This is a genomic window from Burkholderia sp. BCC0097 (genome assembly GCF_902832985.1).
In the GTDB taxonomy this organism is placed as follows: Bacteria; Pseudomonadota; Gammaproteobacteria; order Burkholderiales; family Burkholderiaceae; genus Burkholderia; species Burkholderia orbicola.
Genome location: NZ_CADFDM010000001.1, coordinates 57,672 through 114,436 on the forward strand (window position 1 = coordinate 57,672; position 56,765 = coordinate 114,436).

53 protein-coding genes (2 of these 53 cut by a window edge) are annotated in these 56,765 nt (G+C 66.2%); 16 read left to right on the forward strand and 37 right to left on the reverse strand.

Annotated features, from left to right (window positions below):
- The 25 genes from HWX07_RS00220 to HWX07_RS00340 all read right to left on the reverse strand — a co-directional run.
- Window positions 1–788, reverse strand: the 5' portion of a protein-coding gene (locus HWX07_RS00220; RefSeq protein WP_175874714.1) for an AMP-binding protein. 940 nt of this gene lie to the left of the window's left edge; only the first 788 of its 1,728 coding nucleotides appear in the window; the start codon lies at window positions 786–788; its stop codon lies off the left edge, out of view.
- Between the two features lie 264 nt (window positions 789–1,052).
- Entirely contained in the window at window positions 1,053–1,478 is a 426-nt protein-coding gene (locus tag HWX07_RS00225; RefSeq protein ID WP_006477288.1) for a F0F1 ATP synthase subunit epsilon, read from the reverse strand.
- Window positions 1,479–1,596: 118 nt separating this feature from the next.
- Window positions 1,597–2,991, reverse strand: coding sequence for a F0F1 ATP synthase subunit beta (gene atpD / locus HWX07_RS00230; RefSeq protein WP_006477287.1), 1,395 nt, complete (start codon window positions 2,989–2,991; stop codon window positions 1,597–1,599).
- Between the two features lie 66 nt (window positions 2,992–3,057).
- Window positions 3,058–3,933, reverse strand: a complete 876-nt coding sequence (gene atpG, locus HWX07_RS00235) for a F0F1 ATP synthase subunit gamma (RefSeq protein WP_034209645.1) — start codon at window positions 3,931–3,933, stop codon at window positions 3,058–3,060.
- A gap of 122 nt (window positions 3,934–4,055) precedes the next feature.
- Entirely contained in the window at window positions 4,056–5,597 is a 1,542-nt protein-coding gene (atpA, locus tag HWX07_RS00240; RefSeq protein WP_124699401.1) for a F0F1 ATP synthase subunit alpha, read from the reverse strand.
- Between the two features lie 44 nt (window positions 5,598–5,641).
- Window positions 5,642–6,181 (reverse strand): F0F1 ATP synthase subunit delta, encoded by a 540-nt coding sequence (locus tag HWX07_RS00245; RefSeq protein ID WP_006477284.1) that lies wholly within the window; start codon window positions 6,179–6,181, stop codon window positions 5,642–5,644.
- Window positions 6,182–6,183: 2 nt separating this feature from the next.
- Window positions 6,184–6,654, reverse strand: coding sequence for a F0F1 ATP synthase subunit B (locus HWX07_RS00250; RefSeq protein ID WP_006477283.1), 471 nt, complete (start codon window positions 6,652–6,654; stop codon window positions 6,184–6,186).
- 129 nt (window positions 6,655–6,783) lie between these two features.
- Window positions 6,784–7,053, reverse strand: coding sequence for a F0F1 ATP synthase subunit C (gene atpE, locus HWX07_RS00255; RefSeq protein ID WP_006482730.1), 270 nt, complete (start codon window positions 7,051–7,053; stop codon window positions 6,784–6,786).
- Between the two features lie 75 nt (window positions 7,054–7,128).
- Window positions 7,129–7,980, reverse strand: coding sequence for a F0F1 ATP synthase subunit A (gene atpB, locus HWX07_RS00260; protein WP_175874715.1), 852 nt, complete (start codon window positions 7,978–7,980; stop codon window positions 7,129–7,131).
- Between the two features lie 110 nt (window positions 7,981–8,090).
- Window positions 8,091–8,615 (reverse strand): ATP synthase subunit I, encoded by a 525-nt coding sequence (locus tag HWX07_RS00265; RefSeq protein ID WP_006477280.1) that lies wholly within the window; start codon window positions 8,613–8,615, stop codon window positions 8,091–8,093.
- 566 nt (window positions 8,616–9,181) lie between these two features.
- A complete protein-coding gene (locus HWX07_RS00270) occupies window positions 9,182–10,312 on the reverse strand; it encodes an SLC13 family permease (RefSeq protein WP_175874716.1) in 1,131 nt (376 codons plus the stop codon).
- 10 nt (window positions 10,313–10,322) lie between these two features.
- A complete protein-coding gene (locus HWX07_RS00275) occupies window positions 10,323–11,216 on the reverse strand; it encodes a ParB/RepB/Spo0J family partition protein (RefSeq protein ID WP_175874717.1) in 894 nt (297 codons plus the stop codon).
- A gap of 31 nt (window positions 11,217–11,247) precedes the next feature.
- Complete coding sequence (locus tag HWX07_RS00280; RefSeq protein ID WP_006482737.1) at window positions 11,248–12,027, reverse strand: ParA family protein; 780 nt, start codon at window positions 12,025–12,027, stop codon at window positions 11,248–11,250.
- 51 nt (window positions 12,028–12,078) lie between these two features.
- Window positions 12,079–12,765, reverse strand: a complete 687-nt coding sequence (gene rsmG / locus HWX07_RS00285; RefSeq protein ID WP_175874718.1) for a 16S rRNA (guanine(527)-N(7))-methyltransferase RsmG — start codon at window positions 12,763–12,765, stop codon at window positions 12,079–12,081.
- The gene (mnmG, locus tag HWX07_RS00290) at window positions 12,762–14,732 is read right to left on the reverse strand and encodes a tRNA uridine-5-carboxymethylaminomethyl(34) synthesis enzyme MnmG (protein WP_175874719.1); all 1,971 of its coding nucleotides are present in this window, start codon (window positions 14,730–14,732) and stop codon (window positions 12,762–12,764) included. The genes rsmG and mnmG overlap by 4 nt, the downstream gene beginning before the upstream one ends.
- Window positions 14,733–15,269: 537 nt before the next feature.
- Entirely contained in the window at window positions 15,270–16,025 is a 756-nt protein-coding gene (locus tag HWX07_RS00295; protein ID WP_034174286.1) for an ABC transporter ATP-binding protein, read from the reverse strand.
- Complete coding sequence (locus tag HWX07_RS00300) at window positions 16,025–17,809, reverse strand: branched-chain amino acid ABC transporter ATP-binding protein/permease (protein WP_175874720.1); 1,785 nt, start codon at window positions 17,807–17,809, stop codon at window positions 16,025–16,027. The genes HWX07_RS00295 and HWX07_RS00300 overlap by 1 nt, the downstream gene beginning before the upstream one ends.
- 4 nt (window positions 17,810–17,813) lie before the next feature.
- The gene (locus HWX07_RS00305; RefSeq protein WP_126359011.1) at window positions 17,814–18,869 is read right to left on the reverse strand and encodes a branched-chain amino acid ABC transporter permease; all 1,056 of its coding nucleotides are present in this window, start codon (window positions 18,867–18,869) and stop codon (window positions 17,814–17,816) included.
- A gap of 199 nt (window positions 18,870–19,068) precedes the next feature.
- Window positions 19,069–20,226: an ABC transporter substrate-binding protein gene (locus HWX07_RS00310; protein WP_006482734.1), complete on the reverse strand. Its 1,158-nt coding sequence runs from the start codon at window positions 20,224–20,226 to the stop codon at window positions 19,069–19,071.
- Window positions 20,227–21,289: 1,063 nt separating this feature from the next.
- On the reverse strand, window positions 21,290–22,267 hold the full coding sequence (locus HWX07_RS00315) for a branched-chain amino acid ABC transporter permease (RefSeq protein WP_175874721.1): 978 nt from the start codon (window positions 22,265–22,267) through the stop codon (window positions 21,290–21,292).
- Window positions 22,267–23,151: a branched-chain amino acid ABC transporter permease gene (locus tag HWX07_RS00320; protein WP_012327599.1), complete on the reverse strand. Its 885-nt coding sequence runs from the start codon at window positions 23,149–23,151 to the stop codon at window positions 22,267–22,269. The genes HWX07_RS00315 and HWX07_RS00320 overlap by 1 nt, the downstream gene beginning before the upstream one ends.
- Before the next feature lie 128 nt (window positions 23,152–23,279).
- On the reverse strand, window positions 23,280–24,479 hold the full coding sequence (locus HWX07_RS00325) for an ABC transporter substrate-binding protein (RefSeq protein ID WP_006496321.1): 1,200 nt from the start codon (window positions 24,477–24,479) through the stop codon (window positions 23,280–23,282).
- Between the two features lie 77 nt (window positions 24,480–24,556).
- Window positions 24,557–25,312 (reverse strand): ABC transporter ATP-binding protein, encoded by a 756-nt coding sequence (locus HWX07_RS00330; RefSeq protein ID WP_006477267.1) that lies wholly within the window; start codon window positions 25,310–25,312, stop codon window positions 24,557–24,559.
- Window positions 25,309–26,088, reverse strand: coding sequence for an ABC transporter ATP-binding protein (locus HWX07_RS00335; protein WP_006477266.1), 780 nt, complete (start codon window positions 26,086–26,088; stop codon window positions 25,309–25,311). Before HWX07_RS00335 ends, HWX07_RS00330 begins: the two co-directional genes overlap by 4 nt.
- A gap of 431 nt (window positions 26,089–26,519) precedes the next feature.
- Window positions 26,520–28,205, reverse strand: coding sequence for a GMC family oxidoreductase N-terminal domain-containing protein (locus tag HWX07_RS00340; RefSeq protein WP_175874722.1), 1,686 nt, complete (start codon window positions 28,203–28,205; stop codon window positions 26,520–26,522).
- A 284-nt stretch (window positions 28,206–28,489) separates the two neighbouring features.
- Between HWX07_RS00340 and HWX07_RS00345 the strand changes: the two genes are divergently transcribed.
- Together HWX07_RS00345 and HWX07_RS00350 are read left to right on the forward strand one after the other, a co-directional pair.
- Window positions 28,490–29,389: a LysR family transcriptional regulator gene (locus HWX07_RS00345; RefSeq protein ID WP_175874723.1), complete on the forward strand. Its 900-nt coding sequence runs from the start codon at window positions 28,490–28,492 to the stop codon at window positions 29,387–29,389.
- Between the two features lie 203 nt (window positions 29,390–29,592).
- Window positions 29,593–30,126, forward strand: a complete 534-nt coding sequence (locus HWX07_RS00350) for a class IV adenylate cyclase (RefSeq protein WP_027808860.1) — start codon at window positions 29,593–29,595, stop codon at window positions 30,124–30,126.
- A gap of 61 nt (window positions 30,127–30,187) precedes the next feature.
- Here HWX07_RS00350 and HWX07_RS00355 read toward each other — a convergent pair whose 3' ends face one another.
- Complete coding sequence (locus HWX07_RS00355) at window positions 30,188–30,673, reverse strand: Lrp/AsnC family transcriptional regulator (protein WP_006408082.1); 486 nt, start codon at window positions 30,671–30,673, stop codon at window positions 30,188–30,190.
- Between the two features lie 106 nt (window positions 30,674–30,779).
- Between HWX07_RS00355 and phhA the strand changes: the two genes are divergently transcribed.
- On the forward strand, window positions 30,780–31,706 hold the full coding sequence (gene phhA / locus HWX07_RS00360; RefSeq protein WP_175874724.1) for a phenylalanine 4-monooxygenase: 927 nt from the start codon (window positions 30,780–30,782) through the stop codon (window positions 31,704–31,706).
- 72 nt (window positions 31,707–31,778) lie between these two features.
- Entirely contained in the window at window positions 31,779–32,156 is a 378-nt protein-coding gene (locus HWX07_RS00365; protein ID WP_264170307.1) for a 4a-hydroxytetrahydrobiopterin dehydratase, read from the forward strand.
- Between the two features lie 92 nt (window positions 32,157–32,248).
- Here HWX07_RS00365 and HWX07_RS00370 read toward each other — a convergent pair whose 3' ends face one another.
- Window positions 32,249–32,479, reverse strand: coding sequence for a DUF3717 domain-containing protein (locus HWX07_RS00370; RefSeq protein ID WP_006401493.1), 231 nt, complete (start codon window positions 32,477–32,479; stop codon window positions 32,249–32,251).
- 122 nt (window positions 32,480–32,601) lie between these two features.
- On the opposite strand from HWX07_RS00370, the gene HWX07_RS00375 reads away from it, so the two are divergent.
- Together HWX07_RS00375 and HWX07_RS00380 are read left to right on the forward strand one after the other, a co-directional pair.
- The gene (locus HWX07_RS00375) at window positions 32,602–33,294 is read left to right on the forward strand and encodes a response regulator transcription factor (protein ID WP_006401494.1); all 693 of its coding nucleotides are present in this window, start codon (window positions 32,602–32,604) and stop codon (window positions 33,292–33,294) included.
- Between the two features lie 119 nt (window positions 33,295–33,413).
- The gene (locus HWX07_RS00380; protein WP_175874725.1) at window positions 33,414–34,898 is read left to right on the forward strand and encodes a sensor histidine kinase; all 1,485 of its coding nucleotides are present in this window, start codon (window positions 33,414–33,416) and stop codon (window positions 34,896–34,898) included.
- A 153-nt stretch (window positions 34,899–35,051) separates the two neighbouring features.
- Here the strand turns inward: HWX07_RS00380 and HWX07_RS00385 are convergent, their stop codons facing one another.
- The 7 genes from HWX07_RS00385 to mnmC form a co-directional block, all read right to left on the reverse strand.
- Window positions 35,052–35,582 (reverse strand): SET domain-containing protein-lysine N-methyltransferase, encoded by a 531-nt coding sequence (locus HWX07_RS00385; protein ID WP_011546821.1) that lies wholly within the window; start codon window positions 35,580–35,582, stop codon window positions 35,052–35,054.
- Window positions 35,583–35,759: 177 nt separating this feature from the next.
- Entirely contained in the window at window positions 35,760–36,872 is a 1,113-nt protein-coding gene (locus tag HWX07_RS00390) for an NADH:flavin oxidoreductase/NADH oxidase (protein ID WP_175874726.1), read from the reverse strand.
- 237 nt (window positions 36,873–37,109) lie between these two features.
- The gene (locus tag HWX07_RS00395; RefSeq protein ID WP_175874727.1) at window positions 37,110–37,820 is read right to left on the reverse strand and encodes a glutamine amidotransferase; all 711 of its coding nucleotides are present in this window, start codon (window positions 37,818–37,820) and stop codon (window positions 37,110–37,112) included.
- A 28-nt stretch (window positions 37,821–37,848) separates the two neighbouring features.
- Window positions 37,849–38,487 (reverse strand): MarR family winged helix-turn-helix transcriptional regulator, encoded by a 639-nt coding sequence (locus HWX07_RS00400; protein WP_175874728.1) that lies wholly within the window; start codon window positions 38,485–38,487, stop codon window positions 37,849–37,851.
- A 504-nt stretch (window positions 38,488–38,991) separates the two neighbouring features.
- Window positions 38,992–40,107, reverse strand: a complete 1,116-nt coding sequence (locus HWX07_RS00405; RefSeq protein WP_006490006.1) for a YbdK family carboxylate-amine ligase — start codon at window positions 40,105–40,107, stop codon at window positions 38,992–38,994.
- Between the two features lie 14 nt (window positions 40,108–40,121).
- The gene (locus HWX07_RS00410; protein ID WP_011544444.1) at window positions 40,122–41,336 is read right to left on the reverse strand and encodes a cation:proton antiporter; all 1,215 of its coding nucleotides are present in this window, start codon (window positions 41,334–41,336) and stop codon (window positions 40,122–40,124) included.
- Between the two features lie 671 nt (window positions 41,337–42,007).
- The gene (gene mnmC / locus HWX07_RS00415; protein WP_175874729.1) at window positions 42,008–43,939 is read right to left on the reverse strand and encodes a bifunctional tRNA (5-methylaminomethyl-2-thiouridine)(34)-methyltransferase MnmD/FAD-dependent 5-carboxymethylaminomethyl-2-thiouridine(34) oxidoreductase MnmC; all 1,932 of its coding nucleotides are present in this window, start codon (window positions 43,937–43,939) and stop codon (window positions 42,008–42,010) included.
- Window positions 43,940–44,327: 388 nt separating this feature from the next.
- Between mnmC and HWX07_RS00420 the strand changes: the two genes are divergently transcribed.
- Window positions 44,328–44,606, forward strand: coding sequence for an HU family DNA-binding protein (locus tag HWX07_RS00420; RefSeq protein WP_175874730.1), 279 nt, complete (start codon window positions 44,328–44,330; stop codon window positions 44,604–44,606).
- A 129-nt stretch (window positions 44,607–44,735) separates the two neighbouring features.
- Here HWX07_RS00420 and HWX07_RS00425 read toward each other — a convergent pair whose 3' ends face one another.
- Window positions 44,736–46,049, reverse strand: a complete 1,314-nt coding sequence (locus HWX07_RS00425; protein ID WP_279612734.1) for a GTP-binding protein — start codon at window positions 46,047–46,049, stop codon at window positions 44,736–44,738.
- 152 nt (window positions 46,050–46,201) lie between these two features.
- The gene (locus HWX07_RS00430; RefSeq protein ID WP_175874732.1) at window positions 46,202–46,696 is read right to left on the reverse strand and encodes a lytic transglycosylase domain-containing protein; all 495 of its coding nucleotides are present in this window, start codon (window positions 46,694–46,696) and stop codon (window positions 46,202–46,204) included.
- Window positions 46,697–47,063: 367 nt separating this feature from the next.
- On the opposite strand from HWX07_RS00430, the gene gspD reads away from it, so the two are divergent.
- The 3 genes from gspD to gspF are packed head-to-tail and all read left to right on the forward strand — an operon-like array spanning window position 47,064 to window position 52,106.
- Window positions 47,064–49,388, forward strand: a complete 2,325-nt coding sequence (gene gspD, locus HWX07_RS00435; protein ID WP_175874733.1) for a type II secretion system secretin GspD — start codon at window positions 47,064–47,066, stop codon at window positions 49,386–49,388.
- Window positions 49,389–49,393: 5 nt separating this feature from the next.
- The gene (gene gspE, locus HWX07_RS00440; RefSeq protein WP_175807289.1) at window positions 49,394–50,884 is read left to right on the forward strand and encodes a type II secretion system ATPase GspE; all 1,491 of its coding nucleotides are present in this window, start codon (window positions 49,394–49,396) and stop codon (window positions 50,882–50,884) included.
- A 4-nt stretch (window positions 50,885–50,888) separates the two neighbouring features.
- Window positions 50,889–52,106: a type II secretion system inner membrane protein GspF gene (gene gspF / locus HWX07_RS00445; protein ID WP_006477248.1), complete on the forward strand. Its 1,218-nt coding sequence runs from the start codon at window positions 50,889–50,891 to the stop codon at window positions 52,104–52,106.
- A gap of 37 nt (window positions 52,107–52,143) precedes the next feature.
- Here gspF and HWX07_RS00450 read toward each other — a convergent pair whose 3' ends face one another.
- Window positions 52,144–52,554, reverse strand: a complete 411-nt coding sequence (locus tag HWX07_RS00450; protein WP_175874734.1) for a type II secretion system protein N — start codon at window positions 52,552–52,554, stop codon at window positions 52,144–52,146.
- A 175-nt stretch (window positions 52,555–52,729) separates the two neighbouring features.
- Between HWX07_RS00450 and gspG the strand changes: the two genes are divergently transcribed.
- The 6 genes in view from gspG to gspL are tightly spaced (at most 39 nt apart) and all read left to right on the forward strand, a layout consistent with a single transcriptional unit that may run on beyond the window.
- Window positions 52,730–53,182: a type II secretion system major pseudopilin GspG gene (gene gspG / locus HWX07_RS00455; protein WP_006477246.1), complete on the forward strand. Its 453-nt coding sequence runs from the start codon at window positions 52,730–52,732 to the stop codon at window positions 53,180–53,182.
- Between the two features lie 39 nt (window positions 53,183–53,221).
- On the forward strand, window positions 53,222–53,740 hold the full coding sequence (locus HWX07_RS00460; RefSeq protein WP_175874735.1) for a GspH/FimT family pseudopilin: 519 nt from the start codon (window positions 53,222–53,224) through the stop codon (window positions 53,738–53,740).
- A gap of 2 nt (window positions 53,741–53,742) precedes the next feature.
- Window positions 53,743–54,144: a type II secretion system minor pseudopilin GspI gene (gspI, locus tag HWX07_RS00465; RefSeq protein WP_011544452.1), complete on the forward strand. Its 402-nt coding sequence runs from the start codon at window positions 53,743–53,745 to the stop codon at window positions 54,142–54,144.
- Window positions 54,122–54,820: a prepilin-type N-terminal cleavage/methylation domain-containing protein gene (locus HWX07_RS00470; RefSeq protein WP_175874736.1), complete on the forward strand. Its 699-nt coding sequence runs from the start codon at window positions 54,122–54,124 to the stop codon at window positions 54,818–54,820. The genes gspI and HWX07_RS00470 overlap by 23 nt, the downstream gene beginning before the upstream one ends.
- Before the next feature lie 2 nt (window positions 54,821–54,822).
- The gene (gene gspK, locus HWX07_RS00475) at window positions 54,823–55,932 is read left to right on the forward strand and encodes a type II secretion system minor pseudopilin GspK (RefSeq protein WP_175874737.1); all 1,110 of its coding nucleotides are present in this window, start codon (window positions 54,823–54,825) and stop codon (window positions 55,930–55,932) included.
- A 26-nt stretch (window positions 55,933–55,958) separates the two neighbouring features.
- Window positions 55,959–56,765, forward strand: the 5' portion of a protein-coding gene (gene gspL / locus HWX07_RS00480; protein WP_175874738.1) for a type II secretion system protein GspL. The gene runs 567 nt beyond the window's last position; the window shows 807 of its 1,374 coding nt (coding positions 1–807); it begins with the start codon at window positions 55,959–55,961; the stop codon falls past the right edge of the window.

The window sequence follows — 56,765 nt, forward strand, 5'->3', positions numbered from 1 at the left end:
ACCGGGATGCAGAGCGAATCCTGTTCGGTGAAACGCATCGCCATCGCGATCGAGCGCGCGTTGTTGACGACGTTGCGGTGCGTGAGCGTCGCGCCCTTCGGGCTGCCGGTCGTGCCGCTCGTGAACTGGATATTGATCGGATCGTTGGCCGTGAGCGCCGCGCCGATCGCATCGAGCAGCGCCGGATCGACGGCCTGGCGGCCGCGCGCCATCACGTCCGCGAAGCGGAACATGCCGGCAGGCGCCACCTCGCCCATCGACACGATCGTACGCAGTTTCGGCACGCGCGCCGCATGCAGGTCGCCCGGCGTCGCGGTCGCGAGCTCCGGCGCGAGGGTCTGCAGCATCTCGACGTACGCGGAGCTCTTGAAGCGCTCGGCCGCGATCACGGCCCTGCAGCCGACCTTGTTCAACGCGTATTCGAGTTCCGACAGCCGGTAGGCCGGGTTGATGTTGACGAGCACCGCGCCGATCCGCGCGGTCGCGAACTGCGTGAGCAGCCACTCGCTGCGGTTCGGCGACCAGATGCCGACACAGTCGCCCTTCACGATCCCGAGCGCGGCAAGGCCTGCGGCCAGCACATCGACCTCGTTCGCGAACTCGCGCCAGCTCCAGCGCACCTGCTGCTCGCGGAACACGACCGCCGGGCGGTCGGGGAAGCGGCCGGCCGTGTCGAGCAGGAACCGGCCGATCGTCGCGTCGGATAGCGGCACGTCGGTCGCGCCGCGCACGTACGACAGTCCGTTTTCGGGCGCGATCAGCGCCCCCTTGCCAAGGTCTGCTGCCATCGATGTCTCCGTCCGTTTTTGTCTGATCGGCCCGCGCGCGCCTGCTGCGCGCCTCCGCCGCAACGATCGCGACGGACGGCCTCACCGCGGATGATGCCGCGCTCCGCTGACGATACTCTGACATCGAATCGCGGCGGACGGGGGAAATAGCACGACCGGCCGATACGATCCGGCCCGCAAAAAGATGGACGAAATGCAGGCGAAACGCGGGCGAAAAAAAAGCAGCCCGAAGGCTGCTTTCTTTCGCGGGATACGCGGCGCGGCTCAGTGCCGGCTGCGGATCTTCGCCAGACGCTGGATCGCTTCGAGCTGCGCCATTGCGGTCGCGAGCTCGGATTGCGCTTTCGCGAGGTCGAGATCCGACTTCGCGTTCTGCAGCGTTTCCTCTGCACGCTTGCGCGCTTCCTCGGCTTTCGCCGCGTCGAGGTCCTTGCCGCGGATCGCGGTATCGGCGAGCACCGTCACGGCGCCCGGCTGCACTTCGAGAATGCCACCTGCGACGAACACGAATTCGTCGTTGCCGCCCTCGACCTCGATGCGCACCGCACCCGGACGAATCCGGGTAATGAGCGGCGTGTGACCCGGCAGAATGCCCAGCTCACCCGTTTCGCCCGGCAGCGCGACGAATTTCGCCTCGCCCGAGAAGATCTGCTCTTCCGCGCTGACGACGTCTACTTTGATGGTTGCCATATCGACTCCAATCTCATCCACGGGTTGAGCGTATTGCGGCCGGCGCAGGCGGCCGGAATAAGTCATTGCTGACTTATCGTTCCGGCCGGCGCTCGCCGGCTTGCGACTCACTCAGCCCTTACTGGATCTTCTTGGCCTTTTCGAAGGCTTCGTCGATCGTGCCGACCATGTAGAACGCCTGTTCCGGCAGGTGGTCGCACTCGCCGTCGACGATCATCTTGAAGCCACGGATCGTTTCCTTCAGCGGCACGTACTTGCCCGGCGAGCCCGTGAACACTTCAGCGACGTGGAACGGCTGCGACAGGAAACGCTGGATCTTACGCGCACGGGCGACCGACAGCTTGTCTTCCGGCGACAGTTCGTCCATGCCCAGAATCGCGATGATGTCGCGCAGTTCCTTGTAGCGCTGCAGCGTCTGCTGAACGCGACGGGTGATCGAGTAGTGCTCTTCACCGATCACGTTCGGGTCGATCTGGCGCGACGTCGAGTCGAGCGGGTCGACCGCCGGGTAGATACCCAGCGAAGCGATGTCACGCGACAGAACGACGGTTGCGTCCAGGTGGCCGAAGGTGGTTGCCGGCGACGGGTCGGTCAAGTCGTCCGCAGGGACGTACACGGCCTGAACCGACGTAATCGAGCCCTTCTTGGTCGACGTGATGCGCTCTTGCAGCTTGCCCATTTCTTCAGCCAGCGTCGGCTGATAGCCCACTGCCGACGGCATACGGCCGAGCAGTGCCGACACTTCGGTACCGGCCAGCGTGAAACGGTAGATGTTGTCGACGAAGAACAGCACGTCGAGGCCTTCGTCACGGAAGTGCTCGGCCATCGTCAGGCCGGTCAGCGCGACGCGCAGACGGTTGCCCGGCGGCTCGTTCATCTGGCCGTACACCAGCGCGACCTTGTCGAGAACGTTCGAGTCCTTCATTTCGTGGTAGAAGTCGTTCCCTTCACGGGTACGCTCGCCCACGCCCGCGAACACGGAGTAACCGCCGTGTTCCTTCGCGATGTTGTTGATGAGCTCCATCATGTTGACGGTCTTGCCCACGCCTGCGCCACCGAACAGGCCAACCTTGCCGCCCTTCGCGAACGGGCAGATCAGGTCGATGACCTTGATACCCGTTTCGAGCAGTTCGGTCGACGGCGACAGTTCGTCGAACGCCGGAGCCTTCTGGTGGATCGAACGCGTCACGTCGCTCTCGATCGGGCCGGCTTCGTCGATCGGACGGCCGAGCACGTCCATGATTCGGCCGAGGGTCGGCTTGCCGACCGGCACCGAGATCGGCTTTGCCGTGTTCTTCACGGTCAGGCCGCGGCGCAGGCCGTCGGATGCACCCAGACAAATGGTACGGACCACGCCGTCGCCCAGCTGTTGCTGGACTTCGAGCGTCAGTTCCGAGCCATCGAGAATGAGCGCGTCGTAGATCTTCGGCATGCTGTCGCGCGGGAATTCCACGTCGATAACGGCGCCGATGCACTGTACGATCTTGCCTTCTACCAAAGCAGCAGTACTCATCGCTTTTCCTTTAAATACCTGATTCTTTACTCGCGCAAAGGCGCAGTTGTCGTCCCGGGCGCGCGCTTAAACAGCGGCTGCGCCGCCGACGATCTCCGACAGTTCTTTCGTGATCGCGGCCTGACGGCTCTTGTTGTATACGAGCTGCAGTTCGCTGATCACCGTCTTCGCGTTGTCGGACGCGGCCTTCATCGCGACCATGCGCGCCGATTGCTCGGACGCCATGTTTTCCGCGACGGCCTGGTACACCAGCGCCTCGACGTAACGCACGAGCAGTTCGTCGACGACGGCCTGCGCGTCCGGCTCGTAGATGTAGTCCCACGACGTCGCCGGCGTACCGTCATCGGCTTCGAAGTGTTCCGACGACAGCGGCAGCAGCTGCTCGATCACGGCTTCCTGCTTCATCGTGTTGACGAAGCGCGTGTAAGCGATATAAACCGCCGACAGCTTGCCTTCCGAGTACAGATCGAGCTGCGTCTTCACGGCGCCGATCAGCTTGTCCAGGTGCGGGGTGTCGCCCAGGTGCACGACCTGCGACATCACCTTCGCGCCGAAGCGGTTCAGGAACCCGAGGCCCTTGCCGCCGATCGCGGTGGCTTCGACCTTCTGGCCCTTCTCTTCCAGCTCCTTGAACTTCTGCACCGTCGCACGCAGCACGTTGGTGTTCAGACCACCGCACAGACCCTTGTCCGTCGTGACGAGGATGATGCCGGCCGTCTGCGCGCCGTCGTTCGCCACCATGAACGGGTGACGGTACTCGGGGTTCGCACGGCTCATGTGCGCGGCGATGGCACGGACCTTGTCTGCATACGGACGAGCGGCGCGCATGCGTTCCTGCGCGCGACGCATCTTCGATGCAGCCACCATCTCCATCGCCTTCGTGATCTTGCGCGTGTTCTGCACGCTCTTGATCTTGCCGCGAATTTCCTTCATTCCAGCCATAGCTTGCTCCTTTGCGCCCCGTGTTAGCGCTTTAGCGCTTTACTCGGGGCTCATGCATCGCTCACCGAAGCGGCGCGGACGCATCATGCGCGCCCGCGCCGCCTCAGTGTGTCACTCGCGGATCAATAGGCACCGGACTTCTTGAAGGATTCGATCGCCGAGCGCAGCGCGGCTTCGTCGTCCTTCGAGAGATCCTTGGTGTCTTCGATGCGCTTGATGAGGTCAGCGTGGCTGGTCTTCAGGTTGTCGCGCAGGCCCTTCTCGAACGGCAGCACTTGCTTGACGTCGAGATCGTCGAGGTAGCCGTTGTTCGCGGCGTACAGCGACACGGCCAGTTCCCAGACCTGCAGCGGCTGGTACTGCGGCTGCTTCAGCAGTTCCGTCACGCGGCGGCCGCGCTCGAGCTGCTTGCGGGTCGCTTCGTCGAGGTCCGATGCGAACTGCGCGAATGCGGCCAGTTCACGGTACTGCGCGAGGTCGGTACGGATACCGCCCGACAGCTTCTTCACGACCTTCGTCTGCGCGGCGCCACCGACACGCGACACCGACACGCCGGCGTTGATTGCCGGGCGGATGCCTGCGTTGAACAGGTCGGTTTCCAGGAAGATCTGGCCGTCGGTAATCGAGATCACGTTCGTCGGAACGAACGCGGTCACGTCGCCAGCCTGCGTTTCGATGACCGGCAGTGCCGTCAGCGAGCCGCTCTTGCCCTTCACTTCGCCGTTCGTGAACTTCTCGACGTACTCTTCCGACACGCGAGCCGCACGCTCGAGCAGACGCGAGTGCAGATAGAACACGTCGCCCGGGTACGCTTCACGGCCCGGCGGGCGGCGCAGCAGCAGCGAGATCTGACGGTATGCCCAAGCCTGCTTGGTCAAGTCGTCATAGATGATCAGCGCATCTTGGCCGCGGTCGCGGAAGTATTCGCCCATCGTGCAGCCGGCGTACGGTGCCAGATACTGCATCGCAGCCGAATCCGACGCCGAAGCGGCGACGACGATCGTGTATTCCATCGCGCCCGTTTCTTCGAGCTTGCGAACCACGTTCATGATCGACGAAGCCTTCTGGCCGATCGCGACGTAGATACAGATCAGGTCCTTGCCCTTCTGGTTGATGATCGCGTCGAGCGCCACCGCGGTCTTGCCGCACTGACGGTCGCCGATGATCAGCTCACGCTGGCCACGGCCGATCGGCACCATCGCGTCGATCGACTTGATGCCCGTCTGCACCGGCTGCGACACCGACTTGCGCCAGATCACGCCCGGGGCGATCTTTTCGATCGCGTCGGTCAGCTTTGCGTTGACCGGGCCCTTGCCGTCGATCGGGTTGCCGAGCGCGTCGACCACGCGGCCGACGAGTTCCGGACCCACCGGGACTTCGAGAATGCGGCCCGTCGTCTTGACGATGTCGCCTTCCGAGATGTGTTCGTATTCGCCGAGAATCACCGCGCCGACCGAGTCGCGCTCGAGGTTCAGCGCGAGACCGAACGTGTTGCCCGGAAACTCGAGCATTTCGCCCTGCATCACGTCCGACAGGCCGTGGATACGCACGATACCGTCGGTCACGGAGATCACGGTGCCCTGGTTGCGAACGTCTGCGCTCGCTTCAAGGCCCTGGATCCGGCTCTTGATCAGCTCGCTGATCTCAGAGGGATTGAGTTGCATTATTCGCTCCTGATAGTCAATTCTGTTGCGTGCCGGCGTGGCGCTCAGGCGGTCAAGGCAGCCTGCATCGATGCGAGGCGCGCGCGAACCGAGGTGTCGAGCACTTCGTCGCCGACCGTCACGCGCACGCCGCCGATCAGCGACGAATCGACTTCGACCGTCGGTTTCAGCTTGCGCTTGAACTTGCGTTCGAGGCCCGAGACGAGACTGTCGAGATCCGCGCCGTTCAGCGGGAACGCGCTCACGATCTCGGCGTCGGCTGCGCCTTCACGTTCGTTCTTGAGCGCCTCGAACTGCTCGGCAATTTCCGGCAGCAGCGCGATGCGATGATTGTCGACCAGCATCTGCACGAAGTTCTTCGCTTCGGCGCCGGCCGCGACGGGCGACTTCACCGCAGCAAGCAGCAACTCGGCTACTTGCGTGCGCGTCACCTTCGGGCTCGACGCGACCGACAGTACTTCCGGCAGACGCGCAACCTGGGCCAGCTCTTGCACGAGCGTGGACCAGGCGGCGATGTCACCGCCCTCGGCCACGCGGAACAGCGCTTCTGCGTAAGGGCGGGCGATGGTTGCAAGTTCGGCCATGATCAGAGCTCGGCTTTCAGTTGATTCAGCAGTTGGGCGTGGGCCGTTTGATCGACTTCGCGCTTCAGGATCTGCTCGGCGCCCTTCACGGCCAGCGCGGCGACTTCGCCACGCAGCGCTTCGCGCGCCTTCACGATTTGCTGTTCTGCTTCCGCCTTCGCCTGGGCGACGATGCGGGCGGCTTCAGCCTGGGCGTTGGCCTTGATTTCCTCGGCGACCGCCTGGGCACGCTTTTCAGCGTCGGCGATGCGCTGCTGGCCGTCGTTGCGGGCCTGCGCGAGTTCCTGGTCCACGCGCTTGTGCGCTGCGTCGAGTTCCGCCTTGCCCTTCTCCGCGGCGGCGAGGCCGTCGGCGATCTTCTTCGAACGTTCGTCGAGGGCGTTGATCAACGGCGGCCACACGAATTTCATCGTGAACCACGCGAGGACCAGGAACACGACCATTTGCGCAAACAGAGTTGCGTTGAGATTCACGGTGTTTCCTTATCTGCTATTCCGGAAAAATGAAACGGTAAGGCGCTCATCGAGTTGCATTCGATCAGCGCCCCAAGTCTCCGTTCCGCCCTGCGCCGGCTCACGCCGGACGCATATTTCCGAGGAACCTTAGCCTGCGAGCTTCGACAGGAGCGGGTTCGCGAACGCGAACAGCATTGCGACACCAACGCCGATCAGGAATGCAGCGTCGATCAGACCAGCCAGCAGGAACATCTTCGTTTGCAGCGGGTTGATGAGTTCCGGCTGACGTGCGCAGGCTTCGATGTACTTGCCACCCATCAGCGCGATACCGATACAGGCGCCGATTGCACCCAGGCCGATGATGATGCCGATACCGATGGCGGTCAGACCCTGGATGTTGGCGATGTAAGCTTGCATGATCACTCCTTTGTGAAAAGACTTGGAACTGAGATTTAAAAAACTAAAACGAAGACTCTTTGTTGCACGCCACGCTTAGTGCGTGTCGTGCGCCTGGCCGAGATACACCAGCGTCAGCATCATGAAAATGAATGCCTGCAACAGAACAATCAGGATGTGGAAGATTGCCCAGACGCTACCCGCGATCACATGACCAACGAAGCCGAGGAACGTTGCGTCGCCACCGAAGCTCCACATGCTGCCGAGCAGGGCGATCAACAGGAACAACAGCTCACCCGCGTACATGTTGCCGAACAGCCGCATGCCGAGCGAAACGGTCTTTGCAACGTATTCGACGATGTTGAGCGCGAGGTTCGGGATCCACAGCAGCGGGTGGCCGCCGAACGGGGCCGACAGCAGCTCATGCGCAAAGCCGCCCGCGCCCTTGATCTTGATGCTGTAGTAGATCATCAGGACGAACACGCCGAGCGCGATGCCGAGCGTGCCGTTCAGGTCGGCCGTCGGGACGATGCGATGGTGGGAAATCACGTCCGACAGACCGAGCAGGCCGATCACGCGGCCCGGCAGGTCGACCGGGAGGAAGTCGAGGGAGTTCATCAGCGCGACCCACACGAACACCGTGAGGGCGAGCGGCGCGATGAAGGTACGATTGCCGTGGACGATGGCCTTCGACTGGTCTTCAACCATTTCGACGAGCATCTCGATCGCGCACTGGAAACGGCCCGGCACGCCCGACGTCGCCTTGCGGGCGGCCAGACGCAGCAGGACGATCGTCACGACGCCGCAAACGATCGACCAGAACAGCGTGTCGAGATTCCAGACGTGAATGTCGAAAATCGACGTCTGATGCGAGGTGGAGAAATTCTGCAAGTGGTGCGCAATGTACTCGGACGGATCCGGACCGCGCGTGCCTTCGCTAGCTGCCATATCGTTAATGCCACCCAAATTGTCGAAAATCGTTTTGCCCCGTTCCGCAACACGCTATTGCGGGAACGGGCCGGTGCGGTTCGTTGTCGAAACCGCACGCTGCTTGTTCCTTACCGCCAGGCCAGCGCGATCCAGTACGTCTTCAGCACGACGAGGTACGTGACGAGGAACGGCACCCAGTGCACGCCGGCCCAGCCGAACGCCACCGCGGTGAACATCCCGATCGTCAGAGCCAGTTTCAGGGCTTCGCCCATCACCCAGCTCATCACGGTGGCCGAGCCACCTGCCTTCAGTCGTGCCACGAATACCGCACTGGGCACCCAGCCGATCGCTCCGCCCAGAAACGCGGATTGCGCAGCGGCGCCCGGCGACTTCGAAAACAGCCACCACGCCAGCGTTGCAACCAGGGACAGGACCACTTGCGCGAACACCACCTTGTAGGGGGTCACGCGCGAGGGCTTGCTCACGTTCGGGCCAAACAGCCTTTCGGCCTCGGCCCGCGTCAGCGGAACGATGTTGTTATCTTGCTGCTCGACATCCCAGTCATCGTCGGATTCACGCCGCGCGCCAACCGCCGAAGCGGTGCGTTGCGTGCGCTGATCATCGTGCCTGTCGTCCGGCGCCTGACCCGCCATCGCAATCTTCCGCTGAAATCCTTCAAACCGACCCCAAGCTTTCCGAAAGCTTTCAGGGGTGCCTAGCTAACAAATCCGGGCGATTGTAAGCGATAGTTGCAAGTGATTCAAGGCTTTAGACACGACAAAAACCTGCATAAAACGACGCCTCATGATGTGAAAAAACGCCCGATTCGACGACGTACGATGACAGTTGTAAGGTCGGTTTTTCGCACCGGCATTTCTTGCGCGAAAAAGTCCGGTGACGGGGTAAATGGCGGGGAAACGATGCCTGATGCGGGCCAGGCGGAAGCGGCGCGATCGCCACGGGGAATGGGCTGCAAGCGAGCCATCTCGAATGACTCGGCGCAACGCGGCGGAACAAGCAACCCGCGGTGACCGAACCATCGCGCGCGACGCACGAAATTCGCCGGATGTTCGCGCATCGATTCGTCCAGTCAGTTGTCGCGCCACCACAGATGTTCGACTGTGAGTTGCAGCACTTATCAACAATCCTGATCACTGCGCACGCTGTGCGCCCTGCCCGCCACCCGAACGGCACACCTGTGCCGCACGCACGACCCCACTCAACCGTGCACGAGCAGCCACGCGCCGAGCGCCGCGCTCACCAGCGCGAACGGAATCGAAACGAGGTGGAACGGCAGCCACATGCGCGGCTCCTTCGCGAGACGCACGGCGATCAGGTTCGCAAGCGAGCCGATCGCGAAACCGAAGCCGCCGACCGATACGCCGAACGCTAGCGCGCGCCAGTCGTGCGTGAATTCCGACAGCAGGATCGCGGCCGGCACGTTGCTGATCACCTGTGACAGCACGGCGCCGGCGGCATAGACGCGCAGCGGCGAATCGAGTTGCGCATGCGCGATCGCGTCGTGCACGACGGGCAGCGCAGCCGCGCTGCGCAGCACGACGAACATCAGCACGAAGATCAGCAGCAGCAGCCAGTCGATCTTCAGGACTGCATCACGTTTGACGGCGAGCAGCACGATGGCGACACCGACGAGGCCCGGCAGCGGATGGTGCGCATCGGCGAGCAGCACGAACGCGGCGAACAGCACGGCAGCGATCAGCGCGTGCATGCGTTGCACGGGCAACGCGGCGGCATCGCCGGACAGGTCGAGCGGCTTCGCGCGAAACATCAACGCGGTCAGCACGAGCAGCAGCGCCATCAGCGCGAGGGCGAGCGGCCCGAGCGTGACCACGAAACGACCGAACGACACGCCGCTCAACTGCCACAGGAACAGATTCTGCGGATTGCCGAGCGGTGTCGCGACGGACCCCGCGTTGACGGCCAGCGCGACGACGATCACGAGCCGCCGGAACGGCAGCGGTGTCAGCGCGCGCAGCGACACCATCAACGGCACGACGACGAACAAGGCGACGTCGTTGGTGAGCCACATCGACAGCACGGCTGCGAAGCCGACGAGCAGCATCGCGAGCCCGCGTTCGGAATGCACGTGATGCACGATGCGATGCGCGAGCCACATCAGGCAGCCGGACAACTCGAGCGCCTTGGTCAGCATCAGCAGGCCCGCGAGCGTCGCGACCGTCTGCCAGTCGACGCGATCGGCCAGTACCGAAAATGGTTGCGGACGCACCCATTGCAGCACGATCAGGCCAAGCACGAGCACCGACAGCACCGGTTCCTGCGCAAGCCAGCCGAGCCACCGGCGCGGTGCCGGTGCCCCCGTTTCCTCCATACCTGCCCCGTTATTCTTCTGTTGCGACGTTGCCGCGCAGCCGCGCGAGAATGCCTTCGAGCGCATCGAGGTTGCCGAAGTCGATCAGCACCTGCCCTCGCCCGCGGCGGCCGAGCTTGATCTTCACCGTCGACGCGAGCAGGTCCGACAACTCCTCTTCGAGGCGACGCGTATCGCGGCCGCCATCGTCCTTCGCACGCGCCTTCACGGCCGGCGCTTCCTTCGTCGTGTGCGCGACGAGCTTCTCGGTCTCGCGCACCGACATACGCTTGTTGACGACCTGATGCGCGAGCGTGATCTGCGTGGCCGCGTCGACCGCGAGCAGCGCGCGTGCGTGACCCATGTCGAGATCGCCGGCCAGCAGCATCGTCTGCACCGGCGATGCGAGGTTCAGCAGGCGCAGCAGGTTCGACACCGCGCTGCGCGAACGGCCGACCGATTCGGCCGCCTGTTCGTGCGTGAAACCGAACTCGTCGAGCAGGCGCTGGATGCCGTGCGCCTCTTCGAGCGGATTCAGATCCTCGCGCTGGATGTTCTCGATCAGCGCCATCGCGGCGGCGGCCTGATCGGATACGTCCTTCACGAGCACCGGCACTTCATCGAGGCCGGCCAGGCGCGCCGCACGGAAACGCCGCTCGCCCGCGATGATCTCGTATTTGTCTGATGAAATGGGCCGTACCAGGATCGGCTGCATCACGCCCTGTGCGCGAATGCTGGCCGCGAGCTCCTGCAGGCTGCCCTCGTCCATCCGCGTGCGCGGCTGGTACTTGCCGGCTTGCAGCTTGCCGAGCGCGAGCGTGTTCGGTGCCCCTTCGATCTTCACCACTTCGGTGATATCGGCACTGCCGCCGAGCAGCGCTTCGAGGCCACGTCCCAAGCCCTTCTTCTTTGGTACCGCGTTCATGTCTTTCTTCCTCGCTTCGCTCATGTCCGGATCACGACACCTCGAACGCACGCACGCGCTCGATCATCTCGGCCCCGAACTGGATATACGCTTGCGCACCGCGCGAACTGCGGTCGAACACGACACCCGGCAGCCCGTAACTCGGCGCTTCGGCCAGGCGCACGTTGCGCGGAATCACCGCGTCGAAGACCTTGTCGCCGAAGTGCGCTTTCAGTTGGTCGGAGACTTGCTGCTGCAGCGTGATGCGCGGATCGAACATCACGCGCAGCAGGCCGATGATCTTCAGGTCGCGGTTCATGTTCGCGTGAACCTGCTTGATCGTATTGACGAGGTCCGACAGCCCTTCCAGTGCGAAGTACTCGCACTGCATCGGAATCACGACGCCATGCGCCGCGCACAGGCCGTTCAGCGTCAGCAGCGACAGCGTCGGCGGGCAATCGATCAGCACGAAATCGTAGTCGTCGGCCACACGCTCGAGCGCGGCCTTCAGGCGGCGCTCGCGGTTGTCGATGCTGATCAGCTCGATCTCCGCGCCGGACAGCTCGCGGTTCGCGGGAAGCACGTCGTAGGTGACGCCTTCCGGACGCACGCGCGCATCGGTCACCGACACGCCGTCGACCAGCACTTCGTACACGGTCGCTTCGCAGGCGGCCTTGTCGATCCCGCTGCCCATCGTCGCGTTGCCCTGCGGGTCGAGATCGATCAACAGGACTCGTTGCTCCTGCGCTGCAAGGCTTGCGGCGAGATTGACCGATGTCGTCGTCTTGCCGACGCCCCCCTTCTGGTTCGCAACGCAGAAGATCTTTGCCATCGTTGGTGTGTTCCCTTTACCTTCAAACAAACGGCGCGCTACCGCGCGCCTTCAATTCGCGTCGTCGACGGCCACTTCGAACAGATGCCGCTCCGCATCGAGCATCGGCACCGCCAGCCGAATCGTCTGCTTCACGCGGCTGCCTTCCGGCAACCGCGCAATCTCGTCGTCCGGGTGAACGCCCTTCATCGCCCAGATCGAACCGCCCGGCCCGACCAGATGTCGAGCAAGTTTAACGAAGTCGGATAGATCCGCGAAAGCGCGGGATACGATCATGTCGAATTTTTCCGGTACTTCGACACCCGGCTGCAGCGATTCGACCCGCCCGGTGACGACCGACAGGTTCGCGAGCTTCAGCTCCGCGCGCATCTGCGTCTGGAAGGCAGACTTCTTCTGCACGATATCGTTCAGCGTAACTTGCCAGCCGGGCTCGACGATCGCGAGCACGATGCCAGGCAGCCCGCCGCCCGAGCCGACGTCGAGCACGCGCGCCGACGCACGGCCGCGCAAATGCGGGACGATGGAAAGCGAATCGAGGATGTGCTGAATCAGCATCTGCTTCGGGTCGCGGATCGCGGTCAGGTTGTAGACCGCGTTCCACTTGCCGAGCAGCGCGACATAGTCGAGCAGCTGGTTGCGTTGTGTATCCGTCAGCGTAAGGTCGAGCGCCGCCGTGCCTTCGACGAGCATCCCTTCCAGTACGTCCCGATTCACCGCCGGCGCGCGACGCGCCGTCATTGTTGCGCCGGGACGGTGCCGTCCCCCTGCTCCGCGGCCTCTGCGGCCGTACCGTTACGGCGGCCCAGGCCGCGACGCTTCAGGTGCACCATCAGCAGCGAGATTGCCGCCGGCGTGACGCCCGAGATGCGCGACGCCTGTCCGATCGTTTCCGGCCGGAATTCGTTGAGCTTCTGGCTCACTTCGAACGACAGACCGCGGACTTCGCGGTAATCGATACCGTCCGGCAGGCGCGTGTTCTCGTTCGCGTCGTTGCGCTCGATCTCGGATGCCTGACGCTCGATATAGCCCTGATACTTGATGCCGATCTCGACCTGCTCCTTGATTTGCTCGAGCAGCACCGGATCTTCCGCCAGCGGCTCTGCGGGGCCGCACTCGCCGCCCCTCAGTCCGCACACGCCGTCGTAGCTCACGCCCGGCCGACGCAGCAGTTCGGCGAGGCTGTACTCGTGATCGATCGCCTTGCCGAGCAACGCCGTCGCCTCTTCCACCGGCAGCGTCTTCGGCGTGACCCAGGTCGACTTCAGGCGTTCGGTTTCACGTGAAACAGCGTCGCGCTTCCGGCTGAATGCGTCCCAACGCGCGTCGTCGACGAGCCCCAGCTCGCGGCCGATTTCGGTCAGGCGCATGTCGGCGTTGTCTTCGCGCAAGCTCAGGCGATACTCGGCCCGGCTCGTGAACATCCGATACGGCTCGGCCACGCCGCGCGTGACGAGATCGTCGACCAGCACGCCCAGATACGCCTGGTCGCGACGCGGGCACCACGCATCCTTTTCCTGCACGTAGCGGCCCGCATTGAGGCCGGCCAACAGCCCCTGCGCGGCCGCTTCTTCGTAGCCGGTCGTGCCGTTGATCTGGCCCGCAAAGAACAGCCCATTGATCGCCTTCGTCTCCAGCGACGCCTTCAGCGCACGCGGATCGAAGTAGTCGTACTCGATCGCGTAGCCAGGGCGCAGGATGTGCGCGTTCTCGAGGCCGCGCATCGAATGCACGAGCTCGAGTTGGACGTCGAACGGCAGGCTGGTCGAGATCCCGTTCGGGTAGAACTCGTGGGTCGTCAGCCCTTCCGGCTCGAGGAAGATCTGGTGCGATTCCTTCGAGGCGAACCGGTGGATCTTGTCCTCGATCGACGGGCAATAGCGCGGCCCGACGCCTTCGATCACGCCTGTATACATGGGCGAACGGTCCAGACCGCCGCGAATGATGTCGTGCGTGCGCTCGTTCGTATGCGTGACCCAGCACGGCAGTTGCTGCGGATGCTGCTCAGCGCGGCCCTGGAACGAGAACACGGGGATCGGATCGAGGTCACCCGGCTGCTCGTCGAGCTTCGAGAAGTCGATCGTGCGGCCGTCGATACGCGGCGGCGTACCGGTCTTCAGCCGGCCCTGCGGCAGCTTCAGCTCCTTCAGGCGCGACGACAGCGACACGGCCGCCGGATCGCCCGCGCGACCGCCCGTGTAGTTGTTCAGGCCGACGTGGATCTTGCCGTCGAGGAACGTACCGGCCGTCAGCACGACCGCGCGAGCGCGGAAGCGGATGCCGATCTGCGTGACGGCGCCCACCACGCGGTCGCCTTCGACCATCAGGTCGTCGACGGCCTGCTGGAACAGCCACAGGTTCGGCTGATTTTCGAGCCGGTGGCGGATCGCGGCCTTGTACAGGATGCGATCCGCCTGCGCACGCGTCGCACGCACGGCCGGGCCCTTCGACGAATTGAGGATCCGGAACTGAATACCGCTTTCGTCCGTCGCGGCGGCCATTGCGCCGCCCAGCGCGTCGACTTCCTTGACCAGATGGCCCTTGCCAATGCCGCCGATCGACGGATTGCAGCTCATCTGCCCAAGCGTTTCGATGTTGTGGGTCAGCAGCAGTGTCTTCGCGCCCATACGGGCGGACGCCAGCGCGGCTTCCGTGCCGGCATGGCCGCCACCGACGACGATGACGTCAAATTCTGTGGGAAAAAGCATGGTGGATTCCGTACGCGGAGCTGCGCACGAACCTATCTGAGAAATGTATGGGCCGAATTATAGCGGGTTCGCTTTTCACTCGAAGGCCATCCGAATGGTAGGGTCTGTGCATTTGGGCTTTTTTTTCGCTGTGGACAGGCGAATGGCCGTGCCGAGTCTACTTCGGCGGGGCCTACGAGCGGTTCGGCGCACATCGTCGTGCCTGTGCCGAAGCCGGGTGAATCGTCACGCCTACATGCGGGAAACCTTGAACTGGCCAATGTCTGTAGCCAGCGCAATGCCCCCCACCCGCCACCCTATGCCCTCCTCACCACAGCATTTCGGGCGGATACCGCGCGACTTGTCCCCTGCAAGGCGTACCCTCGATCGCTGAACCGGCCTACACGACACCGCACAGAGCTTCCAACTATTCCGACGCGACTTATCCCCCGGCTTCGAACCGTCGGTGCATCAACCCCCTCGACCCAAACCTCACGAACAAAAACGGCGTGTTTCACGTGAAACACGCCGCCCGTTTCCCGCCCATCGCGCCCACGATCAAGCCGTCTTCTTCGCCAACCCGAGATACGTCTCGATCACCCGCGGGTTTTGCGCAAGCTCGGCCGCCGGCCCTTCCAGCGCAAACTCGCCCGTCTCCAGCACATAGCCGTAGTCGGAGATCTGCAGCGCCGCCCGTGCGTTCTGCTCGATCAGCAGCGTCGCAACGCCGGTGCCGCGCAACGCGCTGATGATATGAAAGATCTCCTTCACGATCAGCGGCGCCAGCCCGAGGCTCGGCTCGTCGAGCATCAGCAGATCGGGTTTGCCCATCAGCGCACGGCCGACCGCCAGCATCTGCCGCTCGCCACCGGACAGCGTGCCGGCCGCCTGCCTGCGGCGCTCCTTCAGCCGCGGGAACAGCGCGAACACGTGATCGAGCTGATCGAGGAAGTTCGATTCCCCCGCCTGCTTGCGCCGATACGCGCCCAGCACGAGGTTGTCTTCGACCGTCATCGTGCTGAACAGCTCGCGCTTTTCCGGGACGAGGCACATCCCGCGCGCGACACGCTGCTCGACCGGCAACGCGCCGACGTCGTTGCCGCGATACACGACTGCGCCGGACGCATGGCCCGTGACCGGCAGCGCCCCCATGATTGCGTTCAGCAGCGTCGATTTACCGGCGCCATTCGGGCCGATCACGCTGACGATCTGCCCCGCCCCGACCTTGATGGCAGCCCCGTGCAGCGCCTCGACCTTCCCGTACCGGACCGCCAGCCCGCGCACTTCGAGAATCGGCATCGTCGTATCCGTCATCACTCCACCCCGCCCAGATACGCTTCCAGCACGGCCGGGTCCTGCTGCACATCCTGTGGCAGCCCTTCCGCGATCCGCGTGCCGAATTCCATCACCACCAGCCGGTCAGTGAGATTCATCACGAAATCCATGTCATGTTCCACGAGCAACACGCTCATGCCTTCGGCCTTTAGCCGCCGCAGCAGGTCGGCGAGTTGCTGCTTCTCCTGGTAACGCAGCCCCGCGGCCGGTTCGTCGAGCAGCAGCAGCGTCGGATCGCAGCACAGCGCCCGTGCGATTTCGAGAATCCGCTGCTGGCCGAGCGCGAGACTGCCCGCTTCGTCGTACATGTGCTTCTCGAGCCCGACGCGGCGGATCTGGCGCGCGGCTTCGGCCAGCAACTGCGCTTCCTCGTGCGCATTGAGCCGCGCGATGCTGCGCCACACGCCGGTATGGCCGCGCAGGTGGGCGCCGATCGCGACGTTCTCGAGCACCGTCATGGCCGGCAACAGCTTCACGTGCTGGAAAGTGCGACCGATGCCGCGGCGCACGATCTGACGCGACGTCAGCCCGTCGATGCGCTCGCCACGGAACGTGATCGCACCGCCAGTGGGCCTCAGCACGCCGGTCACGAGATTGAACGTGGTCGACTTGCCCGCACCGTTCGGGCCGATCAGCCCGATGATCTGCCCCGCTTTCACGTCGAAGCTGACGTCGTTGACGGCCACCAGCCCGCCGAACTGCTTGCGTGCGTTGTCGACGACGAGCAGCGGCTCGCCGGCCACGGGTTTCGCGCGCTGCGGCAGCGGGTCGGCCTGCTCCGGCACATGCGCGCGCGGCCCGCGCGGGAACAGCCTCGCGACGAACGGCCATACGCCCTGGCGCGCGTACTGCAGCAGCAGCACCATCAGCACGCCGAACACGATGATCTCGAAGTTGCCTTCCGAACCGAGCAGCTTCGGCAGCAGCGTCTGCAGGTAGTCCTGCAGCACGGTCAGGATCGCGGCGCCGAGCACCGCGCCCCACACGTGCGATACGCCGCCCACCACGGCCATGAACAGGAATTCGATCCCGTGGTTCAGGCCGAACGGCGTCGGGTTCACCGCACGCTGCAGGTGTGCGTACAGGAAGCCCGATACCGCCGCGAGCACGGCCGCGTAGACGAAGATCACGACGCGCATCCACGCGGTGTTCACGCCCATCGCCTCGGCCATCACGCCGCCGCCGCGCAGCGCGCGGATCGCGCGGCCCGGGCGGCTGTTCAGCAGGTTCTGTACCGACACGATCGCGGCCAGCACGACGGCCCAGATCAGGAAATACAAGCTGCGGCCGCTCTCAAGCACGATGCCGAACAAGTTCAGCGCCGGAATCCCGTTGATCCCGTCGTACTTGCCGAGCAGTTCGAGGTTGCCGAACAAGTAGAACAGCGCGAGGCCCCACGCGATCGTACCGAGCGGCAGGAAGTGCCCGGACAGCCGCATCGTCACGGCGCCAAGCACGAGCGCGACGAGCGCCGTCAGCACGACGCCGACGATCAGCGCGAGCCACGGCGACACGCCGTAGCGCGTCGTCAGGAACGCGGTCGCATACGCGCCGATGCCGACGAACGCGGCCTGCCCGAAGCTCGTCATCCCGCCGACGCCCGTCAGCAGCACGAGCCCGATCGCGACGATCGCATACAGGCCGATGTAGTTCAGCAGCGTGATCCAGTACTCCGGTACCTGGAGCGCGCCGGGCAGCACCGGCAGCGCGAACAGCACCACGAGAAACAGCCAGAAGGCCTTGTTGCGTACCATCGTCTTCATCGCGTCACTCCTCTTCCTCTTCCGCATGCGGCGTCACGAAGCTCCGCCACAGCAGCACCGGAATGATCAGCGTGAACACGATCACCTCCTTGTAGGCGCTCGCCCAGAACGACGAATACGATTCGAGCACGCCGACGAGCAGCGAGCCGGCGGCCGCCAGCGGATAGCTGACGAGCCCGCCGATGATCGCGCCGACGAAGCCCTTCAGACCGATCAGGAAACCCGAGTCGTAGTAGATCGTCGTCAGCGGGCCGACGAGGATCCCCGACAGCACGCCGAGCCCCGCCGCGAACGTGAACGCGAGCCGACCGGCTTCGGTCGTGCCGATGCCGACGAGCCGCGCGCCGAGCCGGTTCACCGAGGTCGCGCGCAGCGCCTTGCCGGCGATCGTGCGGCCGAAGTACACGTAGAGCGCGCCGATCAGCACCAGCGCCGTGACGACGACCAGGATGCTCTGCACCGACACCGTCATGCTGCCGATCGCGAGCGACGCGTCCGAGAACCCGTTGGTGCGCGAGCCTTCCGCGCCGAACATCACGAGGCCGAGGCCGACCATCGCGAAATGGACGGCCACCGACACGATCAACAGCAGCAGCGTCGTGCCTTCGGCGATCGGCTGGTACACGAGCCGGTAGACGAACGGCCCCATCGGCACGACGATCGCGAGCGTCAGTGCGATCTGCGCGAGCATCGGCATCGGCTGCGCGGCGAAGCTGCGCGTGATCGCGAACACCGCGAGCGGCAGCAGGATGTAGCGGCTGCCGAGCGTCGCTAGCGTGCGGCCGAGCTGATGGCGCCGTTCGCGATGCCGGATCAGGCCGCCGACTTCGAGCAGGAAGCACGCGATGCCCATCACGAACAGCAGCCAGCAGGTGGCGGGGAATTTCTGCGCCTGCAACGCGGCGAGCGTCAGCGCACCGTAGGCGACGAACTCGCCCTGGGGAATGAAGATCACCCGCGTGACGGAAAACACCAGCACGAGCGCCAGCGACAACAATGCATAAATGGCGCCGGTCGTGATGCCGTCTTGCGCGAGGATCGCCGCAATCGAGAGATCCATACGTTTCGTGTATCGAGAGAAGGCTGCGGAGAAACGAAAGGCGGAAACGGCCGGGGCGCGCGCGACGCGATCGGCACGTCGCGCGCCATGCGGCAGGCCCGGTGGTTCCAGGCGGCACGGCGGTGGCCATGAGGCGCGCCACCCTGCCGACGGCACACGCGGCGCCGTTCGCGCCGCGCATGCCGGTTTCACGTGATGCTTACTCGGCCTGCAGCTTCCACTTGCCGTCGACGATCTGCACCATCACGCGCGCACGCGTGTCGAAGCCGTTGTGATCGGTCGCCGTCATGTTGATCACGCCATGCGAGACCGGCAGATCCTTCACGCTTTCGAGCGATGCGCGCAGCGCTTCGCGGAACGCCTCGGTGCCCGGCTGGCCCTTCTTCAGCGCCTCCGGGATCGCCCGCTGCAGCAGCAGGCCCGCATCCCACGCATGGCCGCCGAACGTCGACAACGAACCCGCGCCGTAGGCCTTCTCGTACGCGGCCTTGTAGCCGAGCGCCGGCTTCTTCACCGGATTCGAGTCGGGCAGCTGGTCGGTCACGAGCACGGGGCCGGCAGGCAGGATCTCGCCTTCGCAATCCTTGCCGCACACGCGCAGGAAATCGTTGTTCGCGACGCCGTGTGTCTGGTACACCTTGCCCTTGTAGCCGCGCTCCTTCAACGTCTTGGCCGGCAGCGCCGCCGGCGTGCCGGAGCCGGCGATCAGCACCGCATCCGGGTTCGAGCCCAGCAGCTTCAGCACCTGCCCCATCACCGACGCGTCGGTCCGGTTGTAGCGCTCGTTCGACACGAGCTTCAGCCCGTTCTTCGCGGCCGCCGCGTCGAACGTCTTGTACCAGCTGTCGCCATACGCATCGGCAAAGCCGATGAAGCCGACCGTCTTCACGCCGTGCTTGGCCATGTAGCCGGCGATCGCGTCGGCCATCAGCTGGTCGTTCTGCGGCACCTTGAACATCCATGCGCGCTTCGCGTCCATCGGTGCGATGATCTGCGCGCTCGCCGCGAGCGAGATCGTCGGCGTCTTGCCCTGCGACACGGGATCGAGCATCGCGAGCGAGTTCGGCGTGACGGACGAGCCGATGATCGCGTCGACGTGGTCCTCGTCGATCAGCTTGCGCACGTTCTGCACTGCGCGGCTCGTGTCGGACGCGTCGTCCAGCACGATGTACTGCACGCTCTTGCCCGCGATTTCCTTCGGCAGCAGCGCGATCGTGTTCTTTTCCGGAATCCCGAGCGAGGCGGCCGGGCCGGTGGCCGACAGCGTCACGCCGATCTTCACCTGCGCCGACGCCGTGGCCGCCGCACACACGAGACCCGCGGCAAGCAGGGCCTCCATCCATCGATTCATCTTCATTTACGTTGTCTCCAAACGCTGCTCGAAAAAACCACGGTCGCTCGGGCGGCTCCCGGTCCCCGAACAAGTTAATATATTAATTATCCAGCTCATCCATGCCATGCTCGTTTTCCCGTGAACGCCGCCCCCTGCGCTGCATGCCGGCCGAAGCGGTCATTCGACCATCACGATGCGCAGCAGCAATGTCGTCAGGATGAAGCAGACAGAAAAATGCGGAATCGCGAGGAAAATCGGTGCGTGCGCAACGATGGCGGGAACGCCCGCCGTGCCGGCCCGAGGCAGCCGGGCACGCGTGCGATGAAACGTCGGAAAACCGGCGGCTCATGAGAATGCGGATACGGATGCGAACGCAACGACATTCAATGGCATCGGAGCACGCATACAGGCCGCAAAACGGCTCGCTAAGGCCGCGCCGACCATCGCCCCACCCCGCGACGAACGCACGGCGCCAGCCGCCCTTCCTGCCCCGAACCACCGTCCCGCGATGCTCATCCAACCGTACTCCCTCTTCTGCATTCTGCTTGTAGGAGAACTGCCGACCGTTTTCCCGACCGATCGGTCGGCGAAAGCTGAGTGTAACGGACGCGTTTCGCGCACGCCAACCGGGTAAGCCCGGACAGCAGGTGCGCAATGGCGCGCGTTCTGCAAACGAATCACGGGAACGAAAAAACGGAGGACGCGGCGAAGCGCGGAAAGATGCGGTGCGAACGCAAACGCGGAAGATGGCGGTCACGCGGGCCGATGCACCATCGAGGGAATCCGTGCACGCAAATGAAAAAGCGCTGTTGGATTCCGTCCAACAGCGCTTTGGGGTCCGGGCACTTTGTGCCTCGATTGTCTCCTCGTTCTCCACCTGCAAATTCGTTTCGCGGTGCATCAGAACTAAGGTGAATCTTAAAGAGGCTTAAGCACCACGACAACTTAGCATTTACCCCTATGGTGCATCGCCGCACGAAAATGGGGCACCAATCTGCCGCCCGGTGACGGCCCGAGCGCGCCGCAGCGCCCTTCCAGCGCATGCCGGATGGTGCTTCGCATCAACGCGCAGGCGCCGCGCCGAGGTTCACGACGAGGCCCTGAGCGGCTTGATCCGCGCGACCATCTCGCCGACGATGCCGCGCCGGAACGCCAGCACGCATGCGATGAAGATCAGCCCGGTGACGATCGTCGCCGATTCGCCGAGCGAATGGAACCACGCGACGCCCGTCGTCGACGCGAGCCATTCGCCGATGTCGCCGAGCCGGTCTTCCAGCGCCACGATCAGCGCGGCGCCGAGCAGCGGCCCGAACAGCGTGCCCATCCCGCCGACGAGCGTCATCAGCACGACGAGGCCCGACATCGTCCAGTACGCGTCCGACAACGTCTCGAAGCCGAGCACCAGCACCTTCAGCGAGCCGGCCAGCCCCGCGAGCGCGGCCGACAGGATGAATGCGAGCAGCTTGAAGCGGTCGGTGTCGTAGCCGAGCGAGATCGCGCGCGCTTCGTTCTCCTTGATGGCGACGAGCACCTGGCCAAACGGCGAATGGACGACCCGTACGATGAACGCGCACGCGGCCACGACCACCGCCAGCACGACGTAGTACAGCGCAACGTCGTTCGACAGGTCGAGCAGCCCGAACAGGCGGCCGCGCGGTACACCCTGCAGGCCGTCCTCGCCGTGCGTGAACGGCGCCTGCAGATAGATGAAGTAGACCATCTGCGCGAACGCGAGCGTGATCATCGCGAAGTAGATGCCCTGCCGGCGGATCGCGAACAGCCCGACGACGAGCCCGAGCAGCGTCGCGGCGACGGTGCCGGCCAGCACGCCGAGCTCCGGCGTGAAACCGAGCGTCTGCATCGAATAGCCGGTCGCATAGCCGGCCGTCGCGAGGAACATCGCATGGCCGAACGACAGCAGCCCCGTATAGCCGATCAGCAGGTTGAACGCCGCCGCGAACAGCGCGAACGCGAGCACCTTCATCACGAACACCGGATACGCGCCGATGAACGGCGCCGCGAGCAGCGCGGCGAGCAGCACGCCGTAGAGCACTTTTCTCTGCATCATTTTTCCTTGCCGAAGAGGCCCGCCGGGCGGAACAGCAGCACGATCGCCATGATCACGAACACGACGGTGGCCGATGCTTCGGGATAGAACACGCGCGTGAAGCCCTCGATCACGCCGAGCAGCAGGCCCGTGACGATCGAACCGAGGATCGAGCCCATCCCGCCGATCACGACCACCGCGAACACGGTGATGATCATCGGCTGGCCCATCAGCGGCGACACCTGGATCACCGGCGCGGCCAGCACGCCCGCGAACGCGGCGAGCGCGACGCCGAAGCCGTAGGTGAGCGTGATCATCATCGGCACGTTCACGCCGAACGCCTCGACGAGCTTCGGGTTCTCGGTGCCGGCACGCAGATACGCGCCGAGCCGTGTCTTCTCGATCACGAACCACGTCGCGAGGCACACCGCGAGCGACGCGACGACGACCCACGCACGATAGTTCGGCAGGAACATGAAGCCGAGGTTGGTCGCGCCGGACAACTGCGACGGCACGTCGTACGGCTGGCCCGACGACCCGTAGATCGACCGGAACACGCCTTCGACGACCAGCGTAAGGCCGAACGTGAGCAGCAGCCCGTACAGGTGATCGAGCTTGTACAGCCAGCGCAGCATCGAGCGCTCGATCGCGATCCCGAACGCGCCGACGAGCACGGGCGCGAGCACGAGCATCGCCCAGTACGGCAGCCCGAAATACGACAGGCCCATCCACGCGAGCATCGCACCCAGCATGAACAGCGCGCCGTGCGCGAAGTTGATCACGTTGAGCAGCCCGAAGATCACCGCGAGCCCGAGGCTCAGGATCGCGTAGAACGAGCCGTTGACGAGCCCGAGCAGCAACTGGCTCAGCATCGCCGGCAACGGAATGCCAAAGATGTCCATCGACTTAGCCGTCAGAATGAGTTTCGTTGCGCGCGCAACTTCCCTGCATCGCGCACGCGAGCGGCGCAGCGGGCACATCGCTGCAGCCGCCACCGTGCGGCGCGCCCGTGCGCGCCGCTACGCAATGCTTACTTCCACAGCGCGCAGCGCGTTTCCTGCTTGGTGCCGAACGCCTGTTCGCCCGGAATCGTCGCGAGCACCTTGTAGTAGTCCCACGGCTCCTTCGATTCGGACGGCTTCTTCACTTCCATCAGGTACATGTCGTGGATCATGCTGCCGTCCTGACGGATGTAGCCCTTCGCGTAGAAGTCGCTGATCTTGATCTTCTTCAGCTCGGCCATCACCTTGTCGGAGTCGGTCGTCCCGGCGGCCTGCACGGCCTTCAGGTAGGTCGTCACCGACGAGTAGTCGGCCGCCTGCAGGCTCGACGGCATCTTCTTCATCTTGCCGAAGTAGCGCTGCGCCCACTGGCGCGACGCCGCGTCGCGGTTCCAGTACCAGCTGTCGGTCAGCACGAGGCCCTGCGTCGTTTCGAGGCCGAGGCTGTGCACGTCGTCGATGAACATCAGCAGCGCGGCGAGCTTCATCGTCTTCGTGATGCCGAATTCCTTCGCGGCCTTGATCGAGTTGATCGTGTCGCCGCCCGCGTTCGCGAGGCCGAGGATCTGCGCCTTCGACGATTGCGCCTGCAACAGGAACGACGAGAAATCCGACGCGGACAGCGGGTGACGCACCGCGCCGAGCACCTGGCCGCCGTTCGCCTTCACGACATCCGACGTGTTCTTCTCGAGCGCCTTGCCGAATGCGTAGTCGGCCGTCAGGAAGAACCAGCTCTTGCCGCCCTGCTTCACCACCGCCGACCCGGTGCCCTTCGCGAGCGCCATCGTGTCGTATGCGTAGTGGACCGTGTACGGCGTGCACTGCTCGTTGGTCAGCGTGTCGGCGCCCGCGCCGATGTTGATGTAGACCTTCTTCTTCTCGGCCGCGACCTGGTTCATCGACAGCGCGGTGGCCGAGTTCGTGCCGCCGACCAGCAGGTCGAGGCCGCCGCGGTCCATCCATTCGCGCGCCTTCGACGCGGCGATGTCGGCCTTGTTCTGGTGGTCGGCATAGACGACCTCGATCGGCTTGCCGAGCACCTTGCCGCCGAAGTCCGCAACCGCCATGCGGATCGCCTCGAGACCGCCCTGCCCGTCGATATCCGCGTAAAGCCCCGACATGTCGGTGATGAAGCCGATCTTCACGGTATCCGCCGCGTGGGCGGCGCCGGCGGTGAGCGCGGCGGTCGCGAGCGCGAGACAGGCCTGTGCGAGGGTCTTCATTTTCATTGACGTCTCCTGTTGTTCTGATGCGTTGTGGTTGTTCGAGGGCCGCCACGGCTAGCGGCAAGGGAAACGGAGCGGCGTCACACCCCGAGCAGGTCGTGCAGCGTCGGCATCTTGCCTTCCAGTTCGGAGGCGCGGAAATGCTCGACGATGCTGCCGTGCTCCATCACGTAGAAGCGGTCGGCAAGCGGCGCGGCGAAGCGGAAATTCTGTTCGACCATCACGATCGTGTAGCCGCGCGCCTTCAGCGCGACGATCATCCGTGCGAGCGCCTGGACGATCACCGGCGCGAGGCCTTCGGAGATCTCGTCGAGCAGCAGCAGGTTCGCGCCGGTGCGCAAGATCCGGGCGACCGCGAGCATCTGCTGCTCGCCGCCCGACAGCCGCGTGCCCTGGCTCTGCCGGCGCGACGCGAGGTTCGGGAACATCGCGTAGATCTCGTCGAGCGACATCGCGTGCTCGCGCGGCCCGATCAGCGGCGGCAGCATCAGGTTCTCCTCGCACGACAGGCTCGAGAAGATCCCGCGCTCCTCCGGGCAGTAGCCGATGCCGAAATGCGCGATGCGATGCGTCGCGAGGCCGATCGTCTCGTGGCCGGCGACCTTGATCGACCCGCTGCGGCGGCCCGTGAGGCCCATGATCGCGCGCAGCGTCGTCGTGCGGCCCGCGCCGTTGCGGCCGAGCAGCGTGACGACCTCGCCGCGATGCACGGTCAGGTCGACACCGTGCAAGATGTGGGATTCCCCGTACCAGGCCTCCAGGCCCGTGATCTCCAGCGCAGGCGTACCGCTCTCGACGCCGCTCAATTCGCGTTCCTCCCGTTCGCTGTGCTTCATGCGTGCGCCCCCGCGAGCGCCGCGTCGGCGCTGCCCATGTAGGCCTCGATGACGAGCGGATTCTTCGACACTTCCGCATACGAGCCTTCGGCCAGCACCTCGCCGCGTTGCAGGACGGTGATCGTGTCGGAGATCCCCGCGATCACGTTCATGTTGTGTTCCACCATCAGGATCGTGCGGCCGCTCGCGACCTTCTTGATCAGCGCGGTCACGCGGTCGACGTCCTCGTGGCCCATCCCCTGCGTGGGCTCGTCGAGCAGCATCAGTTCGGGCTCCATTGCCAGCGTCGTCGCAATCTCGAGCGCGCGCTTGCGGCCGTAGGCCAGCTCGACGGTCGGCACGTGCGCGAAATCGGTGAGGCCGACCTGCGTGAGCAGATCCATCGCGCGATCGTCGAGCCGCTTCAGCGTGCGCTCGCTGCGCCAGAAATGGAATTCGGTGCCGAGCGCGCGCTGCAGGCCGATGCGCACGTTCTGCAGCGCGGTCAGGTGCGGGAACACGGCCGAGATCTGGAACGAGCGGATGATGCCGCGCCGCGCGACCTGCGCGGGCCGCTCGTCGGTGATGTCGATGCCGTTGAAGACGATCTGGCCGGCCGTCGGCGTCAGAAATTTGGTGAGGAGGTTGAAACAGGTGGTCTTGCCCGCGCCGTTCGGCCCGATCAATGCGTGAATCGCGCCGCGGCGCACACGCAGGTTGACGCCGTTCACGGCGGTGAAGCCCCTGAATTCCTTCGTCAGTCCGCGTGTTTCCAGAATCGTGTCGCCGAGAATCATGTTCCCTTCCGTACGAAGTCAGGCGAAGCACCGGGATGCCTGGCGCAAGCGGCCGCGAACAGGTCAGCGGATCAGCGGGCTGCCCCCGGGCGCCGTGGTACGCCTCGAGGGTGGTCTCCCGCGCCGACGCGTATGCACATTACAGAACATTGTCGCGCCGTTGGTGCAGTGCAATCATCGGGATTTGCACTTATAGGGCTGGCCGCCATATCGGCCGCGACTGCGCGCGGTTATTCACCGCGCTTTTTTGACACGCGCATCATCATGTGTTCACCTGCCGCCGGACCGGGCACGCACACGATGAAAAAAGCCGCACGACGGCGCGGCTTGCACGGATCTTGCCGTTCGAGCGGACGCACGTCAGCTTGTTTCGCATAGCGAATCAGCGGCCGTTCGCATGACGGCCCGCTGGCGCGTGGGTCAGCGGGTCGTCATGCAACCGTCACCGCGGCCTCGGTACGCACCGGCGTCGCTTCGCGCGCTGCACGGCGGTCGGCACGAATCATGTCGCTCGCACGCTCGGCGATCATCAGCGTCGGCGAATTGGTGTTGCCGGACGTGATGAACGGCATCACCGATGCATCGACGATGCGCAGGCCGGCGATGCCGCGCACGCGCAGCCGGCTGTCGACCACCGCGCGCGCGTCGTCGGCGCGCCCCATCCGGCAGGTGCCGACCGGGTGGAAGATCGTCGTGCCGACGACGCCGGCCGCGTCGATCAGTTCGGCCTCGGTCTGGTACCGCGTGCCCGGCAGGATCTCCTCGGGACGATAGCGCGCGAGCGCCGGCGCGGATGCGATCCGACGCGTGAGGCGCAGCGCGTTCGCGGCAACGTGGCGATCGTGGTCGGTCGACAGATAGTTCGGCGCGATCGCCGGTGCCGCGCCCGCATCGGGGCTGGCGATATGCACGCTGCCGCGCGAGCTCGGCCGCAAATGGCAGACCGACGCCGTAAAAGCGTTGAAACCGTGCAACGGCTCGCCGAAGCGTTCGAGCGACAGCGGCTGCACGTGGTACTGGAGATCGGGGCGCGTGAGTGCGGGATCGTCCGGATCGGATTTCGCGAACGCGCCCAGCTGCGACGGCGCCATCGACATCGGCCCGCGCTGCAGCAGCGCATATTCGGCGCCGATCATCAGCTTGCCCCACCAGCGCGCGGACAGCGTGTTCAGCGTGCGCACGCCGTCGACGCGAAACGCCATCCGCAATTGCAGGTGATCCTGCAGGTTTTCGCCGACGCCCGGCAGATCCTGCACGACGTCGATGCCGAGCGCCTGCAGCCGCCGGCCATCGCCGATGCCCGACAGTTCGAGCAGTTGCGGCGAATTCACCGCGCCCGACGTCAGCAGCACTTCCGCCCGCGCCCGCGCGACGTAATCGGTGCCGCCGCCGTGGTACTCGACGCCCACCGCGCGCCGCCCGTCGAAGATCACTCGTTGCGCATGCGCGCCGGTGATCACGGTCAGGTTCGGGCGTGCCATCGCGGGCCGCAGGAACGCCTTCGACGTATTCCAGCGCACGCCGCGCTTCTGGTTCACTTCGAAGTAGCCGACCCCGGCATTGTCGCCGCGGTTGAAATCGTCGGTGGCGGGGATGCCCGTCTGCTGCGCGGCCTGCGCGAACGATTCGAGGATCTCCCAGCGCAGCCGCTGCTTCTCGACGCGCCAGTAGCCGCCCGCGCCGTGCGCATCGCTCGCGCCCGCATGATGATCCTCGCTGCGCTTGAAGATCGGCAGCACGCTGTCCCACGACCAGCCGGCGTCGCCGGTTTCCCGCGCCCAGTTGTCGTAGTCCTCGCGCTGGCCGCGCATGTAGATCATCCCGTTGATCGACGAGCAGCCGCCGAGCACGCGGCCGCGCGGATACGACAGCGCGCGGCCGTTGAGCGCCGCTTCGGGCTGCGTCTTGTACAGCCAGTCGGTACGCGGGTTGCCGATGCAATACAGATAGCCGACCGGGATATGAATCCAGTGATAGTCGTCCTTGCCGCCCGCTTCGAGCAGCAGCACGCTGATGTCGGGATCCTCGGTCAGGCAGTTCGCGAGCACGCAGCCCGCGGTGCCCGCGCCGACGATCACGTAGTCGAATTCGCCCTCGAGCGTGCGTTGAGTGCTCACGGCATGTCTCCTGTCGACCCGAGTGAGTGCTTCGGCACTGACTCGGGTCCCATGCTTCGCGATCGACCCGAACGAGCGCTCCAGCGCTGACTCCGGCCCCCTGCGAAGCGCGTTGTTGTGTACCGCGCGGCGCGATACCACGCGTCATTTTCAGCATAGTGCGTCGCGAGCCGCGCCTGCAGCCCCGCGCGCCACGACGACCGGATGAAGCGTACTCCCGCGCCCGGCGGCCGATCCAATGAGTTATGCTGAACTGCGTTATAAGCCTCGCTCATATCACGACGATGGATCTCACCCTGCTCCGCGCGTTCGCGACGGTCGCGCGCGAAGGCAACCTGACGCGCGCCGCCGCGCAATTGCACGTCACGCAGCCGGCCGTCAGCCTGCAGATCAAGCATCTGCAGGAAATGCTCGGCGTCGCGCTGTTCACGCGCACGTCGCGCGGGCTCGCGCTCACGCGCGACGGACAGACGCTGCTGCCGCATGCGGAACGCGCGCTCGCCGCGGCCGCCGACGTGCAGCGCGCCGCTGCCGCGCTGCGGCACGAGGTGCGCGGCCGGCTGCGGATCGGCACGATCCTCGATCCGGGCTTCCTGCGGCTCGGCGGCTTCCTGCGCGCGCTGGTCGAGACCCATCCGCAGATCGAGACCGCGCTGCGGCACGGGATGTCGGGCTGGGTGATCGAACAGGTGCGCGCGCAGGCGCTCGACGTCGGCTACTACATCGGCAGGCCGGGCGAGGACGATCCGCTCGACGGCGCGTTGTTCCATACCGTGACGCTCACGCGTTTCGAATACCGCGTGCTCGCGCCGGCCGGCTGGAAGGAGCGCGTGCAGCGCGCGCACGACTGGCGCGCGCTCGCCGCGCTGCCATGGATCTGGACGCCGCCGGCGTCCGCGCACCACCGGCTGCTGTCGCGGCGTTTCGCGGCGGCCGGCGCGCAGCCGGTGAAGGTCGCCGAGGTCGACCAGGAGCAGTCGATGCTCGACCTCGTCAAATCGGGGATCGGCTTGACGCTCGCGCGCGATTCGACCGCGCTGGCCGAAGCGCACGCGCATGCGCTCACGATCGTCGAACCCGTGACGGTGCCGACCGAACTGACGTTCGTGACGCTCGCCGCGCGGCGCGACGAGCCGGCGATCGCGGCCGCGTTGCGGCTGATCGAAGCGCAGTGGGCGATATGAGCGTTGCTGATGTCGAGGTGACCGATTGCGCAGCGGGTTTCGGTGCCTCGCGCATGCCGCGGATTGCCACTGCGGGCCGAATCGCCGCTCAGCCCGCCCCGCGTCGCCTCGCCGCGGCCCGTCCGCTCGTCACGCCACCATCGCAGGCTTTTTGCTAGATTGTGCGTTCGCACACCGCGAGACCCCGATTGAAGGAGACCCGCATGGCCCGCAACATCGAGATCAAAGCCCGCGCCCGTGAATTCGACCGGCTGCGCGAACAGGCGGCCCAGCTCGCGACCGAAGCACCGTTGTTCTACCGCCAGCAGGATTTCTTCTATGACGTGCCACGCGGCCGGCTCAAGCTGCGTCGCTTCGAGGACGGCACGCCGGCCGAGCTGATCTTCTACCAGCGCGACGACCGCGACGGCCCGAAGGCGTCGTACTACACGCGCAGCCCGGTCACGAACCCCGACGCGATGCATTCGCTGCTCGCGACCGCGCTGACCACGCGCGGGATCGTGACGAAGGAGCGGCACGTGTACCTCGCGGGCCGCACGCGTATCCACCTCGACCGCGTCGACGGCCTCGGCGATTTCATCGAGCTCGAGGTCGTGCTCGGCCCCGACGACGACGAAGCGGGCGGCGAAGCGGAAGCGCACGAGGTGTTCGCGAAGCTCGGCGTGGCGCAGGACGACCTCGTCGCGGTCGCGTACGTCGATCTGCTGAACGCCGACGCCGAGCCTGAAACGGCCTGATCCGGCCCCACCGAAGGGCGGCGCCGCGCGTGCCGCCTTCAGCGCCGCTGCCGCCTCCCGGTCACGCAGCGCCGGGCGCCAGATGCGCGAGCGGCAGCGCGCCGTTGCGCTTGAAGGTGGTCAGCACGATGTTCGAGCGCACGCTGTCGACGCCCGGCACCCGCATCAGCTTCTTCATCACGAACTGCGACAGCGCGTTGAGATCCGGCGCGACGATCCGCAGCAGGTAGTCGGCATCGCCCACCACCGCATGGCATTCGAGCACTTCGGGCAGCACGTCGATCTGCTGCTGAAACTGCTCGATGATCGAATCGCCGTGATGCTTGAGCTTCAGGCTCGTGAACGCGGTCACGCCGAGCCCGAGCTTTTCGGGGCGCAGCATCACGCGGTAGCCTTCGATCACGCCGGCCGCCTCGAGCCGCTGCAGCCGCCGGCCGATCTGCGACGGCGACAGCGGTACCTCTTCGCCCAGCTGCTGATGCGTCGCGCGACCGAAGCGCTGCAGCACGTCCAGCAGCGCGAGATCGAAGTGATCGAGTTCCAGCATGAACAATCTCCGCATTGATTCGTGATTTGATGCGCGATTATCGCATCATCAGCAGAATCCACGCCAACTATGCGCCCAATCCGCGCGCAGCCCGCTCTACACTTGCATGGTTCCAACCCCCAGCGTGCAGAGCCTGATCATGTCCACCGTCGTCACCGCGAAACTGCAGGAGCAGTTCGATGCGGGCCTCGAAACCCGCGCCGATTTCACCATCGACCAGCCGCTGCAGCGCTACGGCCAGGTCGATCACGCGGTGTGGCAGCAGCTCTATGCGCGCCAGTCTGCACTGCTGCGCGGCCGCGCGTGCGACGCGTTCGTCGCCGGGCTCGGCAAGATCGAGCTGCCGGCCGATCGCGTGCCGTCGTTCGCCGACGTGAACCGCCAGTTGAAGCCCGCGACCGGTTGGGAAATCGTCGCGGTGCCCGGCCTCGTGCCCGACCGCGTGTTCTTCGAGCACCTTGCGAACCGGCGTTTCCCCGTCACCTGGTGGATGCGCCGTCCCGACCAGCTCGACTACCTGCAGGAACCCGACTGCTTCCACGACCTGTTCGGCCACGTGCCACTGCTGATCGACCCGGTGTTCGCCGACTACATGCAGGCGTATGGCCGCACCGCGCTCGCGGTCGCCGACGACGAAGCGGCCCTGGCGCGGCTCGCGCGCCTCTATTGGTATACGGTGGAATTCGGGCTGATCCGCGACCCGCGCGGGACCAACGGGCTGTCGATCTACGGCGCCGGGATCGTGTCGAGCAAGGGCGAAAGCCTGTACAGCCTCGAAAGCGCGGCGCCGAACCGGCTCGGGTTCGACCTCGAGCGCGTGATGCGCACGAAGTACCGGATCGACACGTTCCAGAAGACCTACTTCGTGATCGACGATTTCGCGCAGCTGTTCGCGCTCGCCGACGTCGACGGCCGCGCACTGGCCGACCGGCTCGCGGCGCTGCCCGAATTCGCGGCCGGCGCGGTGCTCGACACCGACCGCGTGCTGCATCGCGGCACGGGCGAAGGCTGGCCCGACGACGCGCACGCGTGACGCCCCGCCGCGGCACCGGCAGCCGACTACCGTCGGCCGGCCCGCCGTCACCCTTTGCGCAACTATGAAACAATGAACGATGCCGGCTTCGCCGCGCGGTACAGCCGCGCGCGGGCGCCGTTACCGAACGAGAGGTGCAAGATGATCCACAAGCTCACATCCGAAGAACGCAAGACCCGGCTCGAAGGCCTGCCGCACTGGACGGCCGTGGCTGGCCGCGATGCGATCCAGCGCCGCCTGCGCTTCGCCGATTTCAACGAAGCGTTCGGCTTCATGACGCGCGTCGCGATCAAGGCGCAGGAGATGAACCACCATCCGGAATGGTTCAACGTGTACAACCGTGTCGACATCACGCTGTCGACCCACGATGCCGACGGCCTGACCGAACGCGACATCGAACTCGCGCGGTTCATCGACGGCGCCGCCGCGCACGCGCAACCCGGCGCCTGAGTCTCGCCGCTACCGCCGCGCCTCTTTCCGTGCGCGGCGCGTCAACTTTTCATTTCGATGAACGTTTTCTAGGATGTACTCAGCGAAAGCCTTCAGCTTTCCAAGCCATCCTTAAGGCGCACGTAAGTCTCGTACGCTTTCCGCGCCTTGGGGTCCAATCCTTCCAGTTGCAGCGCGCTTTCGCGCTGTACAATCAGCAGCGCATACGGCTTGGAGAGCGCGCTGGCCTCTTCGCAGAGTTTGAGTTCGTCGCCGCTCGACGGCGAGCGGGCGCGCCAGAAATTGATCGCGGCTTCGAGGTCGTGGATCGAAATATCGGACATGATTGGATTTAATCGTTCGCTGGCCGCCATGCTTGATGTCAGGCGATGCGGCGCCCCTGTGGAAACGGCTTCGTGCTGTCCGCGTGCCTGAACCGCCAACCCATTGTACTTGAGCGAACTTCATGCGACTCCTTCTGATCGAAGACGACCGCCCCATCGCACGCGGTATCCAGAGCAGCCTCGAACAGGCTGGCTTCACCGTCGACATGGTGCATGACGGCATTTTTGCCGAACAGGCACTGGCACAGAACCGCCACGAACTCGTGATCCTCGACCTCGGCCTGCCGGGCATCGACGGGATGACGCTGCTCACGCGCTTCCGCCAGACCAACCGCCACACGCCCGTGATCGTGCTGACCGCGCGCGACGAGCTGAACGACCGGATCCAGGGCCTGAACTCCGGCGCCGACGACTACATGCTCAAGCCGTTCGAGCCGGCCGAGCTCGAAGCGCGCATCCGCGCGGTGATGCGCCGCAGCGGCCCGCACAGCGACATGCCCCGTCCGGAAGTGTCGCTCGGCGGCGTCCGCCTGTCGGGCGTCGACCGCCGCATCTTCAACGACGACAAGCCGCTCGAACTGTCGCCGCGCGAGTTCGCGGTGCTCGAGATGCTGCTGCTGCGTCACGGCCGCGTCGTCAGCAAGGCCCAGTTGCAGGATCACCTCACGCACTTCGGCGGCGATCTCGGCGACACCGCGATCGAAGTCTACGTGCACCGCGTGCGCAAGAAACTCGAGCAGTGCCGGGTCGAAATCGTCACGGTGCGCGGTTTCGGCTACCTGCTGCAGGAAATCCGCCAGACGGCGAGCGTCTGAGCGGCGCCGCGCGCCGGCCGGCCGCGCGCCGCCGGCGCATGCGTGCTGCTTCCGCGTCGCCGCCCGGCGCACGACCGCGCCGCTCCCCGTGAGCGGCGCTTATCCATTTGCCCGTCGAAATGTCTCCTGATCCGGCTGTGACCACCAGCCTGCGCCGCTCGCTGCTCCGGCGCCTCGCCGCCCCGCTGTCGATGCTCGCGCTGATGAGCGGCCTGATCGCCTACTGGCTCGCGTGGCAATACACGCAGCACGTGATCGACCGCTCGCTCGCCGATCTCGCGACCGCCATCTCCAAACAGATCCAGATCGCCGGCCCCGACGCGCCGTTCACGGTGCCGCCGCTCGCGCAGGCGATGTTCTCCGATCCGGCCGAAGCGCTGATCTACCGGATCAGCGACGGCGAGCAGGAACTCGCCGGCGACCCGAAGCTGCCGCTGCAGGGCATCAACGTGCGCCGCATGCATCACGCGTACGTGTTCGAGGCCGAGTATGACAACCGCGCGGTGCGAGTCGCGCAGGTGCGCGTCGACGACGTCGAGGGCGGCAAGCCGATGGTCGTCGAAGTCGCGCAGCCGGTGCGGCACCGCTACCGGATCGCGGCCGAATTCCTCGTCGCGATCATGATGCCGTTGCTGCTGCTGCTGCTCGCGGGCTGGGGCATCGTGTGGCGCGTCGTGAACCAGCAGTTGGGCCCGCTCACGCATCTCGCCGATTCGCTGAACCGGCAGACCCACACGTCGCTGGAGCCGGTCGACGAAACCGACGTGCCGCTGGAGATCCGGCCGCTGACGAGCGCGATGAACGCGCTGCTCGGCCGCCTCAAGACCGCGCTCGACGCGCAGCGCAAGTTCATCGCCGATGCCGCTCACCAGTTGCGCACGCCGCTTACCGCGGTGAAGCTGCATGCCGAGCAGGCGGCCGTCGCACGCGACCCGCACCAGACCTTCGCCGCGGTGCGCGAGCTGCGCGCAGCGGCCGACCGGGCGGTGCGGCTGTCCAACCAGTTGCTGTCGCTCGCGCGCGCCGAGCCGGGCGAACAGGCCGCCCGCTTCGTCGATGTCGATCTCGCGGCGATGGCGTTCGAGACGGGCGCCGAATGGGTGCCGCGCGCGCTCGCGTCGCATGTCGACCTCGGTTTCCAGCGCAGCGACGACCCGGGCGACGACGAGAAGCTGATCGTGCGCGGCAACCCCGTGCTGCTGCGCGAGGTGATCGCGAACCTGCTCGACAATGCGCTGAAGTACGTGCCGCTCGCGCGGCCGGACGGCGCGCGGATCACGGTGAACGTCGCGCGCGCCTCGCTCGAGGACAGCCAGCCGGCCGCCGAGATCGTCGTCGAGGACAACGGCCCCGGCGTGCCCGCGAACCAGCAGGCCGACCTGTTCAAGCGCTTCTTCCGCGGCGACGCGCAAAGCGGCAATGGCGTCGAGACGGGCGCCGGGCTTGGGCTCGCGATCGTGCACGACATCATCGCGATGCATGGCGGCACCGTGTCGTACGAGGATGCGTCGGAAGGCGGCTCGCGCTTCGTGGTGAGGGTGCCGCTCGCCGCGCATACGGAGCGGCCGGCCAGCGAAACGCCGGCTGTGGCGCCGACGCACTGAGCAGCGCGATTTTCGGCGGGCAACCGTTGGCCCGTCGACCGGGCCGTCCGCCGGAACAGGAACGGAAAGACGGCAAGCGGATGACGCGCCGCGACGACGCGGCAACCGTCGGCTGAAACGACAGCGGCAGCGCGCGATGCGCTGCCGCCTGCCTCACTTCTTGTTCTTCTTGTCCTTCGAACCGGACGCCGGCTTGCCGTCCTTCTTGTCCTTCTTCTTTTTCTTCTTCCCGCCTTCGTCGGACGTCGCGAGCAAGGTGCCGCGGCACGACTCCGCCCCGCAGTGGCACGCGTATTCGCGCTTGAGCTTCTTCGTCAGCTTCGCGTCGATCACGAGGCCGTAGTCGTAGAACAGCTCCTCTTCCGGCCCGATGTCGCGCAGCGCGTGGATGTACACGCGGCCTTTGACTTCCTCGGCTTCGCAGTTCGGCGCGCACGAATGGTTGATCCAGCGCGCGCTGTTGCCGTCGATCTTGCCGTCGATCACGCCGCCTTCGTCCAGTGCGAAGTAGAACGTATGGTTCGGCTCGCTCGGGTCGTGCGGATGGCGGCGCAGCGCTTCCTTCCACGAGATTCGTTCGCCCTTGTATTCCACTACGCGCTCGCCGGCCTTGATCGGCGCCACGGCGAACACGCCCTTGCCGTGTACTCCCGAGCGGCGCACCGCGATCCTGCGTGAACTCATCGAACCAATCCTTGTGAAGACGACTTGAATGGAAGCGGCCGCGATCGCGGCCGGGCGCCGCGCAAAACGAAAACGCGGCACCGATCGGTGCCGCGTCGGGGCATGCGGCGAATCATCCGCATCCTACACGTTCAAGATTGCTTCGTTCAACATCGCGCGCAATATTGCGCGATGTGCTCAGCGCTGGCCGAATGCGATGTCGCCGAACAGCGCCTTGTGCTCGCGCGGTTGCGAGCGCCAGTACTGCGGCGGCGCCGTCACCTGCGCGCCGAGTTCGGCCGCCGCGTGCCACGGCCAGCGCGGGTCGTACAGCATCGCGCGCGCCATCGCGACGAGATCGGCGTCGCCGGCCTCGATCAGCCGGTTCGCGTGCGCGGGTTCGTTGATCAGGCCGACCGCGATCGTCGGCATGCCGACCGCCCGCTTCACGGCCTGCGCGAACGGCACCTGGTAGCCGGGCGACAGCGGAATCTTCTGCAGCGGCGACACGCCGCCGGACGACACGTCGATCCAGTCGCAGCCGCGGCGCTTCAGTTCGTGCGCGAACGCGATCGTATCGTCGAGCTCCCACCCGCCTTCGACCCAGTCGGTCGCGGACACGCGCACGCCGACCGGCCGGTCTTCCGGAAACGCGGCGCGCACGATCTCGAAGATCTCGAGCGGAAACCGCATCCGGTTTTCGCGCGAGCCGCCGTATTCGTCGGTGCGCCGGTTCGCGAGCGGCGACAGGAACTGATGCAGCAGGTAGCCGTGCGCCGCGTGCACTTCGATCGCATCGATGCCGAGCCGCGCGGCACGCCTGGCCGATGCGGCGAAGGCTTCGCGGATGCGGTTCAGGCCCGCCGCATCGAGCGCGAGCGGCGGCGTCTCACCGTCCTTGTGCGGCACGGCCGACGGCCCGTGCGGCAGCCAGCCGCCGTCGGCGACCGGCACGAGCTGGCCGCCCTCCCACGGCGCCGCGCTCGACGCCTTGCGGCCCGCGTGCGACAACTGCATCGCGACGCGGATCGGCGAATGCTTGCGGATCGCGGCCAGCACCGGCTTCAGCGCGGCTTCGGTCACGTCGTCCCACAGACCGAGGTCGCCATGCGTGATGCGCCCGTCGGGTTCCACCGCGGTCGCCTCGATGCACAGCAGCCCCGCGCCCGACAGTGCGAGATGGCCGAGGTGAATCATGTGCCAGTCGGTCGCTTCGCCGCGCTCGGCCGAGTACTGGCACATCGGGGAAATCACGATCCGGTTCGGAAGAGTCACGCCGCGCAGCGTGAACGGGGAAAACAGCGCAGTCATGGAAGCCGCTCGCCAGGAAAGGGAAAGAGCGGACGAGCGTAGCACGCAGGCTGGAAGCGTGCAGACGGCGCCATCGGCAGTAAGCGGATGGTCAGGTACGGCGCCGGCTGGGGTGCCGGCGAGGCGCGCAATGCACGGAATGCACGGAATGCGCGACGTACGGCGACGGCGAGGCGCCGGCCCGCAACGAACGCAGGCCGGGTCAAACCGTTGCAGTGGCCGCAGCCGCCCGCGACGTCAGAGCCCGACGCTGCCGAGCCACTCCGCGAACATGCGCCGGCCGGCCGTCTCGAGCACGGGGCCGTGCCGCGCGGTATCGGCCCGCAACTGGCGCGCGTCGACGCCGGGCGTCGCGGCGATTTCGCCGGCGTTCGCGATCAGCCACGGTTCGAAGCGATCGGTACGGATTTCGGGATGACATTGCAGCGCCAGCACGTGCTGCCCCCAGGCGAAGGCCTGGTGGCGACAGGCCGGCGTCGACGCGAGATGGATCGCCCCGCCCGGCAGGTCGAACGTATCGCCATGCCAGTGCAGCATCGACGTCGTCGCGCCGTCGAGATGACGCAGCGGCGACGCGCGACCGGCGTCGGTGAGCGTCAGCGGCGCCCAGCCGAGTTCGTGCTGCGCGGCCGGATAGACGCGCGCCCCGAGCGCCCGTGCTATGAACTGCGCGCCGAGGCAGATGCCGAGGATCGGCAGCCCCGCGTCGATGCGCTGGCGCACGAGCGCCAGGAGCGGCGCGATCGTCGGATACTGCGCGTCGTCGTACACGCTGAGCGGCCCGCCGAGCACGACGAGCAACGACGGCTCGAGGACGTCGAGCACCTCGACCCGCGACGATCCGACATCGACATAGCGCACCCGCCGACCGCGTTCGCCGAGCACCTGCTCGAAGCTCCCGAGATCCTCGAAATGCACGTGGCGGATCGCCACGACTTCAGCGTTCATCATCGGCCTCCCGGTCGATCGACGGACGTCAGCCTGCGAAAATCTTCCAGGTCTTCTTCTGCGTCGCCGCGTCGGCCTCTTCCTGCACCGAGCAGTCGAGACGCAGATCGCTGTCCGACATCGCGATGTCGAGCACCGCGCAGTGATGCACGGTCTTCTTCGACAGCTTGCCCGGCTGGAAATGCGCGCACGTGAGACACATGCGTTGCGGCGGCGTCGCGCCGGCCACCTGCAGCTCGCGCAGCGTCTTCAGCAGCGCGCGATACAGCGTGCCCTGCTCGTCCGCGCCGAGCTTGCCGACCGCTTTCGTCAGGAATTCAGGCCATTGCAGCGCCTTCTTCGCGGCCGTGCGGCCACGCGCCGACAGGCGTACGGCCAGTGCCCGGCCGTCGTCCAGCGCACGGCGCTTCTCGACGAGCCCCTTCGTCTCGAGCGTGCTGACCGCATCGCTCGTGGTGGCCGCGGTGAGCTGCGTCTCGCGCGCGATCTCGCCGAGCCGCATCGGGCCCTTGCGCTGCAGCAGCAGCACGAGAATCTCGCCCTGCGTCGGCGTGAGGCCCGCGCCTTCCGCCCAATCCCATGCCTCGCTCCGCATGGCCGTGCTCAACCGCAGCAAGCTGTGGGTCACACGTCCCGCAGCCTGGTTCCCGTAAACGCCTTCGCTCATAGTCTTTTCGCTTTGCCGCCGCCCGGATGGCCGAGCAGCCGTAGTGTGGAGATCGAATCTATCTCAAAACAGACGCACCCACTCGAGTGCGTCAGCACGGCCGTCGCGAGGCACACGCGGCGGTCGCGTTCGCGGCGACCGGAGAGACACACGTCGTTCCGCTGTCCGCAAAGCCGACATTCTAAGCGAGAGCGGAAAATCGCACAGCTAAGTTATCCCCTGCATTCTGTGGAAAATCGCTGGATAACCGCCAATTCTTGTTGTGCGTGCAATGTCGCGCGCCCGCGAAACGGGGCGCGCCAGCATTGTCCTGTTCGAATCGGCCATTGGCCGCACGGGAATGATCCACCGGTTATCCCGCCTGCAGAGCGTTGACTTTGCAGCGGAATATCGGGTTATCCACAGATTTTCAGGAGGCCTCGCATCGATTTCGGCGCGACACGGCGCCGATTACCGTTCAGCGAATCGCCATGCGGTCGATCCTGCTATCTGCAAAACATTTTTTCACTCACGCCAACGTAAGCACTGCTGCCGGACCGTCTCGTTCAGCGATTTTTCCTGTTTGAAAACGGTTCTCAACCACGACGCGTCGTTCACGCGCGCCTTCGCGAGCGCGCCGATCTCGTCGAGCGCCGCGCGCGAGCCGAGCGCGGCCGCATGCGGCGCGATCCGGTCGAGCGTGTCGAGGATGTCTTCCGCGATCGTGCGGCGCTCACCCGTCTGAGGATTCACGCAGGTGCCCTCGAGCCCGAAGCGGCACGCTTCGAAGCGGTTGAACGTGTAGACCAGGTAATCGTCCTCCGACAGCTTCAGCGGCCGGTCGGTCAGCAGGTAGCGTGCAAGCGTCTGGATGTAGCAGGCGATCGCCGCCGCGCGGTCGACCGACAGCGGCGTGTCCATCACGCGCACCTCGATCGTCCCGTAGCCGGGCTTCGGCCGGATGTCCCAGTAGAAGTCCTTCATCGAGTTCACGACGCCCGTGTTCACCATCTTCGTGAAGTATTCCTCGAAGCTGTCCCAGGTGAGCACGAACGGCGCACGGCCCGACAGCGGGAACGCGAACACCGAATTCAGGCGTGCCGAATGGAAGCCCGTGTCGACGTTCTGCACGAACGGCGACGACGCGGACAGCGCGATGAAGTGCGGAATGAAGCGCGACATCGAGTGCAGCAGGAACAGCGCGCTGTCGGGATCGGGACAGCCGATGTGCACATGCTGGCCGAACACGGTGAACTGCTTGGCGAGATAGCCGTACAGCTCGGAGATGTACTGGAAGCGCGGCGCATCGTAGATCTGCCGGTCGCTCCATTGCTGGAACGCATGCGTGCCGCCGCCGGCCAGCCCGACGTTGAGCTGGTCGGCGGCCTTCACGAGCACGTCGCGGATCGCATGCAGCTCGCTGACGGCCTGCTCGTGCGAATGGCAGATGCCGGTCGACAGTTCGATCATGCTTTCGGTGATTTCCGGCGTGATGTTGCCCGGAAAGGTCTCGCCCTGGATCAGGCGCATCAGGTCGGATGCCGCTTTGGTCAGGTCGTAGTTGTGCGTGTTGACGACCTGGATCTCCAGTTCGACGCCGAACGTGAACGGTTCGGAATTGACGAAGGTTTCGAGTGCCATGGCAGGTTCCGGAATCAGTTGCTGTCGCTGCGTTCGCCGACCGCCGACAGGCAGCGATAGACGACGAACGGGCTGACGAGCTGCAGGATCACGATCGAGCACATCACGATCGCGCGCAGGTGCGGGTCGAAATTCGGATAGAGCTGGTAGGTATCGTCGACGAGCAGGTACGACAGCGCGGACATCGGCGTGAGCGCGATGCCGAGCGCGACGCCCTGCTTCATCCCGAGGCCGCTCGGCTTCGCGAACGCGACGACGCCGGCCAGCTTCGCGACGAGCCGCGTGACGATCAGCACGATCGCGAGCAGCCCGCCGAGCGCGATGTCGCCCCACGTGAACGACGTGAGCGTCAGCACGAACAGCACCACCGTCAGCAGCCAGCCGGCCGTGCCGAAGTGCTCGGGCCACAGCTGCGGCCGCGCTTCGAGGTTCTTCACGATGATGCCGGCGAGCAGCAGCGTGAGCAGCGTCGACAGCTTCAACGCCTGCGCGACGGCGATCGCGAGCATCACGAGCCCGAACAGCGCGACGAACGAATGCTCGTCGCGCATCGTCGCGGTCATGTGACGGAACAGGTAATTGCACGAACGCGCGACCAGATAGGCGACGATGAACGAGCCGGCGAGCAGGTAGAGCGGCTGCAGGATCGTCGCGAAAACGTTGCCGTACGCTTCCTGGTGCAGCCAGCTCGTCACGAGCTTGGTCAGCACGATCGCATACACGCTGTTGAGCGCGGTGAGCGTGATGAGGCGCTGCGACACCTGCCCTTCCGCACGCAGTTCGGTCTTGAGCTGGATCACCATCGACGGCGACGTCGCGATCGCGATCGCCGACAGCACGAGGGCGACCATCCCCGATACGCCGAGCGCGAGCATCACGAACAGTACGAGCACGAAGGTGAGCGTGGCTTCCGCGAGGCTCGACGCGACGAGCCACGGATTGCGCCGGATCCAGCGCAAGTCGAGGCGGCTGCCGAGCTCGAACAGCAGCAGGCCGAGCGCGACGTCCATCAACAATCGCGAGGTTTCGTCGGTGCTCGTGTCGATCACGCCGAATCCGAACGAACCGGCGATCAGGCCGATCACGGCATAGCCTGTGATGCGCGGCAGGCGCCACGCGCGATAGCACAGCTCGCCGCACAGGCCGGCTGCGAACAGCGCGAGCCCGGCCCAGAACACGGCATCCGGCGCCAGCGGCCAGTTGGGCAGGAATGAGAACGCCGACTTCATCGTGGTGACTTCTCCTTTGGAAGCAACCGCCAGCGACGCGGGTCAAGCGACAGGAATGGATGCGCGCCGGCTGGGTATCGCCCCGAATGTGATTGTTGTGCTCGACGATGGCGGTACATGGGGTCCGCCTGTTCCGCCACAGGGCGGAACGTCGTTCAGGTTGCCGATCTGGATTGTCGGCCTGGTGTGTGAACGGACTGCGCAGTCTCGAAGATTCAGATTCGAAATCGTGCCGACCGTTCCATTGAAGCATGTCCGGCGCTTGGCCGAACGAACGCGAAGGAAACCGATTGTGCCACAGCTTTTTCGTTCCGGAACCGACTGAATCGACTCGCGGCGCTGTGCGGCGCCACAGGTCTTTGGTTTCAAAGGTTTACTTGTATATATACGTAGTAGAAGTTAACAAAGGACGCACAGTTCTGTGGATAACTCCGGTTTACGCTGGCAGATCAAGGTGTTGGCGAAACCATAACCGGTTGCACAGGCTGTTCGCTCACAGATGTTTGAGTTGAGCAACTTTCGGGCCCCTTCACAGCTGTGCGGAGTTACCCAGTTTACGTCCACTGTGATTGCACGCGGAGTGCGCTTGGATTTCGCGCGGTTATCCACAGCATTGCGTGGATAACCTTGCGCGGAAAAATCGGGAAACTGTGAGCGACACGCGCGGGTGGTCAGCCGGTCGAACCGACGCGGCGGGCGCGCAGTGCGCGAATCAGGAAGCGGGCGGGGTCGACCGCATCGGCAAGTTCGCGCTCGAGCGGCCAAGGCTCGCCTTCGAGTTGCGATGCGATCAGTTCGGCGCCGAGCGCGGCCCACACGAGGCCGCGCGAACCGAAGCCGAAGGCGCCGTAGAGGCCCGGCATGCGCGGCAGGTCGCGCGCCTGCGCACCGCCCAGCGCGCGGGCGTTCGCGGTGGCCTGCGCTTCGTCGGCGAGCGGGCCGATGAGCGGCAGGCGGTCGCCGACGACCCAGCGGAAAGCGACGCGGCCGCGCAGCGTGGCGGGATCCGGCAGCTCGCCGATCAGGCCCGGCAGCAGGTGGCGCACGCGATCGAGGTTTTCGGCGTGGCCGGCCGCGCGCATCGCGGGATCGGTGTCGTCGGGTTCGAACGTGGCCCCGATCAGCAGCGTGCCGTCGTCGAGCGGGACCGCGTAACCGTCGCCGATCGTCGGGCACGGCAGCGGCGCCGTCGTGCCCGGCGGTAGCAGCGTGAGCTGGCCGCGCACCGGTTGCAGCGCGACATGCTTCAGCCCGGCAAGACGCGCGGCGTCGCCCGCGTTCGCGAGCACGACGACCGGTGCATCGGCGAGCGTGGCGCCCGTATCGTCGAGCGCATGCCAGCTGTCGTCTCGCCGTTCGAGCCGTGTGACGCAGGTGGGCGCAAGCAGGCGCACGCGCTCGCCGGCCGCCGCATATTGCGCGGCGCACAGCCCGGCCGGCCAGACGGCGCCGCCGTGCGGAAACAGCAGGCCGCCGTGCGCGACCGGCAGATTCAGGTGTGCGCGCGCGGCATCGGCATCGAGCAGCGTCACGTAGTCGGACGGCGCGCCGAACGCGTCGAACGCGTCGCGCATCCGCGCGAAATCGTCGGCCGATTCGGCGAGATGGATCATCCCGTGCGTGCTGCGTGCGAATGCATGTCCGGCGCGTTCGAGCGCACCCCAGCGTGTGATCGCGTGCAGGAAGCCGCCGCGCGTGAGCCGGCTCGCGACGTTGTCGTCACGCGTCATCAGCGGATGGAAAACCCCGGCCGGATTGCCCGACGCGTCGCTCGCGATCCGCTCGTGCCGGTCGATCAGCGTGACGTCCCAGCCGCGCGCGGCCAGACGTTCGACGACCGCGCAACCGGCGAGGCCCGCGCCGATCACGATCGCGCGGCGCGATGCAACGGGGAGCGCACGCGGCGGCTCGTGTCGGCGCGCGCGCCAGCGCGGCGCATATTCGCCGACGAGGCGATCGTCGACTTCGCGGAACGTGAAACCTGTTTCGCCGAGCGCGTGTTTCACGTCGTCGGACCTTGCATGCGTCGCAAACGTCGCGTGTTCGCCGGCGAGTTTCGCGAGTGCGCGAATTCCGTCGCTTGATGCCGCGGCGCCGTCGAGAAAAAACGCATCGGCGCGCGCGACGAGCTTCTTCAACAGGTCGATCGCATCGCCGAACGCGAGCGTGAGCACCACGCGTCCTTCGTCGAATTCGAGCCGGTGCAGGCCCGGTACGAGCATCGGCCATGCATCGATCAACGCGTCGACGTCTGCCGATATGGTTGTGTCTGCAACCATATGCGAGACCGCGCGGCGCAAGTCGTCGCGCGAGAACGGATGCGGTTCGACCGCGACGACGTGCAGCCGCTCGCAGCGCGCGGGATCGTCGCGCCACGCGGCCCAGGCCGCGAGGAAGCCGGCGCCCGCGCCGAACACGGTCGCGACGATCGTGAACGTTCCGCGGCGCTGCCAGCGCGCGGGCAGCCCGTTGCCCGCGACGAACGTGCGATGCGCGTGCGCGAGCGTGCCGGATGCACCGCGATGAAGCTCGCCGAACTCGGGCGAGACGAGCGTGCCGTCGTCGCGAAGCGCGAGCGTGGCGGATACAAGTCGGTCGGGCATGCGAAACAAAAAACGTGGCAGCCAAGCCTGGCAAGGGATTGCGGGAGGCCGTCCAACCGGCCGTTGGAAAGGGGCAACGGCGCGACGATCGGGCGGACCACGCCGCGGACCCTGTCCGGTTGGCGCAGGTCAAAAAACGGGCAGTCGACGATTCATTCGGCGAAATACCGATGAAAATCTTTGAAACCCTTGTCGTTATTGGGTTTGCGCTGCGCTATCATAGCAACGCCGTACCGCGGGGTGGCCGCCGGCAAGCCGGAGGGCGCGTCGCGCGGGCCAGGATTCGGCGCTGTGTCGTCGGAGTCTGACTCTCGACGGCACGGTTCGCGCACGTATAATCGGCGCGTTCGCGCTGTTCGTGTCAACCTAACCTGATAAAGGAACCTTAATGATCAAACAGGAACTGATCGACGCCGTCGCCGCCCAAACGGGCGCCAGCAAGGCTCAAACCGGCGAAACGCTGGACACGCTGCTCGAAGTCATCAAGAAGGCCGTGTCGAAGGGTGATGCGGTTCAGCTGATCGGCTTCGGCAGCTTCGGTTCGGGCAAGCGCGCAGCACGTACGGGCCGCAACCCGAAGACGGGCGAAACCATCAAGATCCCGGCAGCCAAGACGGTCAAGTTCACGGCTGGCAAGGCGTTCAAGGACGCCGTCAACAAGCGTTAAACCCGCGCCTGTTCCATGAAAAACCCGCCTCTCGGCGGGTTTTTTGTTGGGCGCGCGCGGCATTTTCGCCACAGTCCGCGCCGCTCTTGCAAAAGTTAACGGTTAATTTTACAAGCCGTTACCGTGCCATCATGCATGCACGATCTGCGTGTCGCCGTGATCGTCGTCGTCGTGCGAATCGACGTCCCACGCCGGGAACGGATCGTCGAACGCCGCCCATCCCGTCGCACCGAGTGCGAACTCCGCATCGGTCAGCAGGCATGCATCGAGTTTCGCGCGCCACGCATCGGCGTCGAGCGCGATGCCGATCAGCACGAGTTCCTGCCGGCGATCGCCGACCGTGCGATCGTCGAGATCACCCAGCCATTCGGTGCGGATTTCAGCGAGCAGCTCGTCGTCGTCCGGCCATTCCGCGCGATCCTGCGCCGCCCACCACAAACCTGCCGGGCCATGCCGGCATACGCCGCCCGCCTGCGACAGCGACCCCGCGATGTCGTTGCGCGTCGCGAGCCAGAAGAAACCCTTGCTGCGCAGCACGCCCGGCCACTCCTGATGCAGCAGCGCCCAGAGCCGTGCCGGGTGAAACGGCCGGCGCGCGCGGTAAACAAAATTGCCGATGCCGAATTCGTCGGCTTCGCCGTGCACGTGCGCATGGTGGGCGTCATGGCAGTCCGGGTCGTCGCAATGCGTGTGGTCGTGATCGAGCGACGCGAGCCAGCCCGGTGCGTTCGCGGCTTCGTCGAAATCGAAGCGGCCGGTGTTCAGCACTTCGTCGAGCGGCACGTTGCCGAACGTCGAGACGACCTGGTGCGCGCGCGGATTGAGGCGCGCGAGGATGTGCTGCAGGCGGACGAGATCGTCCGCACCGACCAAGTCGGCCTTGTTGATCACCAGCACGTCGCAGAATTCGATCTGCTCGATCAGCAGCTCGACGAGCGTGCGATCGTCGTCTTCCGACGCGGCGATGCCGCGCGTCGCGAGCGCGTCGTCGGAGCCGTAGTCGCGCAGGAAGTTGTACGCGTCGACCACGGTGACGAGCGTGTCGAGCCGTGCGATGGCCGACAGCGACGCGCCGTCGTCGTCGACGAACGTGAAGGTTTCGGCGATCGGCATCGGCTCCGCGATACCGGTCGATTCGATCATGATCGCGTCGAAACGGCCTTCGGACGCGAGGTTGCGGATCTCGACGAGCAGATCGTCGCGCAGCGTGCAGCAGATGCAGCCGTTCGACATTTCGACGAGCCGTTCCTCGACGTGCGACAGCGCCTGCGCATCGCGCACGAGCGACGCGTCGATGTTGACCGCCGCGAGATCGTTGACGATCACCGCGACTTTCAGGCCCGCGCGGTTCGCGAGGACGTGGTTGAGCAGCGTGGTCTTGCCGGCGCCGAGGAAACCGGACAGCACGGTGACGGGCAACGGCTGTTTCATTGCCGGATTCATGATGATATGCACCAACGGAAAAGATGGAAAAGCGGCCGCGGCGCCCTGCCGGGGCGCGATCGGCCCGCGCACGGGCGAAACGGCGCGTCAGCCCGCATTGTGCATCAAACGCGCGCGGCCGGCCCGGCGTCAGCCGGCGACGCGGCGCGGAATCACTGAGCGGCTTGAGGCGCTTGAGCGGCCTGGGTGGCCTGAGTGGTCTGCGCGGGCGGCAGCAGCTTCCATTGCGTCAGGATGCCGGCGATCTGCCGCGCGTACTTGTCGCGCAGCGACGGCGTTTCCGAATGATAGGCGCCGACCGCCTGCCACGTGTTGCCGTAGCGGTTCATCTTCTGCTTGAGATGCCACGCGGCGATATACACGTTCTTGCACGGCTCCATCAGCGTGTCGCGGCCGATCCCGTAGCGCGACAGCGTCGGCAGGTGGATCGAATTGATCTGCATCAGGCCGTAGTCGACCGAGCCGTTCGTGTTCTTGTTGAGCGCACCGGGCCGGTTGCGCGACTCCTGCCACGCGATCGCGCGCAGGATCAGCGGATTGACCTGCTGGTATTTGGCCGCTTCGTCGAAACAGTCCGCGCGTGCGTTGCCGCTGGCGAACCACGCGCCGGCGGCGATCAACGCGATCGAAGCGAACCGTCTGTTCATCGTGCGGAAACCAAAGGGAATTGCGCGAAGCTCGGGAAAACCCGTGCCTGTTATTCGTGCGACGAGAAACGCGCCGCCCGTATCATACCGGCAGACCGTCGGATTGCGACAGGCAGGAAAACGGCAGCCCGGTTATACCGCATTTCCGTGTCGATTCATCGCGAAACGGGGGCGAGGGCCGGCATGCGAAGGGGTGCTGCAATCCTTACATATTGCATACGATTCTCCGGATACATGTCGTATGTGAGACAGTCTTCGGATCAATGTGATATTTCGGACATGAAAAACTGCTAATGTCGCCTCTTTCGGACTTGGATCCCAGCACTACCGCCGGAAGTGGCCTGAGCCGGCATCGACCCATTCATCCATGACAAGAAATCGCTTCGTTATGCGGCGTATCGCCACGACCCTGCTCGTGGCAGGCATCATCGTCTCGCAGGCCGCCTACGCTCAGGTCACGCTCAACTTCGTGAATGCGGATATCGACCAGGTCGCGAAAGCGATCGGCGCCGCGACCGGCAAGACCATCATCGTCGACCCCCGCGTGAAGGGGCAGCTCAACCTCGTGGCCGAACGGCCGGTACCGGAAGACCAGGCGCTGAAGACGCTGCAGTCGGCGCTGCGCATGCAGGGCTTCGCGCTCGTGCAGGATCACGGCGTGCTGAAGGTCGTGCCGGAAGCCGACGCGAAGCTGCAGGGCGTGCCGACCTACATCGGCAATGCGCCGCAGGCGCGCGGCGACCAGGTGATCACGCAGGTGTTCGAGCTGCACAACGAATCGGCGAACAACCTGCTGCCCGTGCTGCGGCCGCTGATCTCGCCGAACAACACGGTGACGGCCTACCCGGCGAACAACACGATCGTCGTGACCGACTACGCGGACAACGTGCGCCGCATCGCGCAGATCATCTCGGGCGTGGACAGCGCCGCGGGCGCGCAGGTGCAGGTCGTGCCGCTGCGCAACGCGAACGCGATCGACCTCGCCGCGCAACTGCAGAAAATGCTCGACCCGGGCGCGATCGGCAACAGCGACGCGACGCTGAAGGTATCGGTCACGGCCGACCCGCGCACCAACGCGCTGCTGCTGCGTGCGTCGAACGCGTCGCGCCTCGCGGCCGCCAAGCGCCTCGTGCAGCAGCTCGACGCACCGAGCGCGGTGCCCGGCAACATGCACGTCGTGCCGCTGCGCAACGCCGATGCGGTGAAGCTCGCGAAGACGCTGCGCGGGATGCTCGGCAAGGGCGGCAACGACAGCGGCTCGTCGGCGTCGTCCAACGATGCGAACAGCTTCAACCAGAACGGCGGCTCGTCGTCGAGCGGCAACTTCTCGACCGGCACGTCGGGCACCCCGCCGCTGCCGTCGGGCGGCCTCGGCGGTTCGTCGTCGTCGTCCGGGTACGGCGGCGGCTCGTCCGGCGGTGGCCTCGGCACCGGCGGCCTGCTCGGCGGCGACAAGGACAAGAGCGGCGACGACAACCAGCCGGGCGGGATGATCCAGGCCGACTCGGCCACCAACTCGCTGATCATCACCGCGTCCGATCCGGTGTACCGGAACCTGCGCTCGGTGATCGACCAGCTCGACGCGCGGCGTGCGCAGGTCTATATCGAAGCGCTGATCGTCGAGCTCAACTCGAATACGTCCGGCAACCTCGGCATCCAGTGGCAGGTGGCGAGCGGCCAGTTTCTCGGCGGTACGAACCTGAATCCCACGGGCGGTTTGGGCAACAGCATCATCAACCTGACGACGGGCGGCACGGCGGCCACCGCCGGGGTGGCCGCCAATCTCGCGAACCTGAGCCAAGGCCTCAACATCGGCTGGCTGCACAACATGTTCGGTGTGCAGGGGCTCGGCGCGCTGCTGCAGTATTTTGCGGGCGTGAGCGACGCGAACGTGCTGTCGACGCCGAACCTGATCACGCTCGACAACGAGGAAGCGAAGATCGTCGTCGGCCAGAACGTGCCGATCGCGACCGGTTCGTATTCGAACCTGACGAGCGGCACGACGAGCAACGCGTTCAACACCTACGACCGTCGCGACGTCGGCCTGACGCTGCACGTGAAGCCGCAGATCACCGACGGCGGGATCCTGAAGCTGCAGCTCTATACCGAGGATTCGGCGGTCGTCGCCGGCACGACGAACGCGCAGACCGGCCCGACCTTCACGAAGCGCTCGATCCAGTCGACGATCCTGGCCGACAACGGCGAGATCATCGTGCTCGGCGGCTTGATGCAGGACAACTACCAGGTGTCGAACAGCAAGGTGCCGCTGCTGGGCGACATCCCGTGGATCGGCCAGTTGTTCCGCTCCGAAACGAAGCAGCGCGCGAAAACCAACCTGATGGTGTTCCTGCGCCCGGTGATCATTTCCGATCGCAGCACCGCGCAAGCAGTCACCGCGAACCGCTACGACTACATCCAGGGCGTGACGGGCGCGTACAAGTCGGACAACAATGTGATGCGCGACAAGGACGATCCGGTCGTCCCGCCGATGCCGCTGGGTCCGAGCCAGGGCGGCACGCCGGCCGGCAACCTGTTCGATCTCGACAAGATGCGCCGCCAGCAGTTGCAGCGCCAGGTGGCGCCGGTGCCGGCCCAGCCGCTGCCGGAGGCGACGCCCGCGCAGCCGCAGAGCGTGCCGCAGCAGGCGGTGCCGCAACAGCCGCTGACCACCGCGCCGGGAGCTTCGCAGTGAGCGACGTGCTCGCGTCTTCCGCCCACGACGGCGCGCCGGGCGAACGCCAGCCGCCGTCGCCGCTCGCCGCGCGCCTGCTGCCGTACGGCTTCGCGAAGAGCGGCCAGGTGCTGATCGCGCATCAGCTCGACGACACGCTCGAGGTGTGGATCAGCGAACGCACGAGCGACGCCGCGCTCGCGGAAATCGCGCGCAACTTCGGTTCAATTTCCGTGCATCGCGTGCCGGCCGACGAGCTCGCGCAGGCGATCAACCAGGCCTACGCGCGCCAGGACGGCAGCGCCGCGCAGGTGGTCGGCGAGGTCGAAGGCGAAGTCGACCTGTCGCGGCTGATGCAGGACATCCCCGAAGTCGAGGATCTGCTCGAATCGGAAGACGACGCGCCGATCATCCGGATGATCAACGCGCTGCTCACGCAAGCGGCGCGCGAACAGGCGTCGGACATTCACATCGAGCCGTTCGAGAATGCGTCGGTCGTGCGCTTTCGCGTCGACGGCACGCTGCGCGACGTCGTGCGCCCGAAGAAGGCGCTGCACGGCGCGCTGATCTCGCGGATCAAGATCATGGCGCAGCTCGACATCGCGGAGAAGCGCCTGCCGCAGGACGGCCGCATCACGCTGCGCGTCGGCGGCCGGCCGGTCGACGTGCGGGTGTCGACGCTGCCGACCGGGCACGGCGAGCGCGCGGTGCTGCGTCTCCTGGAAAAGGATGCGCAGCGCCTGAACCTCGAAGCGCTCGGGATGGGCCGCGACACGCTCGTCCAGTTCGACAAGCTGATCGGCCGCCCGCACGGCATCGTGCTCGTCACCGGCCCGACTGGTTCGGGCAAGACGACCACGCTGTACGCGTCGATGTCGCGGCTCGAAACCGCGACGACCAACATCATGACCGTCGAGGACCCGATCGAATACGACCTGTCCGGTATCGGCCAGACGCAGGTGAACGAGCGGATCGGGATGACTTTTGCCCGCGCGCTGCGCTCGATCCTGCGCCAGGACCCGGACGTGATCATGATCGGCGAAATCCGCGACCTCGAAACCGCGCAGATCGCGGTGCAGGCGTCGCTGACGGGCCACCTCGTGCTCGCGACGCTGCACACGAACGACGCGGCGTCCGCCGTCACACGCCTGACCGACATGGGCGTCGAGCCGTACCTGCTCGCGTCGTCGCTGCTCGGCGTGCTCGCGCAGCGCCTCGTGCGCCAGCTCTGCCCGGTCTGCAAGGAAGAGCGGCATGAGGACGGCCGTACCGTGTGGCATCCGGTCGGCTGCGCGAAGTGCGGACATTCCGGTTATGCGGGCCGGCGCGGTGTGTACGAGCTGCTGGTGATCGACGATTCGATTCGCTCGCTGATTCACCGCAACGCGGCCGATGCTGAAATTCTCGCCGCCGGCCGCGCGGAAGGGATGCGCACGCTGCGCGACGACGCCGAGCGCTGGCTCGCGTCCGGCGCGACGTCGCTCGAGGAAGTGCTGCGCGTGACGGGAGGCGCATAGCGCGATGCCGGCATTCCGTTTCGAAGCAATCGATGCGGCGGGACGCGCGCAGAAAGGCGTGATCGATGCCGACAGTGCGCGCGCCGCGCGCGGCCAGCTGCGCACGCAGGGGCTCACGCCGCTCGTCGTCGAGCCGGCCGCGAGCGCGACGCGCGGCGCGCGTTCGCAGCGGCTCGCGTTCGGCCGCAAGCTGTCGCAGCGCGAACAGGCGATCCTCACGCGCCAGCTCGCGAGCCTGCTGATCGCCGGGCTGCCGCTCGACGAGGCGCTCGGCGTGCTGACCGAGCAGGCCGAGCGCGACTACATCCGCGAACTGATGGCCGCGATCCGCGCGGAAGTGCTCGGCGGCCATTCGCTCGCGAACGCGCTGGGCCAGCATCCGCGCGATTTTCCGGAAATCTATCGCGCGCTGGTCGCGGCCGGCGAGCACACCGGCAAGCTCGGCATCGTGCTGTCGCGCCTGGCCGACTACATCGAGCAGAGCAATGCGCTCAAGCAGAAGATCCTGCTGGCGTTCACGTATCCGGGCATCGTCACGCTGATCGCGTTCGGCATCGTCACGTTCCTGCTGAGCTACGTCGTGCCGCAGGTCGTCAACGTGTTCGCGAGCACCAAGCAGCAGCTGCCGATCCTCACGGTCGTGATGATGGCGCTGTCGGAATTCGTGCGGCACTGGTGGTGGGCGATCCTGATCGCGGTCGCGCTCATCGTGTGGTTCGTGAAGGCGACGCTGTCGCGCGCCGGGCCCCGGCTCGCGTTCGATCGCTGGGTGCTGACCGCGCCGCTCGCGGGCAAGCTCGTGCGCGGCTACAACACGGTGCGATTCGCGAGCACGCTTGGCATTCTCACCGCGGCCGGCGTGCCGATCCTGCGCGCGTTGCAGGCGGCCGGCGAGACGCTGTCGAACCGCGCGATGCGCGCGAACATCGACGACGCGATCGTGCGCGTGCGCGAAGGCTCCGCGCTGTCGCGCGCGCTGAACAATGTGAAGACGTTTCCGCCGGTGCTCGTGCACCTGATTCGTTCGGGCGAGGCGACGGGCGACGTGACGACGATGCTGGATCGCGCGGCCGAAGGCGAAGCGCGCGAGCTGGAGCGCCGCACGATGTTCCTGACGAGCCTGCTGGAGCCGCTGCTGATCCTCGCGATGGGCGGCATCGTGCTCGTGATCGTGCTGGCCGTGATGCTGCCGATCATCGAGCTGAACAACATGGTGCAGTGACGGAGCGGCCCGATTCCGCGTGCCGGGCCGCCGCCGTTCAGCGCATGTAGATCGCGGGGGACGGCGTGTTCGCCGGGAGCTGGATTTCGGCGCGGGCGCCGTTGCGGTCGACGATGATCGAGCGTGGACGGACTTCGGCGAGCTTCGCGCCGGACGTGACCTCCGCGCCGAGCGACACGGCGCGCGGCGGTTCGCCGCCGACGCTGACGATCGCGGCGCCGCCGTGGTCGAGCGCGAGAATGCCGAACAGGTGGATGTCCTGGACGGGATTCTTGTCGAGCTGGCCGCCGAAGAGCGCCGCGGCGTCCTCGGTACGGATCGGCAGCCGTGCGGCGGCGGCGGGCAGCGGCGCTTCGCGGGCCGACAGCGTGACGACCCAGTAGGTGGCCGTCGCGCACAAACCCGCGAAGAGGGCGAGGGAAAGGATCCGGATCGAGAGCGCGTTCATGCGCGCTATTGTACGGATGTATATGAAATTTGCGTTGGGTGAAAGCCCTCGGCGATGCGCGCCTTACAATGCGTGCTCCGCGCCCGCCGGTCCGGAAGGTTGCTGTCAGGCAATCGTCCGGTGCGCCGGGTGCGTCACTCAATCGACGACATTTTTTGGAAAGAGGTAGTCAGTCATGCAAACGTGGATCACTCGCCGCAACGCGGCCGTGCGTCGTCAGCGCGGTTTCACGCTGATCGAGATCATGGTGGTGGTCGCGATCCTCGGGATCCTCGCGGCGCTGATCGTGCCGAAGATCATGAGCCGCCCGGACGAGGCGCGCCGCATCGCCGCGAAGCAGGACATCGGCACGATCATGCAGGCGCTCAAGCTGTACCGTCTGGACAACGGCCGCTATCCGACCCAGGAGCAGGGCCTGAATTCGCTGATCCAGAAGCCGACCACCGATCCGATCCCGAACAACTGGAAGGACGGCGGCTATCTCGAGCGCCTGCCGAACGATCCGTGGGGCAACGGGTACAAGTACCTGAACCCGGGCGTGCACGGCGAGATCGACGTGTTCAGCTACGGCGCCGACGGCAAGGAAGGCGGCGACGGCAACGATACCGACATCGGCTCGTGGCAATAAGCCGGCGCTGATCGGCCCGACGTTTCATTCCCGTTCTTCATGCTCGCCATTCGCACGACCTCCCGCTGCGGCCGCGATTGCCGCGTGCGCCGCGGCGCGGTGCGGCGTCGCGCGCGCGGCTTCACGCTGCTCGAAATGCTGGTCGTGCTGGTGATCGCGGGGCTGCTCGTGTCGCTCGCGTCGCTGTCGCTGACGCGCAATCCGCGCACCGACCTGCGCGAGGAAGCGCAGCGTATCGCGCTGCTGTTCGAGACGGCCGGCGACGAAGCGCAGGTGCGCGCGCGGCCGATCGCATGGCAGCCGACCGCGCACGGTTTCCAGTTCGACGTGAGCTCGCCCGACGGCTGGCGCACGCTGCGCGACGACCTGCTGCGTCCGCGCGACTGGGACGGCGGCGTCACCGGCGCCGACATCGATTACCCGGGGTCGGACACGCGCGCGAGCCGCGTCGTGTTCGGCACCGAGAGCATCGACACGCCGGTGCGCGTGACGCTGCATTCGGCCGCCGGCAGCGCGACGATCGTCGGCACCGGCAACGGCCGCTACGAGGTGCAATGACGATGCGTCGTCGCCTGCCCTTCCCCGTTTCTTCCGCCCGCGGCTTCACGATGATCGAGGTGCTGGTCGCGCTCGCGATCATCGCGGTCGCGCTCGCCGCGTCGATCCGCGCGGTCGGCACGATGGCGACCAACGCGTCCGAGCTGCATCGCCGGCTGCTCGCCGGCTGGAGCGCCGACAATGCGCTCGCGCAGCTGCGGCTCACGCATGCGTGGCCGGAAGTCGGCGAACAGAGTTTCGACTGCTCGCAAGGCAACGTGCAGCTCGTCTGCACGCAGCGCGTGAGCACCACGCCGAATCCGGTGTTCCGGCGCGTGCGGATCTCGGTGAGCATGCCCGGCCGCGCCGGCGTGCTCGCGCAGATGGTGACGGTGGTCGCGAATGAAACCAGCCGTCCGCTCTGACGCGCCGATGCGACGCCCGTCCGCCCCCTCGTCCCGCGCTGCCCGCGGCTTCACGCTGATCGAGCTGATGATCGCGATCGCGATCCTCGCGGTGGTGGCGATCCTCGCGTGGCGGGGGCTCGACCAGATCATGCGCGGTCGCGACAAGGTCGCCGCCGCGATGGAAGACGAGCGCGTGTTCGCGCAGATGTTCGACCAGATGCGCATCGACGCGCGGCTCGCCGCGACCGACGACGAGGCCGGCCAGCCGGCGATCGGCGTCGCCGGCAATACGCTGCAGATCGTGCGCGAACTCGACGTGCCGGGCGTCGCGCCGCGGCTGCAGGTGGTCCGCTACCGGATCGCCGGCGGGCGCGTCGTGCGCTACGCATCGCCGCCGATCGACGACACGAACCGGCTGCGCACCCTGCTGAAGGACAGCAGCGTCGAAGGCTGGAGCTGGGTCGCGCTGATGGGCGGTGTCGGCGCGATCGACGCGAAGCTGTACGTGCCGCGCGTGGGCTGGACCACCAACCTGCAGACGGCCGACGACGCGCTCGCGCAGAACAACGACGCGCTGAAGGTGCCGCAGATCGGCAACGCGCCGCCGGCGCGTGCGGTGACCGGGCTGCAGGTCAGCATCGGCGCGACGTCGCTGCGCGTGCCGGTCACGCGCATCTTCCTCGTCGGGGAATGACGATGCGCGCGCGCCCTTTCCGTCGAATGCCTGCCCGCCGCCAGCGCGGCGCCGCGATCATCACCGCGCTGCTCGTGGTCGCGCTGTCGGCGATCCTCGTGTCGGGGATGCTGTGGCGCCAGCAGGTGCAGATCCGCCGCATCGAGAACCAGCGCGTGATCGCACAGGCGCAGTGGGTCGCGCGCGGCGCGCTCGACTGGACCCGGATGATCCTGCGCTCGGAAGGAGACACGGCGCCCGGCATCACCTATCTCGGCGGGATCTGGGGCGTGCCGATCGCGAAGACGAAGCTGTCGGATTTCCTCGGCCGGATCGGCGCGCCCAACGAAGCGGGCGGCGACGATACCTACCTCTCCGGCTCGATCGAGGACGCGCAGGCGAAGTTCAACCTGCGCAACCTCGTGTCGTCGCCGGCGCCCGGCGTGCTGCAGCTGAACGTCACGCAGATGCAGGCGTTCCAGCGCCTGCTGACGACGCTCGGCTACGACAGTGCATTCGCGAAGCGCATCGCGCTACAGGTGCGCGCGGGGCTGCTGCATTCGGCCACGCGGTTCCAGATGCCGAACCTGCCCGGCGGCGGCGGTACCGCGGCGAACGCCGCGACCGCGCCGGTGACGAGCGGCGACCTGCAGGGCAGCGGCTTCACCGACGATCCTGGCATGGCCGGCGGCGACCGCGGGCCCGCGCCGCTGATGATGACGCGCGTCGACAGCCTGCTCGACGTCGACGGCGTGACGCCGGAGATGGTCGCGCGGCTGCGCCCGTTCGTCACGGTGCTGCCGACCACGACGCCCGTGAACATGAACACCGCGCCGGCCGAAGTGATCGCCGCGCTGATACCGGGGATGAGCGTGTCGTCCGCGCAGGCGCTCGTGTCGCGCCGCGAGACGGTGTTTTTCCGCAACGTGGGCGACGTGCAGCTCGCGCTGCGCGGCGCCGGCGCGCCGCCGAACGTGACGATCGACTCGAGCCTCGTCGACGTCAATTCGAGCTATTTCATCGTGCATGGCCGGATTCAGCACGAACGCGCGGAGGTCGACCGCACCTCGCTCGTGTATCGTGATCCGACCACGCACTCGACGCGGGTCGTGCGCATCCGCGACCAGCTATAACGACGCCAATCGGGAGAGGAGCTCTTGTGAGCACGTTGATTGTTTCTTTGCCGCCGCGCGAGCCTGCCGTGCCGTTGCAGGAATGGCAGTGGCCCGAGCTGCCGTTCACGCTCGTCGACAAGGCCGGCCAGGTGCAGCGCGCGGGCCGCGCCGCGCTCGCGCTGCTGCCGCGCGCGAACGCGACGGTGCTGATCGTCGCCGCGCGCGACGTGCTGCTGCTGGCCGCGACCGTGCCGCCGCTGAAGGGGCCGAAGCTGCGCCAGGCGCTGCCCAACATCGTCGAGGATCAGCTGATCCAGGATCCGCTCGGCTGCCACATCGCGCTCGATCCGGCCGCGCTGCCCGACGGGCGCCGCGTACTGGCCGTCGTCGACCGCGCATGGTTCCGCACGATCTGCGACGCGTTCACCGCGGCCGGCCACCGGCACCTGAGCGCGGTGCCCGCGACCCGCTGCCTGCCGGCGCCGCGTGCATCGGCCGAAGCGGCCTCCGCCGTGCCGGCCGACGGCCAGGCTACCGACGCGGCCGCGCTCGTCGCCGGCGTCACCGAGCCGCCTGCCCGCCCGCCGACGGTCGCCGCGGTGCTCGGACTCGCGACGGCGGTCGAACCGGTGCTCGTCGAAGCCGGCGCGCTGCCGGCCGCGGCCGGGGCGCCGCGCCTCGAGCTGGCGGTCGCGCGCGGCGCGCTCGGCGAAGGCTTCGCGGCGCCCGCGTCGCGCGCGGCCGGCACGCTGGCCGCGCTCGCGGGCGGCGGCGACGTCGAACTGTACGAACTCGGCGAACCGGGCGCGGAGCCGCGGCTCGCGTCGGTCGGCCGCACCGACGCGCCGCTG

Bases quoted from the DNA above. Each gene is read 5' to 3' on its own strand.
- HWX07_RS00390 (WP_175874726.1), bottom strand. From the start codon at position 36,872: ATGACTGCGCTGTTTTCCCCGTTCACGCTGCGCGGCGTGACTCTTCCG.
- gspI (WP_011544452.1), top strand. From the start codon at position 53,743: ATGCGTCGTCGCCTGCCCTTCCCCGTTTCTTCCGCCCGCGGCTTCACG.
- HWX07_RS00350 (WP_027808860.1), top strand. From the start codon at position 29,593: ATGGCCCGCAACATCGAGATCAAAGCCCGCGCCCGTGAATTCGACCGG.
- HWX07_RS00365 (WP_264170307.1), top strand. From the start codon at position 31,779: ATGAACGATGCCGGCTTCGCCGCGCGGTACAGCCGCGCGCGGGCGCCG.
- phhA (WP_175874724.1), top strand. From the start codon at position 30,780: ATGGTTCCAACCCCCAGCGTGCAGAGCCTGATCATGTCCACCGTCGTC.
- HWX07_RS00225 (WP_006477288.1), bottom strand. From the start codon at position 1,478: ATGGCAACCATCAAAGTAGACGTCGTCAGCGCGGAAGAGCAGATCTTC.
- HWX07_RS00345 (WP_175874723.1), top strand. From the start codon at position 28,490: ATGGATCTCACCCTGCTCCGCGCGTTCGCGACGGTCGCGCGCGAAGGC.
- HWX07_RS00280 (WP_006482737.1), bottom strand. From the start codon at position 12,027: ATGGCAAAGATCTTCTGCGTTGCGAACCAGAAGGGGGGCGTCGGCAAG.
- HWX07_RS00430 (WP_175874732.1), bottom strand. From the start codon at position 46,696: ATGAACAGACGGTTCGCTTCGATCGCGTTGATCGCCGCCGGCGCGTGG.
- HWX07_RS00335 (WP_006477266.1), bottom strand. From the start codon at position 26,088: ATGATTCTCGGCGACACGATTCTGGAAACACGCGGACTGACGAAGGAA.
- HWX07_RS00330 (WP_006477267.1), bottom strand. From the start codon at position 25,312: ATGAAGCACAGCGAACGGGAGGAACGCGAATTGAGCGGCGTCGAGAGC.
- HWX07_RS00355 (WP_006408082.1), bottom strand. From the start codon at position 30,673: ATGCTGGAACTCGATCACTTCGATCTCGCGCTGCTGGACGTGCTGCAG.
- gspG (WP_006477246.1), top strand. From the start codon at position 52,730: ATGCAAACGTGGATCACTCGCCGCAACGCGGCCGTGCGTCGTCAGCGC.
- mnmC (WP_175874729.1), bottom strand. From the start codon at position 43,939: ATGCCCGACCGACTTGTATCCGCCACGCTCGCGCTTCGCGACGACGGC.
- gspF (WP_006477248.1), top strand. From the start codon at position 50,889: ATGCCGGCATTCCGTTTCGAAGCAATCGATGCGGCGGGACGCGCGCAG.
- atpE (WP_006482730.1), bottom strand. From the start codon at position 7,053: ATGCAAGCTTACATCGCCAACATCCAGGGTCTGACCGCCATCGGTATC.
- gspD (WP_175874733.1), top strand. From the start codon at position 47,064: ATGACAAGAAATCGCTTCGTTATGCGGCGTATCGCCACGACCCTGCTC.
- HWX07_RS00395 (WP_175874727.1), bottom strand. From the start codon at position 37,820: ATGAACGCTGAAGTCGTGGCGATCCGCCACGTGCATTTCGAGGATCTC.
- HWX07_RS00410 (WP_011544444.1), bottom strand. From the start codon at position 41,336: ATGAAGTCGGCGTTCTCATTCCTGCCCAACTGGCCGCTGGCGCCGGAT.
- HWX07_RS00400 (WP_175874728.1), bottom strand. From the start codon at position 38,487: ATGAGCGAAGGCGTTTACGGGAACCAGGCTGCGGGACGTGTGACCCAC.
- HWX07_RS00470 (WP_175874736.1), top strand. From the start codon at position 54,122: ATGAAACCAGCCGTCCGCTCTGACGCGCCGATGCGACGCCCGTCCGCC.
- HWX07_RS00425 (WP_279612734.1), bottom strand. From the start codon at position 46,049: ATGAATCCGGCAATGAAACAGCCGTTGCCCGTCACCGTGCTGTCCGGT.
- HWX07_RS00405 (WP_006490006.1), bottom strand. From the start codon at position 40,107: ATGGCACTCGAAACCTTCGTCAATTCCGAACCGTTCACGTTCGGCGTC.
- atpD (WP_006477287.1), bottom strand. From the start codon at position 2,991: ATGAGTACTGCTGCTTTGGTAGAAGGCAAGATCGTACAGTGCATCGGC.
- atpA (WP_124699401.1), bottom strand. From the start codon at position 5,597: ATGCAACTCAATCCCTCTGAGATCAGCGAGCTGATCAAGAGCCGGATC.
- atpB (WP_175874715.1), bottom strand. From the start codon at position 7,980: ATGGCAGCTAGCGAAGGCACGCGCGGTCCGGATCCGTCCGAGTACATT.
- HWX07_RS00315 (WP_175874721.1), bottom strand. From the start codon at position 22,267: ATGCAGAGAAAAGTGCTCTACGGCGTGCTGCTCGCCGCGCTGCTCGCG.
- HWX07_RS00375 (WP_006401494.1), top strand. From the start codon at position 32,602: ATGCGACTCCTTCTGATCGAAGACGACCGCCCCATCGCACGCGGTATC.
- gspK (WP_175874737.1), top strand. From the start codon at position 54,823: ATGCGCGCGCGCCCTTTCCGTCGAATGCCTGCCCGCCGCCAGCGCGGC.
- HWX07_RS00295 (WP_034174286.1), bottom strand. From the start codon at position 16,025: ATGACGGATACGACGATGCCGATTCTCGAAGTGCGCGGGCTGGCGGTC.
- HWX07_RS00245 (WP_006477284.1), bottom strand. From the start codon at position 6,181: ATGGCCGAACTTGCAACCATCGCCCGCCCTTACGCAGAAGCGCTGTTC.
- rsmG (WP_175874718.1), bottom strand. From the start codon at position 12,765: ATGACGGCGCGTCGCGCGCCGGCGGTGAATCGGGACGTACTGGAAGGG.
- HWX07_RS00370 (WP_006401493.1), bottom strand. From the start codon at position 32,479: ATGTCCGATATTTCGATCCACGACCTCGAAGCCGCGATCAATTTCTGG.
- HWX07_RS00300 (WP_175874720.1), bottom strand. From the start codon at position 17,809: ATGAAGACGATGGTACGCAACAAGGCCTTCTGGCTGTTTCTCGTGGTG.
- HWX07_RS00305 (WP_126359011.1), bottom strand. From the start codon at position 18,869: ATGGATCTCTCGATTGCGGCGATCCTCGCGCAAGACGGCATCACGACC.
- HWX07_RS00310 (WP_006482734.1), bottom strand. From the start codon at position 20,226: ATGAAGATGAATCGATGGATGGAGGCCCTGCTTGCCGCGGGTCTCGTG.
- HWX07_RS00450 (WP_175874734.1), bottom strand. From the start codon at position 52,554: ATGAACGCGCTCTCGATCCGGATCCTTTCCCTCGCCCTCTTCGCGGGT.
- HWX07_RS00420 (WP_175874730.1), top strand. From the start codon at position 44,328: ATGATCAAACAGGAACTGATCGACGCCGTCGCCGCCCAAACGGGCGCC.
- mnmG (WP_175874719.1), bottom strand. From the start codon at position 14,732: ATGCTTTTTCCCACAGAATTTGACGTCATCGTCGTCGGTGGCGGCCAT.
- HWX07_RS00385 (WP_011546821.1), bottom strand. From the start codon at position 35,582: ATGAGTTCACGCAGGATCGCGGTGCGCCGCTCGGGAGTACACGGCAAG.
- HWX07_RS00320 (WP_012327599.1), bottom strand. From the start codon at position 23,151: ATGGACATCTTTGGCATTCCGTTGCCGGCGATGCTGAGCCAGTTGCTG.
- HWX07_RS00380 (WP_175874725.1), top strand. From the start codon at position 33,414: ATGTCTCCTGATCCGGCTGTGACCACCAGCCTGCGCCGCTCGCTGCTC.
- HWX07_RS00265 (WP_006477280.1), bottom strand. From the start codon at position 8,615: ATGGCGGGTCAGGCGCCGGACGACAGGCACGATGATCAGCGCACGCAA.
- HWX07_RS00275 (WP_175874717.1), bottom strand. From the start codon at position 11,216: ATGAACGCGGTACCAAAGAAGAAGGGCTTGGGACGTGGCCTCGAAGCG.
- HWX07_RS00460 (WP_175874735.1), top strand. From the start codon at position 53,222: ATGCTCGCCATTCGCACGACCTCCCGCTGCGGCCGCGATTGCCGCGTG.
- HWX07_RS00325 (WP_006496321.1), bottom strand. From the start codon at position 24,479: ATGAAAATGAAGACCCTCGCACAGGCCTGTCTCGCGCTCGCGACCGCC.
- atpG (WP_034209645.1), bottom strand. From the start codon at position 3,933: ATGGCTGGAATGAAGGAAATTCGCGGCAAGATCAAGAGCGTGCAGAAC.
- HWX07_RS00270 (WP_175874716.1), bottom strand. From the start codon at position 10,312: ATGGAGGAAACGGGGGCACCGGCACCGCGCCGGTGGCTCGGCTGGCTT.